The following is a 56,790-nucleotide window of genomic DNA, read 5'->3' as shown; positions in this document are numbered from 1 at the left end:
CGTCCGCGATGGATTCCGGCGCGTGGTGAAGTCATCGCGGACGGAGTCCGCTCCTACGCGAAACTCACCCGATGCATGTGGGCCCACCCGAACACGTAGGGCGGATAACCTGGAACAGGTTATCCGCCGTTGGCTGGCGGCGGATAACGCTGGCGCGTTATGCGCCCTACGAAGGTGCGGGACGGCGCGATGACGTCTGGCGCGTGGTGAAGTCATCGCGGACGGAGTCCGCTCCTACGCGAAACTCACCCGATGCATGTGGGCCCACCTGAGCACGTAGGGCGAATAACCTGGAACAGGTTATCCGCCGTTGACTGGCGGCGGATAACGCTGGCGCGTTATCCGCCCTACGAGGGTGCGGGAGGTCGCGATGATTGTCAGAGCGGACCCACCTCTGGCGCATAAAAAAGCCCCGGCGCGAAGCCGGGGCCGAGCATCGGCGCGGGACTGGCCGACAGTTCACTCCCGCGCCGACGAACCCTCAGCGAGTCACTGCGCTGCGCGTCGTCTCGCCATCCACCAGCCGGGCGATGCCCAGCGGGTTGGCGTCCTTCAGCGCGTCGGGGAGCAGCGCGTCCGGGTAGTTCTGGTAGCACACCGGGCGCAGGAAACGGTCGATGGCCAGGCTGCCCACCGAGGTGCCGCGCGCGTCGGAGGTGGCCGGGTAGGGGCCGCCGTGGACCATGGCGTCGCAGACTTCCACGCCGGTGGGGTAGCCGTTGATCAGCAGGCGCCCGGCCTTGCGCTCCAGCACCGGCACCAGCGTGGCGAAGCGCGACAGGTCCTCGCTCTCGGCGATCAGCGTGGCGGTGAGCTGGCCGTGCAGGCCGTCCAGCGCGTGGCGCAGTTCGGCTTCATCCTTCACTTCGACGACGATTGTGGTCGGCCCGAAGACCTCTTCCTGCAACAGCTCCTCGCCCTCCAGCAGCAACTCGGCCTTGGCCTGGAACAGCTGCGGCTGTGCCTGCTTCCCCTCCTGCGGCTGGCCGGCGAGGTGACGCACGGCGGGATGGGTGAGCAGGCGGGCGATGCCTTTTTCGTAACTCTTCAGGGTGCCGGCGTTGAGCATGGTCTGCGCCGGGCGTTGGCCGATCTCGGCGATCAGTTGGGCGACGAACAGGCTGAATGCGGGCGAGGCGATGCCGATCACCAGGCCGGGGTTGGTGCAGAACTGGCCGCAGCCCAGGACCAACGAATCCGCCAGTTCGCGGGCGATTTTCTCGCCGCGCGCTTGCAGGGCGGCGGGCAGGACCAGCACCGGGTTGATGCTGCTCATTTCGGCAAACACCGGGATCGGCTGCGGACGCGCGGCGGCCAGGTCGCACAGCGCGCGACCGCCCTTCAGCGAGCCGGTGAAGCCGACCGCCTGGATCGCCGGGTGCCTGACCAGCGGCTCGCCGACGCCGGCGCCGTAGATCATGTTGAACACCCCGGCCGGCATGCCGGTGGATTCGGCGGCGCGGGTGATCGCCTCGCCAACGAATTCGGCGGAGGCCATGTGGCCGCTGTGGGCCTTGACTACCACCGGGCAGCCGGCGGCCAGTGCGGCGGCGGTGTCGCCACCGGCGGTGGAGAACGCCAGCGGGAAGTTGCTGGCGCCGAACACGGCTACCGGACCGACTCCGGTGCGGTACTGGCGCAGGTCCGGGCGTGGCGCCGGCTGGCGCTCGGGCAGGGCGCGGTCGATGCGCGCGCCGAGGAAGTCGCCGCGGCGCAGGACCTTGGCGAACAGGCGCATCTGGTTCGCGGTGCGGCCGCGCTCGCCCTGGATGCGCGCGGCGGGCAGGGCGGTCTCGCGGCAGACGGTGGCGATGAAGTCGTCGCCGAGGGCTTCGAGCTCCGTGGCGATGGCGTCGAGGAACTGCGCGCGGCGCTCCGGCGACAGGGCGTTGTAAGCCGGGAAGGCGGCTTCGGCGGCGCGGGCGGCGGCGTCGACTTCGGCCTCGGTGGCCTGGAGAAATTCGCGGGGCAGGGCTTCGCCGCTGCTGGCGTCGAGGCTCTGCAGGCGGACGCTGCCGGCGCCGACGCGCTGGCCGGCGATGAAGTTCTGGGCGGTCATGGGCGGGTTCTCTGGTGGTGGATGTCGGCGTGGCGACGAGCCCCTCTCCCCAGCCCTCTCCCTGAAGGGAGAGGGAGTGTCCGAGTGGCTCGGGCGGTCGTACTCTCCTTCGGGGATGGCATCAGGAAGAGCACGCGTTGCCTCTTCACACCGAACTGGTCCCCTCTCCCTTCAGGGAGAGGGTTAGGGAGAGGGCGTCGAGCGTGCCGGTGAACCATGAAGCTTCCCCAGGCACGGTCGCTCGCTCTTCTCACTGGCTGAGACTTAGAGCCCCACATCCGGCAGCTTCGGCCGATTCGCCAATGCCTTGGCCATGATCGTCTCCACATGCTCGCGATCAGCGCCTTGCAGCGCCAGGCGCGGCGGGCGGGTGAGGGCGGTGCCGCGGCCGGCGATCTCTTCGCACAGCTTGATGCACTGCACCAGGTCGGGGCGGGCGTCGAGGTGGAGGATTGGCATCAGCCACTCGTAGATCGGCATGGCCTCTTCATAACGGCCGGCCTTGCACAGGCGGAAGATGGTCTCGCCTTCCTGCGGGAAAACGTTGGACATGCCGGATATCCAGCCTTCGGCGCCCACCGCGATGCTCTCCAGAACCACGTCGTCGAGGCCGGCGAAGAGGATGAAGCGGTTGCCCACTTCGTTGCGCACGTCGATGAAGCGGCGGGTGTCGCCGGAGCTGTCCTTGAAGCAGACGATGTTCTCGCAGTCGGCCAGGGAGATGAGGATGTCCGGGGTGACGTCGTTCTTGTAGATCGGCGGGTTGTTGTAGACCATCACCGGCAGGTCGGTGCTGGTGGCCACGCTGCGGAAGTGCGCGGCGGTTTCATGCGGCTTGGAGGAGTAGACCAGCGCGGGCATCACCATGATGCCGTCGACGCCGACCTTCTGCACCGCCTTGGCCACCTGCGAGGCGCCGTGGCTGGTGAACTCGGCGATGCCGCAGATCACCGGCACACGGCCACCGGAGGCGTCCTTGGCGACTTCGGTGACGGCCATCTTCTCCTCGATGGACAGCGAGGTGTTCTCGCCGACGCTGCCGCACACCACCAGGCCCGACACGCCGTCGCGGACCAGGTTGGAGATCACCTTGTGGGTGGCTTCCAGGTTGACCGAGAAATCGGCGTTGAACTGAGTGGTCACCGCGGGGAACACGCCACTCCAATTGACCTTCTTGCTCATGGTTGTCTCCAATTGTCGTATTTCGTATACGAAAGTTCAGTGAGGTTTACCTGAAATTTCGTCGTCGGATGCCGCTACGCGGCGAATCAGGGTTGGAATCGTTTAGGGGAAATCAGTAACCGTTCGGCCAGGTATCCGAGAGCCGGTAGCCTTCGGGCCACGGGTCGGACGGGTCGAGCAGGTGCTGGTGGGTGCCGGTGATCCAGGCACGGCCGGAAATGCACGGGTGGATTGCTGGTTTGCCGCCGACGCTGGTGAGGCCGTCGATGCGGCAGTGGAACTTGGAATCGATGATCGAGTGGCCGACGAAGCGCTCGCCGTCCTTCAGCTGGCCCTTGGCGTGCAGCACCGCCATGCGCGCCGAGCAGCCGGTGCCGCAGGGCGAGCGGTCGATCTTGCCGGGGCGGATGACCACCGCGTTGCGGCCGTGCAGCACACCGTCGACGCGCTCCACCGGCGCGGTCAGCTGGCAGAAGGAAATGTGCGCCCAGTCGCGGTTTTCCGGGTGCTGGAAGCCCAGTTGCTGGTTCGCCGCCTGGGTGATCTTCAGGCCGGTGGCGACCAGGTCGGCGGCCTCCGAGGCGTGCAGGGTGAAGCCGAGCTTGTGGGCGTCGGTCAGTACGAAGCTGTCGCCGCCGTAGGCGGTATCCACCTGCAGCGAGCCGAGGCCTTCCACTTCGATCCAGGCGTCGAGCTGGTCGGCGAAGGAGGGCAGGTTGCGCACTTCCACGCGTTGCACCTTGCCGTCCTTGCAGTCGGCGACCACCTCGATCAGCCCGCCGGGGGCTTCCAGGGTCAGGCGCGTCTGCGGTTCCTGCATCGGCAGGATGCCGCTGTCGAGCAGCACGGTGCTGACGCACAGCGAGTTGGAGCCGGACATGGGCGGCACGTCGGCCGGCTCCATGATGATCCAGGCCATCTGCGCGCGCGGGTCCTTCGGCGGCACCAGCAGGTTCACGTGGCGGAACACGCCGCCGCGCGGTTCGTTGAGGACGAAGTTGCGCAGCACGTTGTCGCTGGCGATGAAGCGCGACTGCGCCCACACGGTATCCCCCGGCGGCGGGGCGACGCCGCCGACGATGACATCGCCGACCTCGCCTTCGGCATGGCAGCTGACCACGTGGATGATCTTGCTTGAACGCATTGCTGTCTCCTCAATCTGTGCCGCTGGCCTTCCCTCTCCCCAGCCCTGGCTGCGCGCCCCGCTCCGAAGGGAGAGGGGGCCGTCCGTGCCGGCTGACGCCAAGGCATCAACCTGCTCCGATCCAGTCCCCTCTCCCTCTGGGAGAGGGCTAGGGTGAGGGGCTCTTGTCTGTCAATTCACCGACCGCAGAAACTCCGCCGTCTCCGCCCGCTGCGGATTGCCGATCACCTGGTCCGGCGAGCCGATCTCATGTACCAGCCCGTCGCGGAAGAACGCCACGCGGTCGGACACGTCGCGGGCGAAGCGGATCTCGTGGGTCACCAGGACCATGGTCATGCCCTCTTCGGCGAGCAGGCGCATGGTGTCGAGCACCTCGCCCACCAGCTGCGGGTCGAGCGCCGAGGTGGCTTCGTCGAAGAGCATGTAGCCCGGCGACATGGCCAGCGCGCGGGCGATCGCCATGCGCTGTTGCTGCCCACCGGAGAGCTTCTGCGGGAACACCTTGAGCTTGTCGCCCAGGCCGACGTGCTTGAGCTGCTTGACCGCCATCGCCTCGGCTTCCTCCTTGGACAGGCCGAGCACCTTGCGCGGGGCGAGCATGATGTTCTCCAGCACGGTGAGGTGCGGGAAGGCGTTCCACTGCTGGAAGACGATGCCGATCTTCTGCCGCAGCTTGTTCAGGTCGGTGGTCTTGGCGTGGACCTCGATGCCGTCGACGCGGATCTTGCCGCGCTGGATCGGCTCCAGGCCGTTGATGCACATCAGCAGGGTGGACTTGCCCGACCCCGAGCCGCCGATGATCGAGACCACTTCGCCCTTCTTCACGGTCAGGCTCACGCCCTTGACCACTTCCAGATCGCCGTAGGCTTTGTGCACGTTGTCGATTTCAATCATTTTCCTGCCACCTTTTTTCCAGCCGGGCACCGAGGCGCGCCACGACCCAACTCATGAGGTAATAGATGACCCCGGCGACGCACAGCACCAGCAGGGGTTCCTGGATGCGCGTCACGATGGTCTGCGAGGCGCGGAGCAGTTCGACGATGCCGATCCACATGACCAGCGCGGTGTCCTTCATCACCCCCAGCACCAGGTTCAGCCAGCCGGGGAAGGCCACTCGCGCGGCCAGCGGCAGCACGATGTAGCGCAGGTCCTGCCAGTAGGTCAGGCCCAGCGAGCGGCTGGCGCGGCGGATGTTCGGGCCCACCGCGAGGATGCCGCTGCGGATGATCTCGGTGCAGAACGCCGCCGCGTACACGCCCAGTACCAGGCAGCCGACGGTGAAGGCGCTCCAGTTCAGGCCGACGATGCTTTTCAGCGAGTTGAACAGCACGAACTGGATCAGCAGCGGCACGCTGCGGAAGATGTCGAGGAACCAGCCGACCGGCATCGTCGCCCGTGGCAGGGCGGCGCGCAGCCAGCCCAGCACGATGCCGGCGAGGGTGCCGATGAGCATGGCGCCGACGGTCAGCTTGATGGTGACCCAGGCCCCTTGCAGCAGGAACATCAGGTCGTTGACGGTGAAGCTCGTGGAAAACATGCGTGCTTCTCCTAGTAGCGGAACAGCCGCCAGCTCAGCAGGCGGGCGACCGCCACGATGACCTTGGCGATGATGTAGTAGAGGACCGCCGCGAGGGCGAAGTACTCGAAGGTGCGGAAGGTGCGCACGTTGAAGTCCTGGGTCACGCCGGTGAGGTCGTTGTTCAGGCCCACCACCACGCCCAGCGAGGTCATCAGCACCGCCCAGACCATCTGGTTCGTCAGCGGGTAATAGACGATGCGCAGCAGCTGCGGAACGATGATCATCCGGTACGCCTGGAAGGCGCTCATGCCCAGCGAGCGCGCGGCGCGCATCTGGGTGTCCGGCACGGCCTTGAGCCCGCCGCGGAAGTTCTCCGCCAGGTAGCCGGCGTTGTTGAAGGTGATCCCCGCCAGCAGCGCCACCCAGGAGCTGACGTGCAGGCCGAAGGAGCCCAGGCCGAAGTAGAGGATGTAGATCTGGAACAGCGATGGGGTGTTGCGTGCAATCGACACCCAGGTGTCGGCGAAGCCCTTGAGCAACGGGTTCTTCATCTGCCGCATGACGGTCAGCAACAGCGCAATGAGCACGCCGAGGATCATCGACAGCGCGGCGGTTTCCAGGGTCACCCAGGCGCCGCCGAGCATGTCCGGCAGGGCCTTGAACGCGGAGCGCCAGTGGAAGCTGTAGTTGAACATCAGCGCACCCCCTCGCTCAGCCAGTGCGGCACACCGCCGTCGCCGCGCCCGCTGCAGGCCGCCTCGACGCACGCGGCCAGACTGCCGAAATGCACCTGGCGGCCGGCCAGGCCCGGACCGTAGTGCGCGTACTTCGCCGAATTGGTCATCAGCGTGGTGCAGGCCGGCGGAATCACCGGCTCGCCGATCATGCACCAGCAGGTGTCGTTGAGCAGTTGCGCGCCGAAGTCTTCCAGAACCTTCACGTCGCCGGCGGCGCGGGCCTTTTCCTGCACGGCGCGGCCGAGGGCGATGACCAGCGCGACGCCCGGATGCTTGCGGCGGCCGGCGACCAGTCTGGCGAGATCTGCACATTCGCTGGCGGAGAAGTGCGGGTTGCCCAGCGATACCAGTTGCACGGTCGGCTCGCTGGCGTGGTCCAGCTCGCGCCAGGAGGCGATCAGGTCCGCCGGGGTAACGCGCAGGTGCTGCAGCGGCGCCTTGTTACCGAGTGCAGTAGCGGCGTCCGGCGCTTCCGGGGTGACGCCGGCGATGTGGAACATCGGGGCGGCGGAGGTGGTGGCGAAGGCCGCGCCGAAGGCTTTCAGCGCATCGCTGTCCGGCGCCAGCGACTGCAGGCCGTCGACCACCGGGATGCGCGAGCCGCACAGCTCGCCGATGTGGTAGCCGAGCAGCGGGAAGATCGATTCGTCGTGCCCGGTCGGCAGCTCGATATCGATCCGCAGCGTGGCCAGCCGGCCTTCGTCGCGGTGGCTGCCGACGTTCGGCGCGCGGCCGGTGAGGGCGATGCAGATGTCGAGGTAATCGGGGTATTTCAGGGTGCGTGCGCCGAGCACGCTGTTGGCGTAGACCACGGCGTTGGACTCGGCCCAGACCACCTGTTCGCCGAGGCTCGGCTTGCTGTCCAGCAGGTAGGGCGCGCAGGTGTAGCTCATTTGCGCGCCCATCTCCATGTAGGCATCGCCCAGCGCAGCGGCGGGTTCGCCGAAGGCCTTGTCGACGCCCAGCTCGCGCCAGCGGCGATGGTCCACGGAGATGGAATTGAGGGTGGTCGGCACCTTCACCTTGCCGCCCCAGTCCGCCAGCTGGCGGGCGAAGCGCAGGCTCGCGGGGCCGGTATAGATGCAACCGTCGATGTGCGCCTGGGCGACATCGAGCAAATCCTTCGCGCCTTGCAGCGCGGCCATGCGCAGGACGATCTGCATGGCGGCCTGGGCGGCCTTGCCATGTTTACCGTCGAGCAGTTCATGGTCGCCGGCATTCAGTGCCAGGCCTTCCGGCAGCGGGCCGGCGTCGCTGGCCATCACGCCCTGCCAGCCATCGGCAGGGCGCTCGGCGGTGAGTGTTACCTGACCGTCTTCGATACGGGCCCAGCCGCCCGCGGACAACTGCTCGAAGCCCTCGCGCCCCAGGCACAGCACCGGGATGGAGCGGCCGAACAACGCCTGCGCCACCAGTACACCCAGAGTGAGGATCTCGTCCGGCTCGGCCAGCAGCAGGGCTGCCGGAGCGTGGCCGTTGAGCAGTATCTCCAGCATCACGCTGCTGCCGGTGCAGGAGCCGCGTCCGCTGGGAATCGCCAGCACCCGACCGGGCAGGAAGCTGCCCGACAGCGGATGGTGGCGGTCGATGACCTCGCCCGTGAAAGGCTCGACGCCTCCCCAGAAGCTCAGCCCGGTGTCGGCATGGAGCAGCGCCCCTTCGGCGCTACCCCCCATCAGGACCCGCCCTGTTAGGCGAGAGTCCTGCACCCTTGAAGCCTGCATCGAAGACATGTTGCACCCGCCGTCAGTAGTACACGTGGGGAACGGTGAGATCGACCGGGGCGCCGCCCACCCACTTCTCGTACAGCTCGGCGTAGCGGCCGGTGCGGACCTGCTGGTTGACGAAGAGGTTGAGGTAATGGATCAGGCCGTACTCGTTGCGCGCGGCGGCCAGCGACACGTAGTCGATCACGTAGGGCGCGTTACCGACGACCTTCAGGCCCTTGTACTTGCCGGACTTGAGCGTGGAGGCGGCGACGGTGTTGGTCACCACGGTGGCGTCGATGTGGCCCTGGGCGACGGCGAGAATGGTGTCGTTCTGGCTCTGGTAGGCGCGGAAGCTGCCCTTGCCGGCCCATTTCTTCACGTCCTTCTCCAGCGCGATGGCTTCATAGGTGCCGCTGGTGTTGCCCACCGGGCGATCCTTGAGGTCGTCGTACTTGGTGATGCCGGTGTCGTCGCGAGTCAGCACCACCATCTGGAAGGCGAAGTAGGGAATGGTCATGGCGACTGTCTTGGCGCGCTCCAGGGTGTCGGAGGTGGAGGCGACGATCACGTCGGCACGGCCGGAAACCAGCGCGGGGATGCGATCGGGGAAGGGCGTCTCGACGACTTCGGCGGTCACGCCCAGCACCTTCGCCAGGTCGTTGCAGTAATCCACGTCGAAACCGACCGGGTTGTTCTGCGCATCGCGCGAACCCATGGGCGGGAAGTCCAGGGTCACGGCGCAGCGCAGCTTGCCGGATTCGATGATGTCATCGAGCTTGTCGGCCTGGGCCTGGCCGACGAGAAACACAGCGGTGAGGGCTAGAGCAATTCGGGAGAATTTCATGAGGGCCTCTCTGAGTCAGTGTTGTGCAGCAGTTTTTGTATTATGGATTTCGTATACGATATTTTTCAGAGCAAGGCATGTGCCAGAAACCACTCGGGCGTGACCCATGGGTCGCAGCGCCCGGTGTTCGGGGGATTGGTTGCTGGGAGCCTTCCGCATTAACTGTAGGCGGGTTCTGAGCGCTGTTACCAAATGAAGCAGGGAGGCGTTTCGCTGCCCCTTATGGGAGCACTCGGTGAGCGCTCTCAAGAGCGTTCGCGAGCAAGCTCGCTCCTACAGGTCATGCACGATCCGCTCTTCGTAGGAGCGAGCTTGCTCGCGAACCGCAATGCGCAGTCGCCCCCGGTGACGCTTTCGTAGCCCCGTAGGGCGCATAAAGCGGAACGCTTTATCCGCCATCACTGCGGCTGGGTTGATGGCGGATAACGCCGTAGGCGTTATGCGCCCTACCAATATGCCAAGGCCCCGTAGGAGCGGATTCATCCGCGATGCTCTTGCGCGATGCATGTCGATCGCGGACGGAGTCCGCTCCTACGCGAGGATCGACATGCGCAGTCCCGCAGGGCGCATAAAGCGGAACGCTTTATCCGCCGTCACTGCGGCTGGGTTGACGGCGGATAACGCCGTAGGCGTTATGCGCCCTACCAATGTGCCAAGGCCCCGTAGGAGCGGATTCATCCGCGATGCTCTTGCGCGATGGATGCCGATCGCGGACGGAGTCCGCTCCTACGCGAGGATCGACATGCGCAGTCCCGTAGGGCGCATAAAGCGGCACGCTTTATCCGCCATTTCTGCGGCTGGTCTGACGGCGGATAACGCCTGGGGCGTTATGCGCCCTACCAATGTGCCAAGGCTCCGTAGGAGCGGATTCATCCGCGATGCTCTTGCGCGGCGGATGCCGATCGCGGACGGAGTCCGCTCCTACGCCAGGGGGGGGGAACGTTCGCAGCAGATAAAACCCGGAAGCGTGTCAGCTGGAAGCAGTTTGCGATTCGCGATACTGCGTCGGCGACAGCCCGGTCAGCGCGCGGAACTGGCGGCTGAAGGCGCTGTGGTCGGTGTAGCCGCAGCGCAGGGCGATCTCGGTGATTGGCAGGTCTTCGCCGAGCAGCCGGGTGGCCGCGCCCAGGCGGGCCTTGTGGATCATCTGCCGCGGGGTGAGCTGGAAGATGCGCTTGCAGTGGCGCTCCAGCTGGGCCACGGACAGCCCGGCCAGTTCGGTCAGCTCGCCAAGGTTGATCGGCTTGTCGAAGTGCTCGCGGATGTAGGCGTCCACCGCCACCAGGCGCTGATAGGCCGGATGCGTGGACTGCGCCGCCTGCAGGTCGCTGGAAATCCCCGCCATGCCGATCACCGCGCCACTGGCATCGCGCAGCGCCAGCTTGTGGGTCAGGCACCAGCCGGGTTGGCGGCCGGGGTAGAGGTGCAGCTCCAGCTGGTCGCTGAGCTGGCCGCCGGTTTCCAGCACGCGGCGGTCCTGCTCGGTGTAGACCGGGCCGAAGCGCGAGGGGAAGACGTCCTCGGCGGTGCGCCCGAGCAGTTCGCTGGCGTCCTTCACGCCGCAGCGCCGCGCCAGGGTCTGGTTGACCAGCACGTAGCGCGCCGCGGTGTCCTTGATGAAGAACACCACGCCGGGCATGGCATCGAGCAGCGGAGAAATCTGCCGGAGGGTCTGCAGCAGGCTGTCCAGGTCGCGGGCGCCCTGGGGGATCAGGTCGTGCATCGGGAGGCGGGTCGGCTGTCGGAACATGGCGAGGATACGGGGCAATCAGGTTGCAGGAAAGGGCGCCGCGGCGGCCGCCGGTAAAGTCGTAGTTGTCGGGCTGGCGACGGCGTGCTGGACTAGCCGGCCGATCCCACCCTTCGAGTTATCCCCATGTCCCGAGCCCAGCGGCTGCTCGACCTCCTGCAGGTGTTGCGGCGCCATCGTCTTCCGGTATCGGGGCGGGCACTGGCCGCCGAGCTGGGCGTCAGCCTGCGTACGCTGTACCGCGACATCGCCACGTTGCAGCAGCAGGGCGCCCATATCGAGGGCGAGGCGGGCGTGGGCTACGTGCTGCGGCCGGGCTTCGAACTGCCACCGCTGATGTTCTCGCTGGAAGAGATCGAGGCGCTGGTGCTGGGCATGCGCTGGGTCAGCCGGCATGGCGACCGTGGCCTGGCGTCGGCCGCGCGGGACGTGCTGGCGAAAGTCGGCTCGGTGCTGCCGGCCAACCTGCGCCTGGAGCTGGAGAGCAATGCCCTGCTGGTGGGCAGCCGGCCGGTCGAGGGCGTATCGGATGAACTGCTGGGGCAGGTGCGCGACAGCATCCGCCGGCAGGGCAAGCTGCAGTTCGCCTACCGGGACGCCGCCGGCCGGCTCACCGAGCGGGTGGTCTGGCCGTTCGGCCTGGGCTACTTCGAGCAGGTCCGCGTGGTCATGGCCTGGTGCGAGCTGCGCCAGGACCTGCGGCACTTCCGCCTGGACCGCATGGAGCGGGTCAGCGGCCTGGCGGAGCGCTACCCGCGTCAGCGTCAGGCGCTGCTCAGGGACTGGTACGCGCAGCACGACATCGCCGTGCAGTGAACGACTGCTGACAGAATCTGACACGGCTACGCCATAGCCTGCGATGACCGGCAACGAGGCCGGTTCATTCAATCGCAAGGAGTTTCCATGGTCAGCCCGAACATGATCATTTTCTACGTCGACGATGCCGAGCGCAGTGCGGCTTTCTACACTGAGCTTCTGCAGCGCGGCCCGGTGGACAGCCAGGCGACCTTCGCCCTGTTCGTCTTCGACAATGGCCTGAAGCTCGGTCTCTGGTCGCGCAGTGGCGTTCAGCCGAGCGCCGAGGCGAAGGCGGGCGGCAGCGAGCTGGGGATTGCGGCGCAAAGCCATGCCGAAGTCCTGCGCCTGCACCGTGACTGGCAGCAGCACGGCGTCGAGATCGTCCAGGCGCCGACGCAGATGGACTTCGGCTACACCTTCACCGCGCTCGACCCGGATGGTCATCGCCTGCGCGTGTTCTGCCTGGGCTGAGTCCACCATGCTGCAGCCTGCTACTTCAGTCTTCGGCGAGTTGCAGCAGGGTTTCCACCCGCGTCGGGCTGAACGGCGGGCGCGGCGCCGGGGGTTGCCAGCCGAACAGCTGCTTCGCCGCCGCGCCGCACACGCGGCCCTGGCAGGCGCCCATGCCGCAGCGGCTGGCGAGCTTGGCGGCGGTCCAGTCCGGTTTGCCGGCCAGCGCAGAAAAGGGCACGTCTTCGCAGCGGCAGACGAGGGTGTCCGGTTGCGCCAGCTGGTTCAGGCGCGGGTCGAGGGCGAAGTCGCGCTTCAGTGCGGCAGCGAAGCCCTGCCAGCGCTGGCGCTGCGGCCACAGATCCTGGGCGCGGTCGTGCTCGCCCACGGCGGCATGGCCGGCGATACGGCCTTCCACCAGGGCTTTCTCCGAGCCGCCGAAACCGGTGCATTCGCCCGCCGCGTAGACGCCGTCGCGACTGCTCGCCTGCCAGGCATCGACACGGATCGCGCCGTCGTCCACCGCGCAGCCCAGCGCCTGGCCGATCTGCACATTGGGGATCAGGCCGAAGCCGCAGGCCAGCCGGTCGCAGGCGATTTCCTTCAGTTTGCCGCCCTGGCGGATGCGTACACCTTCCAGGTGATCCGTACCCAGGGCGGCGACCACATGGCTGTCGGCGCGATAGGCCGGGTCGTACAGACCGAAGGATTGCAGCAGCTTGTTCGGCCAGCGGGGAAGTTTCAGCGCGAAACCGGCCAGGGCGGCCCATGAGGCTTGTTCGGCGATGTGGAGGATTTTTGCGCCGTTGGCGCGGGCCGTGGCAGCGCTGGCGAGTAGCAGCGGGCCGCTGCCGGCGATCACCACGCGTTGCCCATCGACCGGCATGCCGCCTTTCACCAGTGCCTGCAATCCGCCCGCGCCGGTGACGCCGGGCAGCGTCCAGCCGGGGAAGGGCAGCAGCAGTTCGCGGGCGCCGGTGCAGAGGATCAGCTTGCGGTAGTCCAGCCGCCAGCCGTGCTCGAAATCTTCCAGCAGCAGGCCGCGCTCGCCGGCCAGGGCGACCACGCGCGTGCCGTTGTGAATCCTGATGTTGGCGCGTGCAGCCACTTGCTCGCGCAAGTCGATGGCGGCACGCGGCAGATGCGCGTTGGGCCCGTCGCGCCAGATCTGCCCGCCGGGCAGCGGGTTGTCGTCGAGGATGACGATGCTGGCGCCGCTGGGCGCGGCGGCGAGGGCGGCGGACAGCCCGGCCGGGCCGGCGCCGAGGATGACGATATCGGCCGCAGCGCTCATGAATGCGTCTCCACCTGCATGCCGTCGCGGCACAGGGTCTGGCAGGCCAGGCGGCGCTGGCCGTCGATGCTCACCCGGCATTCCTGGCACACGCCCATGCCGCACAACGGCGCGCGGCGCTGGCCGCTGACCGAGGTGCGCGTGGTGCCGTCACCACCCAGGGCGAGCGCGGCGGCGACCGTGGTGCCGGCGGCGACGCGCAGCGGGCGGCCGTCGAGGATCAGCTCAGGCATGGGCGGTGGCTCCGAGGAAGCGGCGCGGGGAATAGGGTTCGGCCGCCAGCGGCAGCGGCTCGTGGCATAGCTGCGCGGCGAGCAGGTCGGCGGTGCCCGGCGCGGTGGTCACGCCCAGGCCTTCGTGGCCGACCGCCAGCCACAGGCCGGGGCGTTGCGGATGTTCGCCCACCAGCGGCAGACCGTCCGGGCTGGCGGCGCGGAAGCCGGCCCAGCTGCGGATCACGTTGAGGTTGGCCAGGCCGGGCATGTAGTCCGCGGCGCGGCGCAGCATCTTCGCCAGCATCCAGCCTTCCACCTGCGGGTCGGTGGTGCCGAACTGCCGCGAGGCGCCGATGAACAGCTGGCCGGTGGGGCGCGGCTGGATGTTGCAGGCCACCGACGGGCCGCTGGCGTTGTGCGCGCTGGTCACGTAGCCGAGCTCGACCAGGGTGCGGCGCACCTTGCCGGGGTAGCGGTCGGTGATCAGCAGGTGACCCTTCTTCGGCTGGATGGGCAGGCCGGCGCACAGCTCGCCGGCCTGGATGCCGTTGGCCAGCACGATGGCCTGGGCGCTCAGCCACTGGCCGTCGTCCAGGCGCACGCGGGGCTCGTCGATTTCCACCACTTTTGCCTGACGCTGGCGGATCGGCTTGGGTGCCGACTCCAGCAGCCAGGCGGCGGCGCGCGGCGCGTAGAGAATGCCGTCGCCGGTGATCTCCAGTCCGCCGTGCAGGTCTGTGCGCAGTTCGGGCTCTTCGCTGAGCAGCTCCGCGTTATTGAGCAGCTTCGCGGCGACGCCGTGCTCACGCAGTACGGCGAACTTGCGTTCGGCCTCGGCCATCTCCTCGTCATTGGCGGCCAGCCACATCGTGCCGTTGCTGCGGTAGGCGCATTCGGCCGGCATGTCGCGGCCGAACTCGCGCCAGCGTTGCAGCGAGTAGTCGCTCAGCGCCAGTTCGGCGGCATTGTCATCGAGCACCAGCAGATGGCCCATGCCGACGGCGGTGGCGCCGGGCAGGCGCGCGTCCAGCACCAGCACGCCCAGCCCGCGACGGGCCAGGGCGTGGGCGCAGGCGGCGCCGACTATGCCGGCGCCGATGACGATGATGTCGGCATCGCTCACGGGCGGATGCCCCAGGCGAACGGGTCGTCCTCTTCCAGCAGCAGGGTGGCTTCGGCGCTGATGTTGGCGCGGCCACGGATGGTCGGGATGATCCGTCCTTCGCTGGACGCGCCGGCCCACTCGAAGCGGCCCTCGAACTGGCTGCCGATCACGCTGGCCTGGCGCCAGGACTCCCCGGCGGCAAGCTTGCCGTCGGCCGCCAGGCACGCCAGCTTGGCGCTGGTGCCGGTGCCGCAGGGCGAGCGGTCGTAGGCCTTGCCGGGGCAGAGTACGTAGTTGCGGCTGTCCGCGTCGGGATCGTCGGCGAACAGTTCGATGTGGTCGATCAGCCCGCCGTCCTCGCCACGGATGCCCTGGTCTTCCAGCGCCTTCTGCACGGCGACGGTGTAGGCGGTCAGCTCGTCGAGGTTGTCGCCGGCGACGCGCAGGCCGTGATCGGCAATCAGGAAGAACCAGTTGCCGCCCCAGGCGATGTCGCCGTGCACCAGGCCGTGGCCGGGCACATCCACCGGCACCTGCTTGCGGTAGCGGTAGGAGGGGACGTTGCGCACGCTCACCGAGCGGTCGTCGTGCAGGGTCGCCTCGACGGTGCCCACCGGGGTCTCAATCTTGTGCGTGCCCGGGCCGATGCGCCCCAGGTGCGCCAGGGAAACCACCAGGCCGATGGTGCCGTGGCCGCACATGCCCAGGTAGCCGGTGTTGTTGAAGAAGATCACCCCGGCGCAGGCGCTCGGGTCCACCGGTTCGCAGAGCAGCGCGCCGACCAGCACGTCGCTGCCGCGCGGCTCCAGCACGCTCGCGGCGCGCCAGCTATCGTGCTCGCTGGCCAGCAGCGCACGGCGCTCGGCCATGCTGCCCTTGCCCAGGTCGGGAAAGCCGTCGAGCACCAGGCGCGTGGGTTCGCCGCCGGTGTGGGAATCGAGAACCTGGATGCGTTTCATGCTGCCCCCTGCGGTGGTCTTGTGGTTGACCTTAGGGTGGCGCGGGGAGGAGATCGGAGCTTGAGGGTTTTCCGCCGAGCCGATGATGAAATCGGCACAGCGCAGTGGGGTCTGTTGATGCTTTGGCGCGAGCCGCGTTGCTGCGCCAAATCGCGTCAGGCTAGACGCGGGACGACGGCAATGGCCGCCCTTGTCTAGTCCCGAAACGACGCTTGGCGCGATTTGCCGCGCAACCCAAAGGGACGGCTCTGTATTTTGCGCAACGCTTCACTCCACTCTGGCGGCACTGACTTCCTATAACCCCTACCCTGCGCAAAATGCAGTGCCGTCGCGGCCGTGACAAAGCATCAACAGACCCCAAGCTCAGCTCGGCGTCGGGCGGTTCGGCAGGTGTTCGTAGAGCGTGCGGCAAACGCCGTTGATGTGCTCTTCCAGCAGGCGCGCGGCGCGGTCGGCATCTCCGGCGCGGCAGGCGTCGAGGATGTCGTGGTGCTCGTGGTCGGCGCGTTCCTTGCCGTCGGACATGCTCATCTGCAGGCGCAGGTAGCGCTCCACCTTGTCATGGATCGAGCGGATCAGCCCGACGAGGTACGGCCGCTGCGCCGGCTCGTAGAGGCAGGCGTGCAGTTCCCAGTTCAGCTCGGCCCAGCGGCCGATATCATCCTCGCCGACGAACTCGGCACAGATGCCCTCGGCGCGGGCGAAGGTCGCGTCGCTCATGTTGGGGATCGCCAGGCGCAGCGCCTGCACCTCCAGCACCACGCGCACCTCGAACATCTGCGCCAGTTCCGGCTCGGAAATCTTCGTCACCAGCGCTCCCTTGTTGCGCTGGAACTCCACCAGCCCCTCGGCCTCCAGGCGCTTGAGCGCCTCGCGCACGGGGATCTTGCTGACGTTGAAGATCTGCGCGATGTCGTCCTGGCGGATCGGCTCGCTTTCCGCCAGCTGGCCGGAAATGATCGCCTCGCGCAGGTGCTTGGCGATGGTCTCCGAGGCGGAGGGGACGATTCCCAGGTTGGGGGCGTTGCGTAGCGGCACGATGCAGTCCGGTCAGGTGGCGTGTGTCGGATATGGTATACGAAATCCCTGTCATGCAGTGAAGCACCGGCCAACGGTCACCGCAATGGGCGTTTCAGGAGAAATGCACACGCAATGCGCGTGCCGGACGTATCAGTTGCGGCGTTCGACGATATAGCGGGCGAGGGCGCGCAGCGGCTCGGCGTTCTCGCCGAAACCTTCCAGCGCGGCCAGCGCCTGGTCGCGCAGGGCCAGGGCATAGGCCTTGGCGGCATCGAGGCCGAGCAGGGCGGGGTAGGTCGGCTTGTCGTGGGCCTGATCCTTGCCCTGGGTCTTGCCCAGGGTGGCGGTATCGCTTTCCACGTCGAGGATGTCGTCCTGCACCTGGAACGCCAGACCCACGGCCTCGGCGTAGCGGCGCAAGGCTTCCAGCGCGTCGGGATTGGCCCGGCCACTGGCCAGGGCGCCGAGCTGCACGCTGGCTTCGATCAGCGCGCCGGTCTTGTGCCGGTGCATGGTTTCCAGCGCCGCCTGGTCGATCTTGCGGCCCACCGATTCCAGATCGATGGCCTGCCCGCCGACCATCCCGGCGGAGCCGGAAGCGCGGGTCAGGATCATCAACATGTCCAGGCGGGTCTGGGCATCCTGTGGGTTCAACTGCGCGTTACCGATCACCTCGAATGCCAACGCCTGCAGACCGTCGCCAGCGAGAATCGCGCAGGCTTCATCGAAGGCGATATGGGTGGTCGGCTGGCCGCGACGCAGGTCGTCGTCGTCCATCGCCGGCAGATCATCATGCACCAGGGAGTAGGCGTGGATCAGCTCCACCGCGCAGGCTGCGCCATCGGCACGTTCTACCTCGCCGCCCAGAGCTTCACAGGCCGCGTAGGCCAGCAGCGGGCGCACGCGCTTGCCGCCGTTGACCACGCTGTAGCGCATGGCGGCGTAGATGCGGGTGAGTTCTTCACGGGGAGCGACGAACAGCTTTTCCAGCGCAGCATCGACACGCGCCTGGCAGCGCGCCTGGTACCCGTCGATCATGCTTCGTCGCCTTCCGGATCGAAGGGTGCTTCGCTCAGCTCACCGTCGCGTTCCAGCAGGATCTGCACCTTCTGCTCGGCCTGGGTCAGCGCCGCCTGGCAGTCACGGGTCAGGCGGATGCCCTGCTCGAAGGCGCCCAGCGAATCCTCCAGCGACAGTTCGCCGCTTTCCAGGCGCTCCACCAGCGTTTGCAGCTCGGCGAGGGACTGTTCGAAGTCGAGGGAAGCTTTCTTGCGGGCCATGCGGACATCTCGGCGGGGTATTCGGAAACCTCGCGACACTAGCAGAGACGGGGGTTGTGGGCAAATGATCACTCAGAATGAGGAGTGCGCAGGGGCCTTACCTGACCATATCCGTGGGTGCCAATTGGGATGTCAGGTCGCGTATCTGCCGAGAGCGAAGTCGAGTAGCGGCTGTTATGCATTGATTGATATTGCCATCATGGGCCTGGCTGCCCGCTTCAGCCTCGAATGCAGCCAGTTCGCAGTCGGCGTCACGGAAGCGTATCCACTGAAGCTGTGCGCTCTTCAGTTGACTCTTCAAAGAGAGTGCCTTGTCAGGACTTGAGCTATAGGCCTGCTCAATGCGCTGAAGCATTTTTCGATAGGACTGATTGAGATGGTTATCTGCATCCTCTCGACGGGCTTTGAAGCAGGCCATTAACTGCAAACTGTCATGAACTCCGACACAGGCAGGTGGAACCGACGCAATTTCCACGCAACTCGGCCCCGTAACCTCCTGACTGGACGCGCCAAATTCGCATTCGACTTCCCAGGCAGGCGCTTGACCTAGTGGTGTCAATTCCAGCGTCAGGAATAGACGCCCGTTTCGAGAGTCAGAGGTCAGAAGCTCAACAGCGGCAAAGCCGTCCCTGAAGCTTTTGCCATCCATCTCGCAGAACAGCCGACTGGCTTCGGCAATGCCCTTGCCACCGGGCTTCATGGTGCGAAGTTCGATACAGGGCCCGCTCTCATTCTGAGAAAAGCGAAGAATTCGCCCTGAGACAGTCCCGACTCCAGCCATCCAGACCTTCTCAGAAGTATCGGCATAAGCGCTGAAGCTGATGATGGGCAGAAAAATGATTAATGCTGAAAGTATTGTTTGGAGAGGGTCTCGAAGCATGGGATTCATTCTTGGTAAGCTTGTCTTAAAGCGTTTCATGGGTTCGGGTTGGCGTGGAGATTCTGCAATATTCCGGGAAGTATATGGATCTGAATTGGCTGCATTGTCTCAGCGTACCCATCGGCAGTCTGTGCTGTCCGACGTGAGAGCTTCATAGTTGTTATCAAATTCGACGATCTTTCCGCTCTTGCTCTTGTACGTAAAGCTATAGATTATCGCTCCTTGGGACACTACCGTGTATTGACCGTTTGGTTTTCCCTTGATGAACTCCAGAAGTGTTGTAGTGAATTCCCATGGTCTGTCTTCGGCGAGTACTACTGACTCTGTCCTGATGGGGATGAGTTTAATAGCTTCTTTGGATTTCTCGTAATTTATGTATGTGAAGCTAGCTTTGTCTTTTTCAATATAGATTCTTGAGTATTTTAAGTTGATTTTTCCGTCGAGCGAGGTCATGCATCTAATGTCGAAGCTGACTTGTGTTGAGGCGCTTGCCGCTGTGCAAAGTGATATGCTGGAGAAGAAGGCGAATATAAAAGGTTTTGTAAGTCTCATTATTGGTTGTGGCCATTAATTTTGATTGGGAGGTTCAAGGGCTAATTTGTTCTATGTTCTATGTTCTATGTTCTATGTTCTATGTTCTATGTTCTATGTTCTATGTTCTATGTTCTAGTGCTATTTTCCTGGTGGCGGACTTTCTAAAAATAAATCTGTCCCTATTTTCCTGTTTTTCTTGCTCTTCTGGAGTGTGGAAAAGATCAGTCACCTGCCGCTTTTACCTGGGGTCTATTGCTTTTCATGAGAGGTCGTATACTTAATTTCAATGGGATTGAATATCAAAATTTCTTTAGTCAGTTCTGCATTTTTTCCTTTGTAAATTATTTGGCTCTGTGAGTCTCTTTTGTATGACTCTGCAATAATTTTTTTGTAATTATTGATTTTCTCATTCGATACTTTGATTCCTGCATAGTAGTCTCCGCCAGCATAGGTATAGTATCCCCGGCATTTTATTAATATGGTGAAGGTGCTTTCATTGCTTGAACCTATGCCGTCGTAGGATTTGAATATTAAATCAATGTTGTTGTCGCTATTAAGATCCTCGGAGGCGACAATTCTTCCTTCGGATACGCTTGTTTCGCCTGTATTTGCATTTATTGATGTCAAGATGTCAGATGAGTCTCCGTCGCTGCTCCAGTTGCTAATAAAGTATTTTATCTTTGGCTCTTCAGCGCACGGGGTTGTCTGATCTGCGTAAGATGTATTAATATAGATTGTTACTGTTAAAATAAATATTATCTTCATTATTTTGGTTTCAAGGGTGCATGTATTGTGGCTAAAAGGGGCGAGTTTATTTTTTGCTCTATTGATTTTCTTGGAGCTTCAGAGTCAGGAGAATAAATGCCCCTCACTTTTTATGATCTATTTGGCGTCTTCAAGGGATTTGGCTAGTTCTTTCAGTTTTTTAATATCGTTTTTGTAGAAATTGTTGCATTGTAAAATCGCAGTATGTTCTCCGGCTTTTTTAAGTTCTAGCGTAAGGCAGACTAACGTAGGGCCTTCGTTACCACCGTTTCCGTGGTACGTAATCGACCTTAAATTAGACGCTCTCCAGTTCGGAGTTTCTATTAGATCTTTTGCAGTTTTCGGTGCGTCGATATTTGATGCTATTGCTTCTATATTTGGGAGCGGGAGGTATTTGTGGTATGGGGCTCCCTCCTTGCTTTGTGCGAGCTCTGCGCATAGACTCTTAGAGTCGGTGCTGGAAATTATTATGGTGGGCAGTTTATCTAATTCTGTTGCATAAATAGACTTCTGGCTAGGCAGTAGCGACTTAATGGTGAGTCCGCCCTCAGTAAAGACTTTGCAGGTGAATTCGTCATTTCTTTCATGGCATAATGAGTTATCCGCAAGTGATATTGCAGGAATTAATAGAAAAATTACTGTGGTATTTTTCATGAAATTAACTCTTGTCATTAAGTTTTTTCCAGAAGTTCGTGAAGGCACTCTGCCTTTCTGGGTTGTGATTTGGAATCCCGTTGGCGTTTCCGCGGTTTATTGTTGATCCAACCCTTCTGGATGTTTCAGCAGATTCTCCCTGGTCGGCAAGGCGGCTGAGCTTTTCTCGAACCCAATAGAAGCCGGATGCATCACAGGCATTATAGTCATCGGATGAAAGTAGTGATGGGTTTGGGTCATTGGTGAAATTTAAGCCCCTATATTTTTCGTAGCTTTTATAATTGCGGCGCCCGGTTATCTGTAAAAAACCGCGGCCATGAAATCTAGCGCCGTCTCCAATCTGACCACCACTAGAAGAGTTCGCTGCTCCGTTGTCCATTCCAGACGCTTTTTGCAATACCTGTGCTGGACGGGTTGCAACATAGTCAGGTCTTTCAATGGTTGGCTTTGGATGTGGGCCAGGGTTTGGAAGCTCAATCGGCCTGCGGCCACTTGGAAGGTTACGTTGCAATTCTACCGCGCGGTCATAGTCCTCTCCCGCCTCGGTTGATGTAATTACTTCGTACATCGTCCTGAAGTATCTTTCATTTCCAATTTCTTCTCTATACTGCCACCAGCCAGTTTCAATGCCAACTTGCGAAAAGAAATGTGCAGTCCTAAGTTTTGTAGAATTTATCAAATATTTTGACATCATTTTGTTCATTTGGACTCGCAAGCCCTCAGCCCGCTGCCTTCCGGCTGCTGGCGCTTGCTCAAGTACCGTTTTAAGTTCTTCTCTACTAATCCAGCCGCACTTTCTGAATTGGTAAATGAATTCGCGTGGATTAAAATGCCAATGGCGGCTTTCGATGCTTGGCAGGTTTGCAGCCCCCCAGAATGATAGCGCCGCGCTGTGACTCTTAAGACTCTCATACTTCTCAGGGGTGAGTGGAGCTCTATCACCAACTTTCTTCAGCCATCCGTATCTAGTGTCAAAGTCATCAGAACGCCATTCTGTTGGGAATTTACAAATCAATTTTTTTAACTTGCTTTGCATTTCTATTGAGTCTAGACGAGCTTGATAAAGCGCCTTTTCCTTTGAGAAACGATCGGATAATTTCTCTTGCTCTTCCGCGCTGTATGCTTCATAAGAGGATGAAGATGCTATAGCTACAGCGTCAAAGTTGTCGGAAACAGTTTTTCTTTCATCCAGAGTTAATATGGATCTGATGAATAGCGAGTTGCAGTGGCTATCGGTATCTGCGTCGTCTTCGATAAGGTTCCATCCCCGCCATTGCGGAAAATCTGCGTCACTGAATTTCGTAACTGTTGGGCCATTCAGGTTCACCCAGGCTTCAGTCTCATTAAGTCCTGACTTGCCGGGGAGTTTGATCTTTCGCCAATGGGCGGCATTGGCAGGAGTTAACGGGTCGGTGCTCAGCACACGGCCAAATCGTAGTAGTTCATAGCCTGCGCTCGGGCTTTTTGGGTAGAACTTCGCTGCGGTTTCATACAAGTTATACTCGTATTTGATACCACTAACTTGTTCTTCCTTAATCGAGCCAATGATATTGCCTGAGAGGTAGTAAGAGGTTAGCGTACAATCGCCTTTGTCGTAGGATATCTGGACGAAAATACCACTCTGCAACTGTGCAGCAACCGCCCACTCGTACCCACCTACTGTAGGCGGCGAAGTATTGGTGGTGCTAGGGCCTTCCTGTATCTGAACTTCAGTAGGCATAGAAGGGCTGCGATAGACGACTGCCGAACTGTTCTCGGCTAGGGCTCTGTTGACGGGAGGTGTACTGTAGGCAAGCACCTCTGGCGGAACGAAGAAGTACATGTCGCCCCAGCAGCTGTCGGTCCGGCCATTGCTGGATTGGTGGTTAAGCTCGCGATTAGATCTGCCAATCAGTTTGGCTATCTGGCTTTGGTCCGCGATGATCTCAAAGTGAATAAGTGCGCCTTCCCCGTATATCTTGCCAGCCTCACCGAGTGCATCCTTGCGGTAAATCTTTTGGCCTACACTCGGGCTGGTGAGGGTGATTTTCGAAAGGTGCATGTAGATAGAAAAATAGGTGACCTTGGCATTGTCGCCCTCACCGATCTCGGTTTCGTGCTTGATGACGATACAACCATCATCAGTCCACTTCCCACGGTAATTCAGAGGATGAGTTGCATCACCTGACTCCGCAGTGGGAGTTCTGAAGTAGGCGATCTCGCCATCGGCGATTGCACGGACCTTGAGTGCTACGCCACCTTCTTCGGGTGCTTTCAGGTGCATGCCGCCATGCCAGTTCAAGTCGTAGCTGAGCGGGAACCTTCCAAGCGTTCCGCCTACCATCGCACGATCTATAAACGCTTCGTCGCTCTCTCCAGCTATCGGGGAGGGTAAAAATGGGGGACTGATGATCATCCTGAATCGTCCTTTCTAATTGCTCGGTTGGTTTCGTCAAAGGGAGAAGGGGTAGTCGGCTTCCGGCACGATGTGCTCCAGCGGCACGTTGATCAGCGCCTCTTCCATCTCTTTCCCCGCCTTGTCCGCGTCCGCCGCGTTGGGTTGCAGCGGCGGTTTGATGCCGATGCCCGAGCCGTTGCCCGGTGAGCCGCCGGCGTTGACCTTGACCATGGGGCCGACGAGGGTGACGCCGCCGGGGTCGAGCTTGATGAAGCTGCCGCCGGCCTTGAGGGTGATTTCCATGCCGGCTTCGACGATGAGTTTCTGCCCGGCCTTGAGGTGGATTTCCTGGCCGGCGTCGATGAACTGGCCGGTGCCGATCTTGATGTGCTGGTTGTTGGCCACGGTGAGGTGGTCGTCGATGCGCGTTTCCACCTTGCGGTCGCCGTGGGTGGTGTGGTGCTCCTCGGCCTTGAATTCGCTGTAGGTGTTGGCTTCGACGGTGTCGTGGCGCTCGTGGCCGATGCGGATGCGCTGGTCGTGTTCGATGTTCTCGTCCCAGTCGCGCTGGGCGTGGAGGAAGATCTGTTCCTGGCCTTTGCGGTCTTCGATGCGCAGTTCGTTGTAGCCACCGCCGCCGGGGTAGCTGTTGGTCTTGAAGACGCTGCGGGTCTTGTTCGCCGGCAGGGGGTAGGGCACCTGGTTCTCGGCGTGGTAGAGGCAGGCGGAAACCAGCGGCTGGTCGGGGTCGCCTTCGAGGAAGCTGACCAGCACTTCCATGCCCACGCGGGGAATGGCGATGCCGCCATAGAGGTTGCCGGCCCAGCCGCTGGCGACGCGCAGCCAGCAGCTGGTCCGGTCGTCGGCCTGGCCTTCGCGGTCCCAGAAGAACTGCACCTTCACGCGGCCGTACGGGTCGCAGTGGATTTCTTCGCCGGCCGGACCGGTGACCACGGCGCTCTGGTTGCCCAGCACCCTGGGTTTGGGGTGTTCGAGGGCGGGGCGGTAGGGCACGTCCCAGGGGGTGGCGACGAAGCGGTTGCGGTAGCCCTGGTGGAAGTCGTCCTTGTGCTCGGTGACGTCGCTGGTGATGGATTCTTCCAGCACCTGGGGCTGTTTGCCTTCGTGGAGGACTTCGGTGAGCAGCCAGAGGTCGTTCCACTCACCGCGCGGGTGTTCGGAGAGTTCGAGGAAATGGCCGCTGAGCAACCGGGTCTGGTCGCCTTCGCCGCGGGCGGTGCGGTAGTCGGCGCGGTGGCGTTCAAGGGCGCGCTGGCTGAGGTGCTTGCCGCGCTCGCGGTCGGTGAAGCGGCCGGGGTAGTCGTAGTCTTCCAGGTCCGGCTCGGGCTTCTCGGCCTTGGGTTTGCAGGCGGCTTCCATGAGCAGGCGCGGCTTCTGGAAGTCGTAGTCGCGGCGGGTGACGCGGCTGGTGCGCGCTTCAAAGCCCAAGTTGAAGCGCTTGATCACCGGCAGGTCGGCGACCATGCCGGTGTCGGGGATGTAGGGCGTCGGCCGGCCCAGGCGCGGGAAGGCGGTCTGGTCGTCGCCGAAGACCAGGCGGTGGCCGTCGCTGTGGTGGCGGAAGTGGTAATGGATTCCTTCCTCTTCGCACAAGCGTTGGACGAAATGCAGGTCGGACTCGTCGTACTGGGTGCAGTAGTCGCGCGGGGGGTAGACGGTCGGGCCGAGTTGGAACTGATAGGCGTCGGCGAGGATGCCGTGTTCTTCCAGCACGCTGGCGATGATCTCGGGGACGGTCAGGTGCTGGAAGATGCGCTGGTTGATGCGATGGGCGAGGTAGGCCAGTTGCGGCACCAGGACTACCCGATAACGGCACAGGCGCTTGCCGGCGTCGCCCTGGGCGACGCGGTGGATCTGCCCGTGGATGCCGGCGCCGTCGGGGGTGAAAGCCAGGAAGGCGCGCTTGTGCAGCAGGTCTTCGAGCTTCAGGTCGAAGCGCTCGCTGACCAGTTCGACTTCGAAGCGGTAGGGCCGGCTGATGCCTTCGCTGCCATGGAACTCGAGCACCTGCAGGTCGTTGTCGACCCCGTCGATGCTCAGGCTGAAATGGGTCTGGTTGGCCGGGTTGAACATGTTCAGGCTCCCTGTTCGATCATCATCCGGTGCGCCGCTGGAACCAGCGGTGCTTGGCCTTGGGTTGCGCGACGAAAGCCTCGCGCAGTTCGCGGACGCTGATGCGCCGCTCGTCTTCACTCAGCGCCAGCGCGGTGCGCAGGGCGTGCCAGGTCTGCGGCGTCAGCCGGCGTGGCGCCTTGAGTTTTCGTTCCAGGCGCTGGGCTTTGGCTTCGCGAGCGTCGAGCCGCTGGTAGGGGTGTTTGCCGCTCAGCAGTTCATGCAGGACGCAGGCGACAGCGAAGAGGTCGCTGGCCGGCGAAATGGGGGCGCCGTCGAGGAGCTCGAGCGCTGCGTAGCGGGGCGTCCAGGCGTTGAAGCGTTCGCGCGACAGGCGCGGCAGTCCGTCGAGCAGGCCCTCGCGGGGCTGGCCCAGGCCGTAGTCGAAGAGCCGCGCGCCGTCTTCGGCGAGCATCACGTTGCTGGGCTTCAGGTCGCCATGCAGTACGCCGCAATCATGGGAGTACGCCAGGGCATCGAGCAGGCTCAGTGCGATGAGGCGACACTCGTCCCAGAGCAGGCCTTCGGGGCGTTCGCAGAGCAGTTGGTCGAGCGTCAGGCCGCGCATCAGTTCCAGCGTGATGAAGGCCCGCCGGCAGGCGCTGTCGACTTCGAAGCTGTGCAGTCGGACGATGTGCGGATGGCGCAGGCGCATGGTCAGCGCGAACTCGCTGTAGAGCAACGTGCTGGCATCGGGGTACTGGGAGAACTCCTCGTTGAGCAGCTTGACGGCGACGTAGGGGTCGGGGTCGCCGAACTGCTCGCGCAGCAGGTCGCGCGCGCGGTACACGGCGCCCATGCCGCCGACGCCGAGCAGGCGTTCAAGCTGGTAGCGGCCCAGGAGTACCTCGGGCAGGGCCGCGTCTCCCGCCTCCTGGGCGGGCACCGGAGCGGGCGCCGGGTGCGCGGTTGGCTGGCCGACGAAGGCGAAGTAGGTGCAGTTGTCGGCAGGCGCCGCGAGGTTGTCGAGGGTCATCGGCGGATCACCACGGCGGTCAGGTTGTCGCGCGCGGAGCCTTCCAGGGCGAGGTCGATCAGTTGGTCGAGCGCCCCCTGGATGGAGCCCTGGCTCAGGGCGTTGCCGAGAGTCTGCTCGCTGTGGCTGTTGTAGAGGCCATCGCTGCAGAGCAGGAAGGTGTCGCCGGGGTGGATGTTCAGCTCCAGGGTGTCGAGGGAGAACTTGTCGCCGACGCCGACGGCGCAGGTCAGTGCGTGGGCGGAGGGATGGCGCCGGGCCTGCTCGGCGTCCATGCCCTGTTCGTCCATCAATTGCTGTTGCAGGGAGTGGTCGCGGGTGAGCTGGTAGAGACGATGGTCGCGCCACAGGTAGCAGCGGCTGTCGCCGGCCCAGATGCAGGTGGCCCGCTTGTCGTCGAGCAGCAGCGCGACGACGGTGCTGCCCATGACTTGCGGGGGCTGGTCGGCGGTCTGGGTCATTTCCATCACGAAGCGCCGATTGAGCCAGTGCAGCTGCTGGCGAATCTGCTGTGTGCGGGTGTCGAGGTCCGCGTAGTGCGTGATCTGCGCCAGCGCTTCGACGATCATGCGGCTCGCCCGATCGCCTCGCGAGTGCCCGCCCATGCCATCGGCCACCACCCAGAGCCCATGCTCCGGGTGGTCGAGGAAGGCATCTTCGTTGCGCGCACGGACCTTGCCGGTGTCCGTGCGCGCCGTGCTGCTCCAACGCAGTGCGACTTGCATCAGAGCGAGACCGGCAGCCGGAAGCTGCGCAGGTTGCCGAGGTCGAACGGGTTCGGCGAACGCTGTGCCAGCACCAGGTAGTTGGCACGCAGTCCGCCGAGGTCGGCCTTGAGCATCAGCACGTCACGCCCGCGCAGGTACTCGCTCTGCATCTGGTCGAAGAGGCGGAACAGCGACCAGGGGCCGGTGTTTTTCTCCAGGCTGACACGGCGGCCGCCCAGTTCTTCCAGGATCAGGCTGGTGCGGCCGTCGTCTGCGTCGGTCGGCCAGCGGAAGGCGACCGGCACGATCGGACCATGGCGGTATTCCAGCAACTGGTCGCCGAAGCGGAAGTCGGCGCGGCTCAGGCTGGAGTCGATGGAGTAGGGCTCCAGCTTGAACTGCACCTGCGGCTCGGCCGGGTTGTCGGCGAAGAAGCTGCGGCGAATTGCCTGGGCGTAGCCCATCTGTTCGAGGAAGGTGCGCGACATCGGCAGGCTGTGGCCATCGACGCTGCGCAGGCGGTAGTTGCCCGGATCGCCGCTGACGAAGGGTTTCAGGTAGCTGTCGAAGAAGCGATCGGCGATGCCCTGGGTCTTGAAGAACTCGCGGAAGTCAGCGATGGCGACGTCGCTGTTGCTCTTGGCGTTGAACGGGTAGCGCTGGTTGATGGCCTTGAAGTAGAAGCTGTACAGCTCGGCCTGGTAGCGCTGGTTCAGGTAGCGGTAGGCGTCACCCAGTACCAGTCTCCAGCTGTCCTCGGCCAGCAGGTTGAACCAGCCGCTCACCGGCTGTGGCAGGCGGACCGCGGCGCTGCGCAGGGTGGCCAGGGCGTCGACCTGACCGCCCATGCGACCGCGCGCCAGTTCGAAGGCGACCTGTTCCGGCTGGCTGGCGCGGGCCAGGCTGCTCAGTTGCAGCTGCAGGCCGTTGAGCGCCTGCATCACCGGGGCGAGGTCGGCCGCCGGGCCGCCGTTGTCGTCGAGCAGGCGGTGCAGCGGTTCGAAGCGGCGCTGCAAGGCCTGCCGGGCGGTATCCGGGAGGCTCTTGGCGAGGGCATCCTGGGCTTGTTCGGCGGCGGCTGCCGCGACCTGGCCGACCTTGCCGATCTTGCCGCCGGCGGCATCCGCAGCGGCTCCGGCCAGATCGCCGGCCGCTTCGGTGCTTTCGGCGATGCCCGGGATGCGGGTGTTTTCGCGAACCTCCACGAGCAGTTGCAACAGCGGCGAGTTGGCGGCGGTCAGGCCGGCTACCTGGTCCGCGCCCTGGTCGAACTCGCGGATCGGCTGCAACTGGACGCGATTGACCGCCTCGCTCCACAGGTTGGCGTAGTCGCGGAAATACAGCTGCTGCAGTTCCACCATCAGACGGCTGAGGTCCTGCACGCTGAGGCTGTTGCCTTCGCCCAGTACCCAGTTGTCGCGCAGGATTTCGCGGACCATCGGCGCGCCTTGTGCGACGAAGTATTGCTGGTAGCCGCGCAGGGTGTAGAAGCCGGGGATCGCATAGTCGGTGCCGGAGAACAGCGAACCCTGCGGCCCCAGGTGCTGGTCGAGGCGGTACTCGGGCAGGCTGCGTGCCTGTTCGCGCAGGACGCGGTAGACCACGTTGGCGAGCGACTCGCTGCGCAGCACCTGGCGGGCCTGGGCTACCAGCGGCTCGTTGAGCGGATAGACGAAGGGCTGTTCGAGCAGGCGTGCGAAGTGGGTACCCAGGCCGTTCTGCACCACCGCGTCACCGCTGTAGCGCATCGACCAGTCTGCGCCGATCCAGCCCTTCAGGAAGCCGGCATCGCGGCGCTCGGGCAGGTTCAGCATGAGGTAGGCGCGCAGGCTGCCGAGCAGGCGCTCGCGGTCGTTCAGGTTGGCGCGGATCTGCCCTTCGAGGGTGCGCGCCACGCGCGGCAGGAGTTGTTCCCGCAGCTCCCGCTGGTAAGCGGCAGTGAGGGCCGGAGTGCTGTCCTCACCCTGGTAGAGGCCGGCGCGCTCATTGAAGGCGACGTCGCCTTTGGCAGGGAACACCTGGCTGGCCGCGTAGCTGGTGTCGAGTGCCTTGAGCGTCGCCCTGGCGTCATCCTGCGGGGTGAGCGCGGCATGCTCGCGGGCGAGCTTCTGACCGAGGTCGCGAACCTGATCCAGGCGGCCGTTGTTGGCGGAGAAGCCACTGGACCAGACCAGGCCGAACACGGCGAGCAGCGCCAGCGAGGCGGCGTAGACCGCGCGCTGCCCCCAGTGGATGCGCGCGGTTTCGCGCTTGTCCAGGCCGGCCAGTTCGGACTCGGGGAAGATCACCCGGCTGAACAGGTGATGGATGAAGCGTGGACGCCCTTCGCGCAGGGTCGGCAGCTTGACGCTGGCCATGCCCAGGTTGGCGCCGATGGCGGCGGTGTCTGCGTCCATCTGTTGGGCCAGGTGCGGCGCGCTGGTGAGGTAGAAGCCGCGAAGCTGGCTGGCGCGCTGGTAGCGGTTGCCGGTGAAGGCGAACTCCACCAGCAGGCTCAGGCGGTCGCCGATCTGCGCCAACTGATGCGGGAAGTCGAGGATGCGGCCGCGGCGCTGGGTGTTGCGCTCCTGGTGCATGCGCAGGATGACCTGGCTGTTGAGACGACGCAGGAGTTCCTCGAACTCCTGGCGCAGGACGCTGACGTCCGTGCCGTTCTGCTCCTTGCGGAAGCTGACGCCCAGCACCTGGTCGCTTTCCTCGCGGGACAGCTGGTCGAAGAATTCGTCGAAGCCCTGCAGTTTGTCGGCCTTGCTCAGCACCAGGTAAACGGGGAGGTCGACGTGCAGGTTGCGGTGCACGTCCTGCAGGCGTGCGCGAATCTGCCGGCCGAGTGTCTCCAGCGCCTGTTCGTCGCCGGCCTGCAGCAGGTCCACCGGAACGTTGACGACCACGCCGTTGAGCGGGCGGGCGCGGCGGCGTTTGCGCAGCAGGTTGAGCAGGGTGTTCCAGCCACTGGCGTCGACCTCCGCGTCGCCCTGGCTCAGGTAGCGGCCGGTGGCGTCGACCAGCACGCCGTGTTCGGCGAAGTACCAGTCGCAGTAACGGGTGCCGCTGGTGTCGCGGGTCAGCTTGCGCTCGATCCGGTTGATCGGAAACTCCAGCCCGGAGAAGTCCAGCAGGCTGGTCTTGCCACTGCCCTGCGGGCCGAGCATCAGGTACCAGGGCAGCTCGTTGCGCCAGCGCTCGCTGCGACCGCGGTAGAGGCTGGAGGTCTTGAGGATGCGCAGGGCGTCCTGGAAGCGCGAGCGCAGTTCATGCTGCTCGTCGCTGATCAGTTCCTGGCAGCGCAGGCGTTCCTGGCCGTCCTCGCTTTCTTCCTCGGCCTTCTTGCGGCGCATGGCGCGCCAACTGGCGAAGACCATGAACAGGCCCCAGGCGAGGAACAGCACCGCGATGGTCAGCAGGCGGGCGCTGGCCTCTTCCCAGAACTTGTGTTCGTTCACCGCCAGCAGCGGCCCGGTGAACCAGACCAGCAGCGCCAGCAGGAGCACCAGCAGCAGGCTCCAGACCCAGGTCCGGCGCAGGAAGGCACCGACTTTCTTGAAGAAGTTCTTCATCACACTTTCCCTGTGTTACGACTTGGGCTCGACCGGAGCCGGGTCGAGTTGCTGATAGGGTTGCAGAACGCTCTCGCGCTGGTCGTCGAGTACCCAGGCAAATCCCGTGTACATCACCACCAGGCAGACCAGGGTGAATAGCGCTACCAGCCACCAGGGCACGATGCGTACCAGGCGCTGGCGCGAGTCACGCAGGCCTTCCCACTGTGGTGACAGCTCACGGGGCACGTCGCCGCGCAACTGGCGGATCTGGCGGTAGAGGCTGTCGCGCACCGCTTCGAGTTCGAGCATGCCGCGCGGCAGCACGCGGTACTTGCCTTCGAACCCCAGGGCCAGGCACAGGTACATCAGCTCCAGCATCGGCAGGTGCTTGACCGGGTTGCGCGACAGGCGCTCCAGCAGTTGGAAGAACTTCTCGCCGCCGAAGGTCTCGTTGTGGAAGCTGCTGAGCAGGCTCATCTGCGACCACTCGCTTTCGTTGCCCCAGTCGGTGGTCACCACTGCTTCGTCGAGCACGGTGCAGAGCACGTAGCGGGCGGCCATCACCTGGCTGTTCTCGGCGCCCTCGTGCAGGGCGCGCATTTCGAATTGCCGGATGCCGGCGCTCAGCTTGTCATTGAGCGTGCGCAGGTCTTCGCCGGCACTGGAGTGCTTGATCCGCACCACGTCCGAGAGCAGCTCGGCGGCGGCGGCCACCAGCGGGTTGAGACTGATGTTGAAGGTCTCTTCCGGGCGCAGCCGCGCGGCGTAGATCATCCGTGCTTCCAGTTGCTCGAAGCGCGGCGGCTCGGCGAAGTCGGTCAGCGGGCTGCTCGAGTGGTCCTCGCCCTCGCGGCCGACCAGCACGGTCTTGTCGTCCTGCGGGTAATCCATTTCCTTGATCATGCGCTCAGTTCCTGATGGCCCAGAACTTCAGTTCGAGCCCGGAGAATTCGCCGGACACATGGAAGGCGAAACCGCCGGATCGCTCCAGCTGCGCCTGCTCTTCCGGGTTGAGCTCGAGGATGAAGTAGGTCTTGTTGGCGTGGAACGGGATCTGTCGCGGCGCCACTGGCAATGGCTTCACGCGGATACCCGGAAGGTGCAGGTTGACCAGCTGGCGGATGCGCTCCACCGGGCCGGCCTTGAGGTGCGCCGGCAGGCGCTGGCGCAATTCCTCCGCTTCGCACTGGGCGCTGGCGGCGAGTACGAAGGAGGAGCTGGCGAGCAGCTTGTGGTCGTGCAGCGGCGAAACCAGGATGCCGTACTGGCGCTGCTGCAGGACCAGTTCGATGGCGTGCTGTTCGAGCACCATCGACAGCACCTGGCGGATGGCTTCCATCAGCCTGCGGAAGCTGGCGCCCTGGTCGCTGTGCTGGTAGCGGCCGTCCAGTCGCGGGCGCTTGGTTTCGCTGGAGAAGGTGGCGAGGTCGCCCAGCATCGCCAGCAGCGTGCAGTACACCTCTTCGGGATGCACCTGCTCCAGATCCAGGTTGTGGCGCAGCACCAGCTCGGTCCGGTTGATCAACTGCAGCATCATGAAGTCGCCGACCTCGGCGCCGCCGACCTTGCCGGTGGAGCGGATGCGTTCGGCCAGGGTGTCGCCGCGGTGGCCGAGCATGCTGACCACTTCCTTGAGACACGACAGCAGGTAGCCGCTCTCGTGGAAGTGCAGGTGGCTGGGGATGAAGTCGGGGTCGAGCGTGATGCGACCGTCCGGTGAGGTGTCGAGCACGTCGCAGACCTTCAGGCGCACGTAGGCCTGATCGTTGCGTTGCTCGCCGAGCAACAGGCGGAAGTCGGCTCGGCCGCAGGTGACCTGGCTGCTGGTGCTGTCGCCGGCGTTGGAGTCGGCCACTTCCAGGTCGCGGGTGGTGTAGCGCGCCAGCACGTCGATCTGCTCGCTGCGGCGGGCTTCGACGTGGTTGCCGGTGACCAGCGGCAGCGCCAGGTAGATCGGCGTGTTGCTGGTGTTCGGCGGGATGTCCAGGGCCAGTGGTTCGTCGTGGCTGGCGAGGTCGAACAGGGTGCCATCGGGCAGCACGCCTGAAGCGCGGCTGAGCACCAGCTTGCCGGTGGCGAGGAATTGGCTGTCGATCTCCAGCTCGAAGAAGCCCCAGGCGTAACGGCCGAGCAGACGGGTGCGGGCCTTGAGCTGGTGGTCGTAGTAGCGGTCGCTCTGCTGGAAATGCTGCGGGCGCAGGAGCATGCCTTCGCGCCAGATGACTTTTTGCGCGACCATCTCAGTTCCCCTTCGCCTGGCTGGCGTCGGCGAGCGCCTGGATGCCGGTCTGGTCCAGGCGCAGGTCGGCGCGATTGAGCTGCACGGGGGCCAGGGTCACCACGTAGCGCCAGCGGGTCTCCGGCAGGTCGCGGTAGGCGGCCAGCACGCCGACATAGCGGCTGCCGTCGTTCACCGTGAGCTTGAGCTCGCGGGTTTCACCGGGACGCATCTCGATCTCCTCGCTGGCGACAAGGTCGGGTGCCAGGGCTTCACGCGAGCGGTCGTAGAGACTGAAGAAGTCGGCGTTCTCGAAGGCCACCGGACTCTTCAGTTCGATCAGGCGCACCACGATGGGCGAGGGGCGGCCGTCGAGGTCCGGGTTCAACTGGTCGCTGGCGCTCAGGGACAGCTCCAGCTTGGTGATCTTCGAGTAGGGCGAGAGCGCCGAGCAGGCGCTGGTCAGCACGACCAGGGCGAGCAGGGCGATGGATCTGAGAGCGGGCATGCGGTTCATCCTTGGGATTCGCTGTTGAGGGTGGCGATCAGGCGGACCTGTTCCTCATAGGCACGGGCAAAATCACGGGCGATCAGGCGTTCGCCCCATTCGTCGTCCTGGCGCAGGGACTGGTGGTAGCGCCCGTAGGCACGCCAGCGGCCACCCGCGCCAGCGAGGCGGGATACCTGCCCGTCGCGCTCGAAGCGCAGCGCCAGTTGCTCGGGGGCGAAATGCTCAAGCGTGCCGCGCACCGCGGCGCGGCTGGCGCTGAGCAGCGCTACCTGGTGTGCCTGGAGGTCGCAAAAGGCGCGGTAGACCGACTGCTCGGCGCTCGCCTGGCCGGGCCGTGCGCCCAGGAGCAGGGCGTTCAGCGCTTCGCGGCTGTCTGCGCTGGATTTGAGCGGGTTGCCGCCGTGGCCCTGCACGGTGGTCAGCGCCAGGCGCAGTTCGTTCTTCAGCTCGGTACGGGTCCGCAGGCTCTGCTGGATGCCGCCCACACACTGGCGCAGCAGTCGCGCCGCCTGGATTGCCAGGGCCTCGCGGGCATCCTGATCCAGACCTTCGAAGCTCACGCCCAGTTGTTCGCCGAAGCGCTGCCAGAAGCCTTCCGGTTGGCGCTCCACCTCGGCTGGCGGAGCGGGGCGGATCTCCTGCGGCGGCTCTACCAGTTGCGGCAGCGGCAGGCTCTCCATGTCGATCGGCGCGTAGTCGGCCTGGTAGCGGGTGTCGGTGTGGCCTGCGCCAAGCATTGCGTAGTCTTCGCTCTCGGCGTAGATGCGCTCCTGCTGGTCGATGGCTGCCAGCGGGTCGAGAGCGAGGAAGGCGTCGTCGGGAATGATGCTGCCGGCGGGGCGTGGTCGGCCGATTTCCTCACCGAAGATGGCCGGGTCCTGCACCAGGCGCGCGCGGATCTCGAAGTCGCCCAGGCAGTACACCGCACCATGCTCGATGCGTTGTGGCACGCCCTTCTGCAGGCGCGCTCCGTTGGCCTTGAGCTGAACGCCGTTGCTGCTGCCATCGGTCAGGTAGAACCCGCCGTCGCGAAAGCTGACCTGGGCATGATGGTTGGACAGGTGGCGGCGGGCGTCGGGGATAACCCAGTCGCAATCCTCGGCACGGCCGATCATGCCGCCGGCCTCCTTGAAGGTCTTGCTGGTCAGCAGGCCGGGCACGAACTGCTGGGCGCTCACCATTTCGAATACCAGTTCCATGGTTCTGTGCTCCTGGTTCAGTTGCGACGGTTGACCGTCTGTGGCTCGCCCAGCGGGCGGTAGTCCTTGTCGTTGAACTTGTAGTTGCCGCTGCAAGCGCCGAGGGCGAGCGAGGTGGCGAGGGCGAGCAGGACGGCACGCCAGCGAAGTGGGGGCATCAGACGACCTCCATGGGGATGTGATCGATGTGGACTTGAGGTGGGTTCATGGACGGCTCGCTCAGGCCTCGTGGGTGTGGATGTGCAGGCGCCCCAGGCGGTACAGCAGGGTGCGCCGCGGCAGCCCCAGTTCGTGGGCGACCAGGGTGCGATTGCCGCCGTTCCTGCGCAGGCATTCGAGCAGTATCGAGCGCTCGACCTGCTCCAGGCGCTCGCGCAGGTTCGAGGTGTTGCCGTTCTCCACGGGCTTGTCACGCAGGTTGAAATGGGAGGGCAGCAGCTCGCCCGTCTCGCACAGGAGCACCGCGCGCTCGACCATGCCCTTGAGCTCGCGGACGTTGCCGGGAAAGCCGTACTTGGCGAGCCGATCGAGGGCGGCGCTGGACCAGCTGCAGGGAGCGCGCTGGAGGAAGGAGCAGGCCTTGTCGGCAAAGTGGCGCGCCAGTTCGAGGATGTCTTCGCCACGCTGGCGCAGTGGCGGCAGCTCGATGGGGAACTGCGTCAGTCGGTAATAGAGGTCTTCGCGGAAGGCGCCGCTGCTGACCATGGACTCCAGGTCGCGGTGGGTTGCGGCGACGATACGCACGTCGATGCGATGGGTGTCGTTGCTGCCCAGCGGGCGGATTTCGCCTTCCTGCAGGACGCGCAACAGCTTGGCTTGCAGGATCAGCGGCATGTCACCGATTTCGTCGAGGAACAGGGTGCCACCGTGCGCCGCATCGAACAGGCCGTGGCGGTCGCGATCTGCGCCGGTGAAAGCCCCCTTGCGATAGCCGAACAGCTCGCTTTCCAGCAGGTGCTCGGGCAGCGCCGAGCAGTTCTGCACGACGAAGCTGGCGGTGCGGCGTGTGCCGCAGTCATGGATGGCGCGGGCGACCAGTTCCTTGCCGGTGCCGGTCTCGCCGGTGAGCAGGACGGTGTAGGGGCTGTGCAGGACCTTGCCGATCAACTGGTAGGTGCGGCGCATCGCCGGGCTGTTGCCGATCATCCCGTAGCCGCTGGCGCAGGGGGCTGGCGCCGCGGGTTGGCTATCGCGCTGCGGATAGCGCAGTCGCAGGAGCAATTGCAGCTGGGCGTGGACGAAGGTGCCGAGCTGGCCGAGGGAGCGGGCGAAGCCGGCGAGGTCGCCGGGGGCATGCCTGGCGCACAGCAGCAGGCCCTGGACTGCCTGCCGCGAGTCGAGCAGCGGCAGGCACAGCAGAGCTCGCCAGGGGGTGTTGCAGGCCGGCAGGAAGCTGGTGTCGTGCAGGCTGTCATTGAGCTCGGCCAGGCTCAGTACGCGGTTCTGGCACAGGCTGTACTGCAGCAGTTGCTCGTCCTTGTAGTCGGCGGGCAGGCTGGCGGCTTCGCGCGGTTGCAGGAGGCCGTCGAGGCACTCGGCATTCAGGCCGAGCGTGCTGTGGCCGGCATCCAGCAGATACAGCTGGACCAGCTCGCAGCCCGCCAACTCGCCGGCGGCGCGGACGAACTGGCCGAGCAGGCTGCCGGCGTCGGCCGCGCGCGCGAGGCTGGCGTACTGATCGAGCAGGGCCTCGGCGTAGTTCAGGGGTTGTGGGATGCGCAGGAACATATCGCCCACCTCAGCTGAACTCACAGACCGGACGGCCATCGCCGTCCAGCGTCGCGTGCACCTGGCGCAGGGTGACGCCAGCGGCCATGGCGTCGAGCAGGCGGTCGGCGATCTGCGGCAGCAGGTGGGCATCCATCAGTTGGTCGATCAGCCGCGCGCCGCTCTCGCTCTGGGTGCAGCGCTCAGCCAGGTGATCGACCAGTGCCTGGCAGTGGCTGAAGTCGAGCTGGCGGCGCTGCAGGCGCTCGCGGAGTCGGTCGAGCTTGAGCTGCACCAGTTCGCGCAGTACGTCGCCACTGACCGGGTAGTAGGGCACTACGCGCATGCGAGCCAGCAGGGCGGGCTTGAAGTGCCGGCTGAGTGCCGGGCGAATGGCCTCTTCCAGCTCTGCGGCGGGCGGGCGATGGCCTTCGGCACAGAGCGTGGCGATGCGCTCGCTGGCGAGGTTGGAGGTCATCAGGATCAGCGTGTTGCGGAAGTCGATCTCGCGGCCTTCACCGTCGTTGGCGATCCCCTTGTCGAAGATCTGGTAGAAGAGGTTGAGCACGTCCGGATCGGCTTTCTCCACCTCGTCGAGTAGCACGACCGAGTAGGGCTTCTGCCGGACGGCCTCGGTGAGCATGCCGCCCTCGCCGTAGCCGACGTAGCCCGGCGGGGCGCCAATCAGGCGTGAGACGGTGTGCTTCTCCTGGAACTCGGACATGTTGATGGTGGTGAGGAAGCGCTCGCCGCCATACAGCAGGTCGGCCAGGGCGAGTGCGGTTTCGGTCTTGCCGACGCCGCTGGGGCCGACCAGCAGGAACACCCCCACCGGCGCATCGGGTTTGTTCAGGCCGGCGGCGGTGGCGCGCATGGCGCGGTCCAGCGCCTGCACGGCCTGCTCCTGGCCACGTACGCGCTGGCGTAGATCGGCGGCGAAGCTGGCGACCTTGGCGTTGTGCTCGCGGGCCAGTTGCGACAGCGGGACGCCGGTCCAGTGGCTGATCACTTCGGCAACCAGTCGCGGGCAGACTTCGAAGCTGACCAGGCGCTCCTGCTCCTGCGCGTCGCGCAGCGAGGCATGGACGTCATGCAGACGCTGTTCGAGGTCGGCGCTTTCTTCCTGGCGCTCCACGTCGGCGCGGGCGGCGGCCAGTTGCTGGCGCAGGTCGAGCAGTTCACTGGCGAGATCGCGTTGCTGCTGCCAGCGTTGCTGCAGCGCGGCTTCCTGGGCGCGGGCCTCTTCCAGCCGGGCCTCCAGGGCCAGCAGAGCGTCCTGGTCAATGTTCAACCCGGCCTCCTGGTCGCGCCGCAGCGCCTGGCGCTGGCGCTCGCCCTCGGCCAGCTCGCCGCGCAGCCGCTCCAGGCTTTCCGGCGCGGCGGCCAGACTGATACGCACTCGGGCGCAGGCGGTGTCGAGCACGTCGACAGCCTTGTCCGGCAACTGGCGACCAGCCAGGTAACGGGCGGAGAGTTCGGCGGCGGCCACCACCGCATCGTCACGCAGATAGATGCCGTGGCTGGCCTCGTAGACCTTCGCCAGGCCGCGCAGGATGGTCACCGCTTCGCTGACCGTGGGCTCATGCAGCTGCACCGGCTGGAAGCGCCGGGCCAGCGCCGGGTCCTTCTCGAAGTACTTCTTGTACTCCGCCCAGGTGGTGGCGGCGATGGTGCACAGCTCGCCACGCGCGAGTGCGGGCTTGAGCAGGTTGGCCGCATCCGAACCGCCGGCCTGGGCGCCGGCGCCGATCAGCGTGTGGGCCTCGTCGATGAACAGGATGATCGGCTTGGCCGAGGCCTTCACTTCGTCGATCACGCCCTTGAGGCGGCGTTCGAACTCTCCTTTGACGCTGGCGCCGGCCTGCAGCAGGCCCATATCCAGCGACAACAGCTCGACGCCCTGCAGTGCGTGCGGCACCTCACCGGCGGCGATGCGCGAAGCCAGTCCTTCGACCACGGCGGTCTTGCCGACGCCGGCTTCGCCGACCACGATCGGATTGTTCTTCCGGCGTCGAGCGAGGATGTCGATCATCTGGCGGATCGCACTGTCGCGGCAGAGTACCGGGTCGAGCTTGCCCTCGCGGGCCTGGCGGGTGAGGTTGTGAGTGAAGCGTTCGAGCAGCGATTCGCCTTTGCCGGAAACCGGCGTGGCACCCTCTTCGGGCTTCTGCGACAAGGCGAAGTCGCGCAGGCGGTCCGCGTTCAGGCGCGCCAGCAGCGGCTGGTAGTGACTGCCTGCATAGCGCAGAGGATTGCGCAGCAGGGCGAGGATCAACGCGGCCTGGTCGATCTGGCTCTCGCGCAGTTCCAGGTTGGCAACCAGCAGAGCGTCCTGCAGCCACTGCATGAGTTCAGCGGCGAACACCGGGTTGCGTGAGGCGCTGTTCTCGGCGTTCGGCTGAAGTGCGGCGGCCAGTTCTCCAGCGTCGATGCCGGCATCCTGCAGTGCTCGCTGCAGCAGACCCTGCGGGCGTTCCAGAAGAGCCAGCAGGAGGTCCTCGACGAGAATCCTGCTGCCGCCACGGGCAACGCAGCGTTCGGCAGCGCCTTCCAGGTCGCGGCGGGTTTCGGCGTCCAGCGCCTGGACGAGTTGTTGCAGGTCAAGGTTGATCATGGATTCATCGTTCCTTAATGAATTCGGCTGCCAAGGGTGACGATGCCGTCGGCGTACTCGCGACCGAGCCAACTGGTCCAGCCAAGGCGGCAGGGGTTGTCGGCGCCAATGCGCAGTTCGCGGATGGCGTCATGGCGCAGCTCCAGGCGCAGGTCGTAGTCCAGCGGATCGCGCAGGGTGAAGCGCACCAGCGCGCAGAGCGGCTGGTAGCCGGTGCCGATGGGCAGAAATTCGTGAAAGCGTTCCCAGTCGAGTTCGCGGATATGCACGCGGAACTTGCCGCTGCTGTCGCGCACGTACTCGCCCAGCACCAGGTCTTCGCCGAGCCGGCTGTTGGCCAGGCCCAGGCGGTTGCGCTGTTCGTTCAGGATTTCCACCTGGCGCTCCAGGCACTGCTCGATGAACAGGTCGGCGTGCTTGAAGTAGTAACGCAGTACGGCTTCGATCAGCGCCGCCGAGTGGGCGCGCAGGCTGAGCAGGCCCAGGTAGGGCAGCAGGCGCTTCCAGTTCAGTTCCTGGGCCTGGCGCAGTTCGTTGCCGCCAAGGCCGATGAGGGCAAACAGTCGGTGTGACAGGGCGTCGATGGCGCCACCCTGGAAGCGTGCGTGATAACGGTACTTCTGCCAGATCGGCAGGAGCAGGCGTTGCAGCCGGTGGTGGAAGAGGTCGAGGAAGTCCCGCGTCGGGTTGCCGTCTTCGCTGTCGCCCAAGGCCTGCTCGCCATAGAAGGCGGGCAGCGGCGAACCGGAGCCGAACAGGCTGACCAGGTTGATGCGCAGGCGCGCGCGCTTGACGCCGTTCTCCTCGAAGAACTGCACGCTCTGGATGTCGCTGCCCGGGAAGCCGAGGCTCGGGTTCGCCTGGAATTCGAGACGGTCGTAGAGCGCTTCTTCGTCTTCCTGGGAGTCAGTGTCGCGCAGACGTTCGATGACCAGTTGCACCGCCTGGAACAGCGAGTACTCGCGGATGTTCCGGCGCAGCCGGCTCAGAGCAGGGGTTGCTGTCCCATACGCGGCGTCCATTGGTACACCTCTCCCTGTGTGCTTTTGACCCTCAGCTCGTGGTACGAGTTGAGGCTGGCGTAGAGCGCGAAAAACTCATTGAGGACCGAGGCGAAGACGAACAGGTCGCCGTCGCAGATGTAGCCCTCGGGGTCCACCGTCAGCTCGCTGCGCAACCCGCGCACCGGCAAGCCACGATGCAGGCGGTCGACATGCTGGTGGTTGATCGACCTGAGGCCGCCGAGCAGTCGCTTGCTGACCTTCTCGGCGTGCTGGTCGTAGTAGCGCGGCAGGTCGTAGGTTTCGAGGATCACCTTGAGTGCCTCGACGTTGGCCAGCGACAGGTAGTTCAGCGACATGTTGCTGATTAGCTTCCACAGGAAGTCGCGGTTGAGCGGCGGTGCGTAGCTGGGCGTGACCGGCGTGATGTTGCGAAAGCGCAGCGAGTCCGGCGTTTCGTCGCTGGGCAGGCAGATGTCGCCCAGCTTCAGCCGGCGTGGCAGGTTCTGGTTGGTACAGGTGAGCTCGATGGAGAGCGTCTCGTGGGACTCCTGGTCGCGGATGCCGAAGCTCAGGTAGGTATCCAGCCCCTCGTGCAGCAGCGAAGTGCGCTGGCGCACGCTGTAGTGCGGCCGGGCTGAGGGCACGTCGAAGCTGGCGTCGTGCTCGAAGGATTCGAAAAGCACGTAGTCCTGGTGCCCGGTGCCGCCGGGACTCCAGCCGGTGACGTTGTCCACGGCGAACACGCCGCAGTGCTGGGCATCCAGCTCGGCCGGCAGCAACAGGTATTCATCCTGCTTGCCGTCCAGGCGAATGGGCAGCGCATCGTGCTTGAACAGATTGACGATGGGAGTGCAGTGCAACTTCAGGTTGTCCAGCGTCGGACGCAGGCGCTGGATGCCGCTGCGATGGATATCGAAGCGGATTTCCAGGGCGCGGGTTTCCTTGAACTGCGCCTCGCTCAACGCGTTCAACCGATCCAGGCCGAGCAGGTCGACGAACAGGAACTTGTCCTGGAACGCGAAATACTCCTGCAGGAAGCGATAGCCGCGGAAGGTGTTGAGCGGGTAGGGGATCATCGCCTCGTCTTCGGCGAAACCCACCGGCTGCACGCGATCGCCGGGCAGGCGGAAGCTCAGCGGACGATCGTAGGCATCGAGCAGAGGTTGCTGCTGCTCGTTGAGCGGTACCAGTTCGATATGGTCGAGGTTGTTCAGCAGGCACAGATAGAGCATCTGGCTGATGTAGCGCTCGCCGGCCAGGTGCAGACGCAGACGCTTGAGGTCCAGCTCACCCAGGTGGCCGGGGCAGCTCATCTCCAGGCGCAGGCTGAGGATGGCGCCTTCACCCTTGACCGAATAGTTCACGCCGGCTGTTTGCAGCGCAGTGACCTCGGTGGGGAAGCAGGTGCGGAAGCGACAGCTGATCTCCTCGACCGGCTTGCTTTCCACCGGTGTGTCGCGCGGTACCTGCAGGGCCGGACCGGCGCTGGCCTGTGGGTCGAACTGCAGAATGCTGAATGCCGGCAGCGGCCGCATGTAGTTCGGCCACAGCAGGTGCATCAGCGAGTGGGTCAGCTCGGGCAGCTCATCATCGAGCTTCTGCCGTAAGCGCCCGGTGAGGAAAGCGAAGCCTTCGAGCAGGCGTTCGACATCCGGGTCGCGCCCCGCCTGGGCGAGGAACGGCGCCAGCGCCGGGCTGCGCTCTGAAAAGCGGCGTCCCAGTTGGCGCAGGGCGGTGAGCTCGCTCTGGTAGTAGTGGTTGAATGACATGTTGGGTACTCATCCTTGCTGGCGCGCCGCAAGGCCGCTCGGGGCGATTTGCGCGCCTGGCTTCCCGCCAGTTCCGGAGGCTGGTCTTGCCTTCGGGATTGGTGCTTCAGAACTTTGTCTTTATGGGCAGACGGAGCCGTCGTTCAGTGCCCAGCGCTGGATGGCATTACCCTGCTGTCTGGGGGGTAGTCGTTTCAGGGACTCGAGCAGCCCTGACTTGTCCAGGTGCAGCGTGCGTCCATTGCCCGCGAGGTCCAACGAGTAGTCATCTGGAATGCTGTTGGTGAGGTCTTGATTGAGCGAGACGATCGACAGCACCTGGGTGCTTTCGCCAATACGCAGACTCTGCTTGCGTTGTGTATCGCCGTCGGCGTTTGTAAATGCCTGGGCCGACACTTCGACCGGGTAACTGCAGACGTTCTGCCAGTCCACTACGAAGCCGTACCGGGATTGAGCTGTGCAGCCCGTGAGGACGACCAGGAAAATCAGTGGCAGGAACCTAGTCATTGAATTGCACCCTGCTCAGCCAGATGAGGCCTTTGACGTCCTGCTCAGAGGCGATGGACCGGGCCCAGAAGTCGGTCCAGTTGTTCGGGGAGTTGGAGTGGTAGTGCATAAGATCGATTTCCCCCGCTGGGGGGAGAGGATGGTTTTTCAGCGGAGACTGCGTAAGAACGGTCGAACTGCTCTTGTGGCTCCAGGAGTAGTTGGGAATCAGGCCGCCATCGCCATACTCGTTGAGTACCAGGTGGCCGAATTCATGGGCGCTGGTATGAATGAAATCCTCATCAGCGTAAGTTGCCGGCCATCCCAGCGCCGTCCAGTAGCCGACGTTGTGATAGATCTTCTTGAACATCGCAAAGCTGGTGGAGCGTCCGAAGTCCGCATGCAGTAGTTCAATCAGCGGAAAGTCCTTGGCGGATGGCTTGGCATTCACTTCGGCGACCACTGATATCTCGACGGAGCCGCAAGCGGTCGTCACCGGAAGGTCCACACCATTGCCACGCTGGTTGTTTCTGGACCAGTAGCGCTCGATACCTAGCTTGGCCATTGCCTTGAGTTCTTCGAACGATTTTGCGCTCAGCTTCGGATGGCTACCCTTGGCGCCGCCGTCGGAAAAGCCAGGCCGGACAGTAACCTCTGCCTTCGATGAGTTGCGGTCGAAACGTGAATCGACCCAGTCAGCTTGCTCTGCCTTGTTACTGAGCTTGAGTTCGTCGATCTGCTGCTGACCGCTCTTCGTCGCGGTCAGCCGAATAACCAGGGACTGGCTCTTCAGGATCTTCGTGTCCAGCACGCCGGCGGAGCTGTAGCCGTCCCACTGCCACGGATGTTCGCCTTGGGGGAGCATTGCTGCAGTATTCTGCTCGGAGTAGAGCAGCGAGGTGCCGTCCAGCACTTCGAGCGTCAGCGTGTCAGCAGCTTCCGCACGATTGATGATGACGAAGTCGATGCCCTCCTGATTCCTGGTGCCCCCCGAGTCGATTTCATCGAAGTCGAGAATCGCCAGAGGGGTGAGTACCCGATTGCCACCGCGCTTGAGTCTGATCCTGTAATCCAGGCTTTCTTCCTTGCCCTGGGCAGCCTTGGCCGCGGGGATCAGTGCGTCTGCGAGCGTCGCAGCCGCCGCTATCGCAAGAGGGGAAATGCCGCTGAACGCCGCTGGCGAATGCGACGTTCCGATCACCACCGTCCCCGATCCACTCACCACCACGTTCCCATGGCTGCCGATGGTCCCCACCGTGGCCGCCGGCATGCCATTGATCAGCACGTTGGAAATCACGTTGCCGACCATGGCGCCGCCGCAGGCGGACGGGTCGCCCTGGCGTGCGGCGGGCAGGCCGTCAAACAGCACGTTGGGCGAGCCGACGGCAATCGGGTTGATGCCGTGGCCGGGCACTGGGCAGGCTGTCGGGTCGGTGAGGCGGGCGGCGGGTTTTCCAGACATGTGACGCTCCTTACTGGACCTTGACTTGTCCGCTGCCATCCAGGCTGGCGGAGAAACTGACCTGGCGGCGGAGTCCTTCGACTTCGAGCATGCCTTCGATGGTGAAGGCCAGATTCAGCGGATCGTGACCGCGTGGCAGGGATAGAACGCGAACTGCGGATAGGCGTGGCTCGAACGCTTCGATGAAGCGCTCGATGGCCGTGCGTGCCTGATTCAGCGAGTCATGCAGGCTCAGGCGCATGTCGTTCAGGTCGGGCAACCCGTAGTCGGGCAGCGTCTGCACGCTGCCCGCACGGGTGCTGAGCATCTTGGCCAGATGGGCAGCCACCGAGGCCATGGCGGCCACCTCCGGGCTCCAGCCGGAACGCTCGGCGGCGTCGCCGCCCAGGCGCTCGAACAGACTGCCGTATCCTTTCATCGCTCAGCCCCTGCTCATTCCTTGTCGAGCTTGCCGACCAGCGACAGCGTGAAGTCCGCACCCATGTACTTGAAGTGCGGGCGCACACTGAGGGTCACGCGGTACCAGCCCGGCTCGCCCTCGACATCGCTGACCAGAACCTGCGCTGCACGCAGCGGACGGCGGCCGCGTACTTCGGCGCTGGGGTTCTCCTGGTCAGCCACGTACTGGCGAATCCACTTGTTGAGTTCCAGTTCGAGGTCGGTGCGCTCCTTCCACGAGCCGATCTGCTCGCGCTGCAGCACCTTGAGGTAGTGGGCCAGGCGGTTGACGATGAACAGGTAGGGCAACTGGGTGCCGAGCTTGTAGTTCAGCTCCGCGGTCTTGCCCTCTTCGCTGATGCCGAAGAACTTGGGCTTCTGCACCGAGTTGGCGGAGAAGAAGGCAGCGTTGTCGCTGCCTTTGCGCATGGTCAGGGAGATGAAGCCTTCCTCGGCCAGCTCATACTCGCGGCGATCGGAGACCAGGACCTCGGTCGGGATCTTGGTCTCGATCTCGCCCATGCTCTCGAAGTGGTGCAGGGGCAGGTCTTCCACTGCGCCGCCGCTCTGCGGGCCGATGATGTTCGGGCACCAGCGGAACTTGGCGAACGAGTCGGTCAGCTTGGAGGCGAAGGTGAACGCGGTGTTGCCCCACAGGTAGTGCTCGTGGTCGTTGGCGACGTTTTCCTTGTAGACGAAGCTCTTCACCGGGTTGTCTTCGGGATCGTACGGATTGCGCAGGAGGAAGCGCGGTACGGTCAGGCCGACGTAGCGGGAGTCTTCCTGTTCGCGGAAGCTCTGCCACTTGGCGAATTGCGGGCCTTCGAAATGGTCCTTGAGGTCCTTGAGATCGGGCAGGCCGGTGAAGCTGTCCAGGCCGAAGAATTTCGGGCCGGCGGCGGAGATGAAGGGGGCGTGGGACATGCTGGAAACGCTGGCCACGTACTGCATGGTCTTCACGTCCGGAGCACTGGGCGAGAAGAAGTAGTTGGCGATGATGGCGCCCACCGGCTGGCCGCCGAACTGGCCGTACTCGGCCGTGTAGATGTGCTTGTAGAGGCCGGACTGGACAACTTCCGGGGAGTCCTCGAAGTCATCCAGCAGGTCCTGCTTGGAGACGTTGAGAATCTCGACCTTGATGTTCTCGCGGAAGTTGGTGCGATCGATCAGCAGCTTGAGGCCGCGCCAGGAGGATTCCAGGGCCTGGAATTCGGCGTGGTGGAGAATTTCGTCCATCTGCTGGCTGAGCTTGCCGTCGATTTCCGCGATCATGCGGTCGACCAGTGCCTTCTTGACCTGCTCGCCCTGGTTCTGCGGCTTCAGCAGCTCTTCGATGAAGGCCGATACGCCACGCTTGGCAATGCCATAGGCTTCGTCATCGGGAGTCAGGCTGGTCTCGGCGATAATGCGGTCGAGAATGCCGTACTCGACGTCGGCCCCGGTGCTTTCCTGTACTGCGCGTTTGCTCATGTGTTGTCTTCCTTTTCAGTTCCTGGCTCAGGCGTCCTGCTTGTTGTTGAGGCCCAGCTCGCCCAGGACGCGCTCGCGCGAGTCGTCATCGGCAAGCACGCTTTCAATGGCTTTGCGGAAAGCCGGGGCGTTGCCCAGTGGGCCTTTCAGCGCGACGAGCGCATCACGCAGCTCCATCAGCTTCTTCAGCTCCGGCACCTGGTCGACCAGGCTGGCGGGGTTGAAGTCCTTCATCGAATTGATCTTCAGGGAAACGCCCAGCTCTTCCTGCCCGTCTGCGTCCTGCAGGCGGTTGGGAACGTTGAGCGTCAGCCCCAGTTCCTGCTTGGCCAGGACCTCGTCGAAGTTGTTCTTGTCGATGCCGACAGGTGCGCGATCCTCGACCTTGCGCTCGTCGGCGCGCTGGGTGAAATCACCCAGAACGAGCATCTTCAGGGGCAGCTCGATCTCTTCCTGAGCGTTGCCGGTAGCGGGCTTGAAGGTGATGTTGATGCGTTCCTTGGGGGCTACCGAGCCTTCTTTGGCCATGGCCTTTTCTCCTTTGCATTTAGCGGCCCGAAGGCCTAGTCGAGCACCACTTCGAGATCGAGGTGGCACAGCCTGCGATAGACCTCGTCCTTGCGTTCGCGCACGCTGTTGCTCTGCGGCAGCAGCTCGCAGCAGGTATGCAGCAGGTGCAGTACCTGGAGGGCGAGATCGGGTTCCCAGAGATGCAGGGCTGATGCCTGCAATTGTTCGTCGAGGGACTCCAGTTGGGTCCTGGCCAGTTCGTACTTCTTCGCCTGCAGGCAGAGGCGCGCCATGCTCAGTTGCCAGAAGAAGCGCTCTCGCCCGCCCTGCGAGTTCTGCAGCCCCTGCTTGAGAAACTGGACGGCGCTCTTGAGCCCTTCGTGGCGCAACATGGACAGCGACTCTTCGAGTGCCAGCTCCCAGGGCGCGGAATCGCTGCTGGTGGTGATTTCGCGCGGTGTCGCTGGCGTCTGGATATGAGGCAGGACGTGGGCGCTGATCCAGTCGCGTGTGCTTGGGTCGGCGAAGGGATTGCCATCGAAGAATTTCAGGTCGATGACCCCGGGCAGTCGTTGCAGGAACAGCGCGAACTGGATCTCCACCTCGCGCATTGCCAGATCGGCACGCAGAGCTTGCAGGCATTCCCAGGCCAGGCGCTGGCCGTCGAACCAGAACGGGGCGCGTGCCAGGCTGGTTTCCAGGTCGACCAGCAGGTCGGCGTACTGCCCTTGTTCAAATCGCTCGCTGTAGGAGCGCAGCTTGTCCGCAGGCAGGCTGCGCAAGGCGGTTGTCTGCTCGGCGTTGCGTTCGGGAAGGCTGTCGATGGGCAGCCAGAGCAGCGTCCGGTTCAGGCGCAGGGCTCGCAGGTCCGTCGCCTTCTGGCGCAGCCACCAGTTGCACAGCGGGCGGGCGTTGTCCTGCTGAGTGCGCAAGGCCTTGTGCGCGTCCTTTTCGTTGTCGATGACGCTGACCGGGGCGAGCAGATTGCTGGCCGCCTGCTTCACCTGGGCGACCACTGCGCCTACCGAGCCGGGCTCAGGTTGCCCCTGGGAGGCGCGCTGGAGCATTTCGTCCAGCCGCCGGCACAGCGGCAGCATCAGCGGGGCATCGCCACTCAGACGCTCAGTCAGACACTCGTCCAGAGCTCGCAGGTTGCCCGCCAACTGGCGAAAGAGCGGCAACTGATCCTTGATGGCCAGGTTTTCGGCAAACAGGGGTTCCAGGCGTGGAACCAGCCAGGCGATCGCGGCGGCGCGAGTCCTGTCCTTGCGCGGATGAACCTCGTTCCAGTGCTCCTGGCAAAGCTTCAGAAGCATGGCGATGCCGGCCTGCAAGCCAGCGAAGGATTCGCGTTGCTGCAACGCCCAGGTCATCCAGGCCGCAACGCGCAGATCCTTGGATTGGGTGCGGAGAATCTGCTCGCTGACATCGAGGATCTTCTGCCAATCCACGAGGCCATTGCCGTGCAGTGACGATGCCCTGGCCAGTTCCGCTTGCAGGCTTTCATATTCCGGGGAATAGCGTACGTCCTCACCTGCATAGTCCCCAGAAGTAATGGGTGCAGCAGCGAGTTCGACAAAATGCGCGGCAAGTTTTCTGGAGTGGCTCATTCCTGTGATCGTCCCTGATACGACAGAAGCTTGAATATAAGAAACGTCTGAATGGCGTTATGGAATGACAGCTGTTTTTTAAGACTTGTCAGTAAGCGGCTTGTAGGTTCGCAGGCTTTTCATGGTGCATTCTTTGAATGTCTAGGTATGTAGGATATTTCCCTGTGAGTCTGTCTTCCTGGGTTTTGCTCAGTCGGATAGACGGTGCTGCGGGTAGGTAAAATTCATCGTGCAGGTCTCTAGAATGGGTGTCCTGGTATTTTCAAAGGTGCGTTGGCGGTTTTTTCCAGTCGCTGTGAGGGTGCCTGTCCGGCAATGGATTCGTTTTTTTGCAGAAGTCCGAAAGTCGTTCCGATAAATGCTCTTAGGTTTTGGCTGTGCAACTTTCTGCCATGTCTGCTGGCTGGTTTAAGTGTCAATCTTCTGTGAAGAGCAGGTGGGGCCTGCCTTTGGCAGAAAGTTGCACAGTTCAGGCAAGATGTTGCGGGCTTTTCTTGTTTTTCAGTTCCTGTATTTGCTCGGGTTTTTATTTTAAATGCCTGGGTGTCTAGTGCGGCGGTACTTTCAAGTTTATGGCATGCAACTTGTAAATGGCTCGTTACCCCTCGGGCTTCCGGGCTCTGGGGCCAACCCTTATCACGGCAAGGAGAGCTTTCATGCCAACACCCGCGTATCTGTCCCTCGAAGGCACCAAACAGGGCCTGCTCACTGCTGGCACCTTCACCGAAGACTCGGTCGGCAACATCTTCCAGGAAGGTCATGAAGATCAGGTTCTGGTCCAGGCATTCAGCCACCAGGTCATCATTCCCCGTGACCCGCAGTCCGGCCAGCCCACCGGCCAGCGCGTGCACAAGCCGCTGATGATCACCAAGGTCTTCGACAAGTCCTCGCCGCTGATCTTCAACGCCCTGACCTCCGGTGAGCGACTGAACAAGTGCCGCCTGGAGTGGTACCGCACTTCCTCCACCGGTACCCAGGAGCACTACTTCACCATCGAGCTGGAAGATGCGGTGATCGTCGACGTCCAGTCGCGCATGCCGAACTGCCAGGACCCGAACATGGCGCACTTCACCCACCTGGAAGACGTCTACTTCACCTACCGCAAGATCGTCTGGACCCATGAAGTCTCCGGTACTTCCGGCTCCGACGACTGGCGTACCCCGATCTCCGCCTGACGGGCGGCGATCCACGCCCTACGCACCGGCCAGGCTTCCTGGCCGGTGCTCTTTTACCGGCCCGCGTTACCGGAGCATCCGCGAGGATGGCTGCACCGATGACCGGCCGCCCGCGCAGAGGAACATCGGATGTTCGCCCCGGCCAACCAGACCCATTTCAGCCTGAACATCGAAGGTGCCAGCGGTGACCTGCAGGTGCTCGAATTCACTGGCCGCGAGGCGCTGAACCAGCCCTTCCGCTTCGAGCTCGAGCTGGTCAGCGAGTATCCCGATCTGGATCTGCAGAGCCTTTTGCACCAGGCGGCCTACCTGGCCATCGGGCAAGGCGGAGCGGGCATTCACGGGCAGGTCTACCGGGTCGCCCAGGGTGAATCCGGCAAGCGTCTGACCCGTTACCAGATCAGCCTGGTACCGCGTCTTGCCTACCTCGCTCATCGTTTCAACCAACGCATCTTCCAGCAACTGACCGTGCCGCAGATCATCGGCGAGGTGCTGGAGGAGCATGGCATTCTTGCCGACGCCTATCGCTTTCAGCTCGGCCCGAGCGTCTACCCCAAGCGCGACTACTGCACCCAGTACGACGAATCCGACCTGCATTTTGTCCAGCGTCTGTGTGAAGAGGAAGGCATTCACTACCATTTCGAGCACAGCGCCCAGCAACATCTGCTGGTGTTCGGTGACGATCAGACCTGCTTCCCGAAGCTCGCGTCGGTGGCCTACCAGCAGGATTCCGGTCTGGTGGCCGATGTGCCGGTGGTGCGCCGCTTCGGTCAGCGCCTGGAAACCCGTACCAGCCGCACGACGCGCCGCGACTATTACTTCGAAAAGCCTCGCCTCGATCTGGAGAGTGCGGCCCGCAGCGACTTCAAGCCAGACCTCGAAGACTACGACTACCCCGGCCGCTTCACCGACCGTGAGCGTGGCAAGCACCTCAGCCAGCGCGCCCTGGAGCGCCATCGCAGCGACTTCCTGCTCAGTGAGGGCAGCAGTGATCAGCCGAACCTGCGCAGCGGCCATTTCCTCCCGCTGGCCGAGCATCCCCGCACTGACTGGAACGATCTCTGGCTGCTCACCGAAGTCCTTCACGAAGGCAAGCAGCCCCAGGTGCTGGAAGAGTCCATCACCAGCCCGACCACCGAACTCAAGGACGACTTCCACCAGGGCTATCGCAACCGCTTCGCCGCCACCCCGTGGAGCGTGCCTTACCGCCCGCCCTTGGCGCATCCGAAGCCGCGTATTCTCGGCAGCCAGAGCGCCGTGGTCACCGGGCCTGCCGGTGAAGAAATCCATTGCGACCAGTACGGCCGGGTGAAGGTGCAATTCTTCTGGGACCGCGAGGGCCAGGCCGACGACAAGACCAGCTACTGGCTGCGCGTCGCCTCCAGCTGGGCCGGCAAGCAGTTCGGCGCGATCGCTATTCCCCGTGTCGGCATGGAGGTGCTGGTCAGTTTCCTCGAAGGCGACCCCGATCAACCGTTGGTGTCGGGCTGCCTCTACCACGCCGAGAACCAGGTGCCCTATGAGCTGCCGGCGAACAAGACCCGCAGCCTGTTCAAGACCAACAGCTACCCCGGCGGCGGTGGCTACAACGAACTGCGCATCGAGGACAGGAAAGGCCAGGAGCAGATATTCGTCCACGCCCAGCGCGACTGGGACGAGAACATCGAGAACGACCAGCGCATCCGCATCGGCCACGAACGTCACGACACGGTCGAGGCCAACACCTACAGCGAGTTCAAGGCCGAAGAACACCGCACCACCCACGGCGACCGCAAGGTGGAACTGCGCAGCGACGACCACCTCACCGTCGGCAACAACCAGCACATCAAGATCGGCACCGGCCAGTTCGTCGAGGCCGGCCAGGAAATTCATCTCTGCGCTGGCCTGAAGCTGGTGATGGAGGCCGGCAGCGAATTGACCCTCAAGGCCGGCGGCAGCTTCGTCAAGCTCGATGCCGGCGGCATCACGCTCAGTGGTGCATCGGTGAAGGTGAACAGCGGTGGCAGTCCGGGAAGCGGGACGCCGGCGGCGCCGTTGTTGCCGGGGCCGCTGCAGCAGGCGGATGCGGACAAGCCCGGACTTCCCCTTGAGGCGTTGGTGAAGCAGATGCTGGTATTCAGACAAAGTCGCTCTGGCATCTGTGAGGTGTGTGAAGCCGCCAAGGCGCAAGGAGCACGAGGATGAGCGGAACGAAGTGCTCGGGCGCCCTGGTGTTGGACGGAGCCGCTTTCGACGACGTAACGCGGTGGGTCTATGAGCATTACTCGGACGTCACTCCGCTGCTCTTGTTGCGCGGGACCGACTATGAGCCGATCGCCGAGTCGGGGCCCGTCCTGATTGGAACTTCACCGGGCAGTCCGATCCATCGTCACTGGCAGTCCGGCGCCAATGGGCTGTCGGACGCAGTTTGGCTCGAAAGCGCGATGCCGACGTCCGTGCTCTTCGCATCCCTGCAAAGGCGCTTGCGGGTGCTGGCTCCCGACGGACGCGAGTTCTGGTTGCGGCTGGGGCTCGCCGGTCCGTTGCGCCATGCATGGCTCGCCGGGCGGCAATGGCCGGACGGATTCTGGTACGGGGTCACCAGGGTCTGGCTGCATCACAGAGGAGATGCTCACTGCGCCTGGAACAATCCACGGCCTCAATTTGACTGCACAGGTCCCGTCGTCAATCCGTTGGAGGCGCAAGTAAGCCTCGACTGGCCCTTGCTCCAGGCTCTTTCAGTGACTGATCCACAGGAGGTGGACTGATGGCTGCTCCCGCCAACTTCAATCCAGCAGCATGCCCGCTGTTGAGTGCCGTCTGGCCGGTGAGGTATGCCATCGGCACGACACCTGCCGTTGATACGGCTGCATTTTCCCTGCCGCCCTTGACCGGCAATTTCCCCCCGTTGGGCGATGCCTACGGAGGCGGGGTAGGGCAACCGCTGAACTACACGGCGAGATTGCTCAGAGACGGCTGGCTGTATGTCTGGCAGCAGGGGCAAAATCGCCTGCTGGAGTACCAGGTCAAAGCCGCACAGCTGACGGAAACACCACGAGGCGGAAAAGTCATCGATGCCAGCGCCCGGCCCTATCTTCTGGCCCCTGCTGGCGCACCGCTAGGTCTCGTCTGGTCGCCGGTGCAGTGGAGCGATGCCCAGTTCAGTGCCGCGAAAAGCGATGCCAATGTTCGCCAGCGGGTCATGAGAACCCTGACGCCCGGCGCGGCGCCGTTCAGTGGAAAGCCCGAGGCAATACGCTCCTCGCTGGGTGACTATCTGTTGCCCCAAGGCTTTCTCTGGAGCTGCGAGGCAGCCGTCAGGGCTCCCATCTGGGCACGAACGCTGGCCGATATGAGGCGTTGCGAGCAGCAGGCTTATGCGGTGCTGGACGATGCCTGGGGCGTGTTGTTCGATCTGGCTTCGTTGCTGCGGCTGCGCAAAGCCGGATTCGATGCGTTTCGTACCCAGCACTCCGAAGAGTGGGCGATTGCCGATGTACTCAAGCAGCTCAGCGAAAGCGACGGCCAGTTGCGCAAGAACCTGCCGAGCATGACCCGCTACGAAGAACTGCGGGCCGCCTGGAAGCAGCAGCAAGATGAAGAGGCTGCCTACGCGACTGACATGCGCCATCTGGCGGAACTCTGGGTGAACTGGTTCGAGACGCTGGGTCAGAAGTCCACAGCGAGCCTTGAGACGGCCTGTGGACACTTCGACATCACCCAGCCGGAGGCCCGCGCCTTGCTCGAGGCGAATTTCGCCGCCGGCTGCCTGGGGCCAGCTGAGACATCCCTTGGGGTCAAGTCGCTGACCAGGGCCATGGATTACACCTCTCTGGGGGCCGCAAAACCCTGGTTGCTCTGGGTGATGCTGGGCCTGTACGAGCGCACTGGCGTGCCTGAGCTCAAGACGCTGTTCGATATGGGCGACAACGTCAGCGACAACCTTGCCGGCACGGTTGCCTCCGGCGCTCAGATGGGGCGGGCGCTGGCACTTTCAGCGTTGATCAACCTGGCAGCCAACCAGTTCGCCCAAAGGAAGCTGGCGCAAGCGCACGAGGCGCTATTCATTGCGCTCTCTCCAGTGGCCGGCGTGCATCTGCACAACGCCGACGGCGAAAAGCCATTGAGTGCTGCGGCCAAGGCATTCATGGCTGCCTCCCTGGCGCGTAGCGGGCAGAGGCTCGCCGTGCATGCCGCCGAGCCTCGCCAGATCGGCGAGTGGTTCAGCGAGCAGGCGGGGACTCGCTCCCAGCTACCAAAGAAATTCAAACTCACCCCCTTGGCGGGGGCGGTGAAGAACGCGATGCCGTTCTTCCATCTGGTTCCGGCTCAAGCGGCGCAGGCGGCCAAGTTGCCACCGTTGAATGCTCAACTGGCCGCCGTTCATCCTCGAGATTTGCTCAGCATGAGCAAGGAGGCGGCGGACCGGGCTCCGCTCAAGTGTTTGCTGGTAATGATGGCGGGGTGGAATTTGGCTTTCAGCGGAAAGCAGCTACTTCAGGACAAGAGCCTTAAAGGCTGGCTCTCCGCTGGCGGAGCAGTTATGGGAGTGTTCAGCGCAGGCAGCGCAACTCTCCAAAAGGTCGCCGAGCTAAATTGGGAGGCCGCCGTTAAGGCGTCGGGAACAATGTCAGTTTCTGCACAAGCGACCTTGGCTAACGCTTTGGGAGTGGGGGCTGGAACCTTTGCCTTGCAAGGTATCGTCTCCGGGTTAGATACCGTGGTCTACGGTGTGGAGGCACTTGAGGCCTATCGTGCCGGCGATTTGGATACCGCTGCGATCAACGCAGGACTGGCAGTGGCCTCCGCGGCCAACCTGACGCTGATGGTGCAGGCCTTCCGGGCCTACCGTGCCGCCCGGGCCGCGGTGTTGGCTGGCGAAGCGGCGGCTATGGCGCGAGGGCTGGGTGCAATGCCCCATTTGGCGCCCAAGGCGCTGGGGTTGGCGCTAACGATCTTTGCCGGGGTCTTTATCCGCCTTTATACAAAAGACACTCCCCTGGAAGCCTGGGTAAAAGGCACTCGCTTCGGCACCCGCCCTGCCGAGTGGGCGAACAGCTATACCCAGTGCATGCTGGAGTTCTACAAGGTGGTGTTCCCGATCAGTTTCGACGCCTATCGCCTCAATGAGCTCAATCCCTATACCGGCATGGTGCAAAGCACCTACCTGCTCCTGCGTCTTCCAGGCCAGGCATCGCTGACCGATGACATGATTCACTTCAAGGGTGAGGAAGTCTGGGGCGGTATATTCGGATTCGGTAGCCGGAAAAAAGCAGTGGAATGGACCGGCGAAGACTTCGACCTGCATGGCGGTACGCGCGTACGGACGGAAGCGGGTGTTGCCACTTACCGACGCGTCTATCACGAGGACAAGGGCCAGGAGCTCAACCAGATCAGAGGTCAACTCACTTACTATCCTGTTCCAGGGCTGGCATTGCCGCCGATAGAGATTGAGGAAGCTGCTTGGATATGATCTTCAGCCAGTTGTTGCAACAAGCTCGTATGAAGTTCGGACAGAACCCAATGGCGGTTCTAAGTGCCAATCAGCCTACGGGGGAGGCTCCGATGGATTTGTTTCTGGCGGAGGAACATACGGCAGACTACCTGGCACTCAGCACTGGAGGCGACGCGGACAGAGGCTTAATTACAGGTGCGTTAGTTGGGTGTGGCGCTTTGGGGCTCATGTTTTTTGTTTTAATCTTTGCCTTGAAGCAGGATTGGGAATCAGTGATGACCGGTTTGATAGTTGTCCTGTTTTTCTCGGTTCCACCGTTCCTTTGGGAAACCCTCCGTCCTTTACCTTTACCAGTTTTATTCAATCGGCGTACCCGTGAAGTGTACTTCGCGCAGAATCGGGCGCTCTACCACGCTCCCTGGGATGATATTCAGGCTCTAGCCGGCGAGTTTATGATCATCGGTCCACAGATGGGAGGGATGCGATGCGCCTCACTGGAAGTACTGATGCATCGCTTCGAGCATCCGCAGGAGCAGATTCTGGTCAATCTGGGGCTGCCAATGGGCAAGACGCTAGCGCTGCAGAAAAGCCTCTGGGAATACATCCGCGCCTATATGAACAACGGCCCGTGGTTCGACAAGGACGGCCAGCACAGCGAGTCCGATGCCTATGTGAAAAGCCTGCTGTCCATGCGGATCAAACGTACCGACTGGCACAAGTACACCCTGGAGAAAATCCGTAAGGACAAGGCTGAAAACCAGGGTAAGAACTATCTGAGCGGGTTGGATGCCGCAATGCTGGTTGGCAACTTGTTTTTCTACCCCATGAACTGGGTTCAGGAGTTCACCAATCGAGTCGCCAGACGACGCCCCCGCAAGGGTTGGCCTGACGTGGTGCGTGAGCGCCTCCGCCCTGATGGGCCGACGTCTCGGCTGATTGACCTCGAGCGCCGGAATACTGCCTGAAAAAAATCTCCTGACAGTCCGTGATGGGCAAGGAAGTCGCCCTGAATGAGCTTTGGTCAACTGCTGCAACAAGCTCGTATGAAGTTCGGGCAGAATCCAATGGAGGTGCTAAGTGCCAAGCAGCCTACGGGGGAAACTCCGATGGATTTGTTTCTGGCGGAGGAGCATGCGGCAGACTGCCTGTCACTCAGTACTGGAGGGGAATCGGATAGAGGGCTCCTAACTGGAGTGCTTGGGGGGGGGAGTCTATTGGTCTGCGGTGGCCTGTCGATTGTCATGATACTCGGGGGCAAGTGGTATGCCTTATCGCTGTTGTTAGCTCTTGGTATTCCGATGTTTCTAATTCCCTTTGCTTGGGAAACTCTCCGCCCCTTGTCGTTGCCTATCATCTTCAACCGTCGCACCCAAGAGGTTTACTTCGAGCGGAATGGCGCGATCTTTCACACTCCCTGGAATGATATTCAGGCCTTAGCCGGTGAATTCATGATCGTCGGCCCGCAGATGGGCGGTATGCGATGTGCTTCGCTCGAAGTAGTGATGCATCGCTTCGAGCATCCGCAGCAGCAGATTCTGGTCAGTCTTGGGCTGCCGATGGGCAAGACGCTCGCGCTGCAGAAAAGCCTTTGGGAATACATCCGCGCCTATATGAACAACGGCCCCTGGTTCGACAAGGACGGCCAGCACAGCGAGTCCGATGCTTATGTGAAAAGCCTGCTATCCATGCGGATAAAGCGCACTGACTGGCACAAGTACACCCTGGAGAAAATCCGCAAGGACAAGGCTGAAAACCAGGGCAAGAACTATCTGAGCGGATTGGATGCCGCAATGCTGGTTGGTGAGTTGTTTTTCTATCCCATGAACTGGGTGCACGAGTTCACCAATCGCGTCGCCAGACGACGCCCCCGCAAGGGTTGGCCTGACGTGGTGCGTGAGCGCCTTCGCCCTGATGGGCCGACGACTCGTTTGGTCGATCTGGAGCGCCAAACGGCCGACTGATACCTCAGTAGCCCCCGTCTTTGACTCCCTGATGCTCCGCCACCACCTTGAGCATGCGCAACGACTCAAACGGCGCATCCACCACGAACTGGTTCGCCAGCCACGACGGCACGCTGCCGCCGGGTTCGCCGCGCATTTCGTAGGTGACTTCGGTGAGCTTCGGGCCCTTGGGGATCATTCGCCAGGTGCCGGAGACGCTGGGCACGCGGATGCGGTCCTGCACCGGTGGGATGTAGTCCGGCGCCGCCTGCAGATGGCGGATCATGCCGCCGTCCGGGGTGTCTTCGGTGCTGACCTTGAGGACCAGGTCGCGCGGGGCGGCGGGCCAGGGGAGTTTGGTGTCGAGGTAGACCCAGATGGCTTCGTCGCTGTACTTGAGCAGGCGCATCTGCGCGCAGGCATAGAGCCAGGCGCAGGAAACCCGCAGGTTCTCCTGCAGGTGGCCGAGGGTGGCGACATCGGCCTTTACCAGCGTCACGCCACGAAAGCTCTTGTAGCGTAAGCGCTTGATTGACGACGTCCTTGCGATGCGAGTAGGCGCAGTTACTCAGTCGCGTTGAGGATCCAGGGCAGCAGGGCTTCATAGTCCTCG

Annotated in this window: 49 protein-coding genes; 8 read left to right on the top strand and 41 right to left on the bottom strand. The window is 63.5% G+C overall.

Translation table 11 applies throughout. The features are described 5' to 3' along the window. Window positions 1–481: 481 nt before the first annotated feature. The 9 genes from HNP46_RS28990 to HNP46_RS28950 form a co-directional block, all read right to left on the bottom strand. The gene (locus HNP46_RS28990; protein WP_184596021.1) at window positions 482–2,059 is read right to left on the bottom strand and encodes an aldehyde dehydrogenase (NADP(+)); all 1,578 of its coding nucleotides are present in this window, start codon (window positions 2,057–2,059) and stop codon (window positions 482–484) included. A 264-nt stretch (window positions 2,060–2,323) separates the two neighbouring features. Then, the gene (locus tag HNP46_RS28985; RefSeq protein ID WP_184596018.1) at window positions 2,324–3,241 is read right to left on the bottom strand and encodes a dihydrodipicolinate synthase family protein; all 918 of its coding nucleotides are present in this window, start codon (window positions 3,239–3,241) and stop codon (window positions 2,324–2,326) included. A gap of 112 nt (window positions 3,242–3,353) precedes the next feature. Next, window positions 3,354–4,385, bottom strand: coding sequence for a trans-3-hydroxy-L-proline dehydratase (locus HNP46_RS28980; protein WP_184596016.1), 1,032 nt, complete (start codon window positions 4,383–4,385; stop codon window positions 3,354–3,356). Between the two features lie 171 nt (window positions 4,386–4,556). Beyond that, on the bottom strand, window positions 4,557–5,279 hold the full coding sequence (locus tag HNP46_RS28975) for an amino acid ABC transporter ATP-binding protein (protein ID WP_184596014.1): 723 nt from the start codon (window positions 5,277–5,279) through the stop codon (window positions 4,557–4,559). Further along, window positions 5,272–5,922, bottom strand: a complete 651-nt coding sequence (locus HNP46_RS28970) for an amino acid ABC transporter permease (RefSeq protein ID WP_184596012.1) — start codon at window positions 5,920–5,922, stop codon at window positions 5,272–5,274. The genes HNP46_RS28975 and HNP46_RS28970 overlap by 8 nt, the downstream gene beginning before the upstream one ends. Before the next feature lie 11 nt (window positions 5,923–5,933). Continuing rightward, complete coding sequence (locus HNP46_RS28965; protein ID WP_045216994.1) at window positions 5,934–6,599, bottom strand: amino acid ABC transporter permease; 666 nt, start codon at window positions 6,597–6,599, stop codon at window positions 5,934–5,936. After that, window positions 6,599–8,317 carry an aconitase X gene (locus HNP46_RS28960; RefSeq protein WP_184596010.1) on the bottom strand — a complete coding sequence of 573 codons (1,719 nt, stop codon included), beginning with the start codon at window positions 8,315–8,317 and terminating at the stop codon, window positions 6,599–6,601. Before HNP46_RS28960 ends, HNP46_RS28965 begins: the two co-directional genes overlap by 1 nt. A gap of 70 nt (window positions 8,318–8,387) precedes the next feature. Further along, the gene (locus HNP46_RS28955) at window positions 8,388–9,194 is read right to left on the bottom strand and encodes a transporter substrate-binding domain-containing protein (protein WP_138212082.1); all 807 of its coding nucleotides are present in this window, start codon (window positions 9,192–9,194) and stop codon (window positions 8,388–8,390) included. Window positions 9,195–10,164: 970 nt separating this feature from the next. Continuing rightward, window positions 10,165–10,944, bottom strand: coding sequence for an AraC family transcriptional regulator (locus HNP46_RS28950; protein WP_184596008.1), 780 nt, complete (start codon window positions 10,942–10,944; stop codon window positions 10,165–10,167). 126 nt (window positions 10,945–11,070) lie between these two features. Between HNP46_RS28950 and HNP46_RS28945 the strand changes: the two genes are divergently transcribed. Together HNP46_RS28945 and HNP46_RS28940 are read left to right on the top strand one after the other, a co-directional pair. Continuing rightward, the gene (locus HNP46_RS28945; RefSeq protein ID WP_184596006.1) at window positions 11,071–11,760 is read left to right on the top strand and encodes a helix-turn-helix transcriptional regulator; all 690 of its coding nucleotides are present in this window, start codon (window positions 11,071–11,073) and stop codon (window positions 11,758–11,760) included. A gap of 87 nt (window positions 11,761–11,847) precedes the next feature. Next, window positions 11,848–12,213: a VOC family protein gene (locus tag HNP46_RS28940; protein WP_184596004.1), complete on the top strand. Its 366-nt coding sequence runs from the start codon at window positions 11,848–11,850 to the stop codon at window positions 12,211–12,213. A 25-nt stretch (window positions 12,214–12,238) separates the two neighbouring features. Here the strand turns inward: HNP46_RS28940 and HNP46_RS28935 are convergent, their stop codons facing one another. From HNP46_RS28935 to tssA, 31 genes are all read right to left on the bottom strand, one after another. Then, a complete protein-coding gene (locus HNP46_RS28935) occupies window positions 12,239–13,486 on the bottom strand; it encodes an NAD(P)/FAD-dependent oxidoreductase (protein ID WP_184596002.1) in 1,248 nt (415 codons plus the stop codon). After that, window positions 13,483–13,719, bottom strand: coding sequence for a 2Fe-2S iron-sulfur cluster-binding protein (locus HNP46_RS28930; RefSeq protein WP_184595999.1), 237 nt, complete (start codon window positions 13,717–13,719; stop codon window positions 13,483–13,485). The genes HNP46_RS28935 and HNP46_RS28930 overlap by 4 nt, the downstream gene beginning before the upstream one ends. Continuing rightward, window positions 13,712–14,824: an NAD(P)/FAD-dependent oxidoreductase gene (locus HNP46_RS28925; RefSeq protein ID WP_184595997.1), complete on the bottom strand. Its 1,113-nt coding sequence runs from the start codon at window positions 14,822–14,824 to the stop codon at window positions 13,712–13,714. Before HNP46_RS28925 ends, HNP46_RS28930 begins: the two co-directional genes overlap by 8 nt. Next, window positions 14,821–15,765, bottom strand: coding sequence for a 4-hydroxyproline epimerase (locus tag HNP46_RS28920; protein WP_184595995.1), 945 nt, complete (start codon window positions 15,763–15,765; stop codon window positions 14,821–14,823). Before HNP46_RS28920 ends, HNP46_RS28925 begins: the two co-directional genes overlap by 4 nt. A 363-nt stretch (window positions 15,766–16,128) precedes the next feature. Further along, window positions 16,129–16,803 carry a GntR family transcriptional regulator gene (locus HNP46_RS28915; RefSeq protein WP_184595993.1) on the bottom strand — a complete coding sequence of 225 codons (675 nt, stop codon included), beginning with the start codon at window positions 16,801–16,803 and terminating at the stop codon, window positions 16,129–16,131. Between the two features lie 132 nt (window positions 16,804–16,935). Next, window positions 16,936–17,823 carry a (2E,6E)-farnesyl diphosphate synthase gene (gene ispA, locus HNP46_RS28910; protein WP_184595991.1) on the bottom strand — a complete coding sequence of 296 codons (888 nt, stop codon included), beginning with the start codon at window positions 17,821–17,823 and terminating at the stop codon, window positions 16,936–16,938. Further along, window positions 17,820–18,065 (bottom strand): exodeoxyribonuclease VII small subunit, encoded by a 246-nt coding sequence (locus tag HNP46_RS28905; protein ID WP_015475514.1) that lies wholly within the window; start codon window positions 18,063–18,065, stop codon window positions 17,820–17,822. Before HNP46_RS28905 ends, ispA begins: the two co-directional genes overlap by 4 nt. A 97-nt stretch (window positions 18,066–18,162) precedes the next feature. Then, window positions 18,163–18,945 carry a lysozyme inhibitor LprI family protein gene (locus HNP46_RS28900; protein ID WP_184595989.1) on the bottom strand — a complete coding sequence of 261 codons (783 nt, stop codon included), beginning with the start codon at window positions 18,943–18,945 and terminating at the stop codon, window positions 18,163–18,165. Window positions 18,946–19,053: 108 nt separating this feature from the next. After that, window positions 19,054–19,398 carry a hypothetical protein gene (locus HNP46_RS28895; RefSeq protein ID WP_184595987.1) on the bottom strand — a complete coding sequence of 115 codons (345 nt, stop codon included), beginning with the start codon at window positions 19,396–19,398 and terminating at the stop codon, window positions 19,054–19,056. Between the two features lie 330 nt (window positions 19,399–19,728). Next, entirely contained in the window at window positions 19,729–20,244 is a 516-nt protein-coding gene (locus HNP46_RS28890; RefSeq protein ID WP_184595985.1) for a hypothetical protein, read from the bottom strand. Between the two features lie 117 nt (window positions 20,245–20,361). Then, the gene (locus HNP46_RS28885) at window positions 20,362–20,898 is read right to left on the bottom strand and encodes a hypothetical protein (protein ID WP_184595983.1); all 537 of its coding nucleotides are present in this window, start codon (window positions 20,896–20,898) and stop codon (window positions 20,362–20,364) included. A gap of 4 nt (window positions 20,899–20,902) precedes the next feature. Then, window positions 20,903–23,293, bottom strand: coding sequence for a M23 family metallopeptidase (locus tag HNP46_RS28880; RefSeq protein WP_184595981.1), 2,391 nt, complete (start codon window positions 23,291–23,293; stop codon window positions 20,903–20,905). Between the two features lie 36 nt (window positions 23,294–23,329). Next, complete coding sequence (gene tssI / locus HNP46_RS28875; protein ID WP_184595979.1) at window positions 23,330–25,369, bottom strand: type VI secretion system tip protein TssI/VgrG; 2,040 nt, start codon at window positions 25,367–25,369, stop codon at window positions 23,330–23,332. Between the two features lie 22 nt (window positions 25,370–25,391). Then, a complete protein-coding gene (locus HNP46_RS28870; RefSeq protein ID WP_184595977.1) occupies window positions 25,392–26,384 on the bottom strand; it encodes a serine/threonine-protein kinase in 993 nt (330 codons plus the stop codon). Next, on the bottom strand, window positions 26,381–27,109 hold the full coding sequence (locus HNP46_RS28865; RefSeq protein ID WP_184595975.1) for a PP2C family protein-serine/threonine phosphatase: 729 nt from the start codon (window positions 27,107–27,109) through the stop codon (window positions 26,381–26,383). The genes HNP46_RS28870 and HNP46_RS28865 overlap by 4 nt, the downstream gene beginning before the upstream one ends. Then, window positions 27,109–30,648, bottom strand: coding sequence for a type VI secretion system membrane subunit TssM (gene tssM / locus HNP46_RS28860; RefSeq protein WP_184595973.1), 3,540 nt, complete (start codon window positions 30,646–30,648; stop codon window positions 27,109–27,111). Before tssM ends, HNP46_RS28865 begins: the two co-directional genes overlap by 1 nt. A 15-nt stretch (window positions 30,649–30,663) precedes the next feature. After that, window positions 30,664–31,533, bottom strand: coding sequence for a type IVB secretion system protein IcmH/DotU (gene icmH, locus HNP46_RS28855; protein WP_184595969.1), 870 nt, complete (start codon window positions 31,531–31,533; stop codon window positions 30,664–30,666). Between the two features lie 4 nt (window positions 31,534–31,537). Further along, window positions 31,538–32,869 carry a type VI secretion system baseplate subunit TssK gene (tssK, locus tag HNP46_RS28850; protein ID WP_184595967.1) on the bottom strand — a complete coding sequence of 444 codons (1,332 nt, stop codon included), beginning with the start codon at window positions 32,867–32,869 and terminating at the stop codon, window positions 31,538–31,540. Between the two features lies 1 nt (window position 32,870). After that, window positions 32,871–33,356, bottom strand: a complete 486-nt coding sequence (tssJ, locus tag HNP46_RS28845) for a type VI secretion system lipoprotein TssJ (protein WP_184595958.1) — start codon at window positions 33,354–33,356, stop codon at window positions 32,871–32,873. A 5-nt stretch (window positions 33,357–33,361) separates the two neighbouring features. Beyond that, entirely contained in the window at window positions 33,362–34,558 is a 1,197-nt protein-coding gene (gene tagH, locus HNP46_RS28840; protein WP_184595956.1) for a type VI secretion system-associated FHA domain protein TagH, read from the bottom strand. Between the two features lie 17 nt (window positions 34,559–34,575). Next, window positions 34,576–34,716: a type VI secretion protein gene (locus tag HNP46_RS28835; protein WP_184595954.1), complete on the bottom strand. Its 141-nt coding sequence runs from the start codon at window positions 34,714–34,716 to the stop codon at window positions 34,576–34,578. 61 nt (window positions 34,717–34,777) lie between these two features. Continuing rightward, window positions 34,778–36,286 (bottom strand): sigma-54 interaction domain-containing protein, encoded by a 1,509-nt coding sequence (locus tag HNP46_RS28830; RefSeq protein ID WP_184595952.1) that lies wholly within the window; start codon window positions 36,284–36,286, stop codon window positions 34,778–34,780. A 10-nt stretch (window positions 36,287–36,296) separates the two neighbouring features. Continuing rightward, window positions 36,297–38,879 (bottom strand): type VI secretion system ATPase TssH, encoded by a 2,583-nt coding sequence (gene tssH, locus HNP46_RS28825; protein ID WP_184595950.1) that lies wholly within the window; start codon window positions 38,877–38,879, stop codon window positions 36,297–36,299. A gap of 14 nt (window positions 38,880–38,893) precedes the next feature. Continuing rightward, entirely contained in the window at window positions 38,894–39,901 is a 1,008-nt protein-coding gene (gene tssG / locus HNP46_RS28820) for a type VI secretion system baseplate subunit TssG (RefSeq protein ID WP_184595948.1), read from the bottom strand. After that, window positions 39,865–41,652, bottom strand: a complete 1,788-nt coding sequence (gene tssF, locus HNP46_RS28815; RefSeq protein ID WP_184595946.1) for a type VI secretion system baseplate subunit TssF — start codon at window positions 41,650–41,652, stop codon at window positions 39,865–39,867. The genes tssG and tssF overlap by 37 nt, the downstream gene beginning before the upstream one ends. A gap of 120 nt (window positions 41,653–41,772) precedes the next feature. Then, complete coding sequence (locus tag HNP46_RS28810; protein WP_184595938.1) at window positions 41,773–42,159, bottom strand: hypothetical protein; 387 nt, start codon at window positions 42,157–42,159, stop codon at window positions 41,773–41,775. Continuing rightward, window positions 42,152–43,600 (bottom strand): PAAR domain-containing protein, encoded by a 1,449-nt coding sequence (locus tag HNP46_RS28805; RefSeq protein ID WP_184595936.1) that lies wholly within the window; start codon window positions 43,598–43,600, stop codon window positions 42,152–42,154. The genes HNP46_RS28810 and HNP46_RS28805 overlap by 8 nt, the downstream gene beginning before the upstream one ends. Window positions 43,601–43,610: 10 nt before the next feature. Then, window positions 43,611–44,018, bottom strand: coding sequence for a type VI secretion system baseplate subunit TssE (tssE, locus tag HNP46_RS28800; protein WP_184595934.1), 408 nt, complete (start codon window positions 44,016–44,018; stop codon window positions 43,611–43,613). A 14-nt stretch (window positions 44,019–44,032) separates the two neighbouring features. After that, window positions 44,033–45,508 carry a type VI secretion system contractile sheath large subunit gene (tssC, locus tag HNP46_RS28795; protein WP_184595932.1) on the bottom strand — a complete coding sequence of 492 codons (1,476 nt, stop codon included), beginning with the start codon at window positions 45,506–45,508 and terminating at the stop codon, window positions 44,033–44,035. Between the two features lie 27 nt (window positions 45,509–45,535). Then, entirely contained in the window at window positions 45,536–46,036 is a 501-nt protein-coding gene (gene tssB, locus HNP46_RS28790; protein ID WP_184595922.1) for a type VI secretion system contractile sheath small subunit, read from the bottom strand. Between the two features lie 35 nt (window positions 46,037–46,071). Continuing rightward, entirely contained in the window at window positions 46,072–47,628 is a 1,557-nt protein-coding gene (gene tssA, locus HNP46_RS28785; RefSeq protein ID WP_184595915.1) for a type VI secretion system protein TssA, read from the bottom strand. A 656-nt stretch (window positions 47,629–48,284) separates the two neighbouring features. Between tssA and HNP46_RS28780 the strand changes: the two genes are divergently transcribed. The 6 genes from HNP46_RS28780 to HNP46_RS28755 all read left to right on the top strand — a co-directional run bounded on the left by HNP46_RS28780 (window position 48,285) and on the right by HNP46_RS28755 (window position 56,198). Further along, window positions 48,285–48,803 (top strand): Hcp family type VI secretion system effector, encoded by a 519-nt coding sequence (locus HNP46_RS28780; protein ID WP_184595906.1) that lies wholly within the window; start codon window positions 48,285–48,287, stop codon window positions 48,801–48,803. Between the two features lie 129 nt (window positions 48,804–48,932). Continuing rightward, window positions 48,933–50,987 (top strand): type VI secretion system tip protein TssI/VgrG, encoded by a 2,055-nt coding sequence (tssI, locus tag HNP46_RS28775; RefSeq protein ID WP_184595904.1) that lies wholly within the window; start codon window positions 48,933–48,935, stop codon window positions 50,985–50,987. Then, complete coding sequence (locus HNP46_RS28770; protein WP_184595902.1) at window positions 50,984–51,550, top strand: DUF4123 domain-containing protein; 567 nt, start codon at window positions 50,984–50,986, stop codon at window positions 51,548–51,550. Before tssI (HNP46_RS28775) ends, HNP46_RS28770 begins: the two co-directional genes overlap by 4 nt. Continuing rightward, complete coding sequence (locus HNP46_RS28765; RefSeq protein ID WP_184595900.1) at window positions 51,550–54,255, top strand: toxin VasX; 2,706 nt, start codon at window positions 51,550–51,552, stop codon at window positions 54,253–54,255. The genes HNP46_RS28770 and HNP46_RS28765 overlap by 1 nt, the downstream gene beginning before the upstream one ends. Beyond that, window positions 54,252–55,202: a DUF6708 domain-containing protein gene (locus tag HNP46_RS28760; RefSeq protein ID WP_184596073.1), complete on the top strand. Its 951-nt coding sequence runs from the start codon at window positions 54,252–54,254 to the stop codon at window positions 55,200–55,202. Before HNP46_RS28765 ends, HNP46_RS28760 begins: the two co-directional genes overlap by 4 nt. 45 nt (window positions 55,203–55,247) lie before the next feature. Next, window positions 55,248–56,198: a DUF6708 domain-containing protein gene (locus HNP46_RS28755; protein ID WP_184595898.1), complete on the top strand. Its 951-nt coding sequence runs from the start codon at window positions 55,248–55,250 to the stop codon at window positions 56,196–56,198. Window positions 56,199–56,202: 4 nt separating this feature from the next. Here the strand turns inward: HNP46_RS28755 and HNP46_RS28750 are convergent, their stop codons facing one another. After that, window positions 56,203–56,709: an START domain-containing protein gene (locus HNP46_RS28750; protein ID WP_311771849.1), complete on the bottom strand. Its 507-nt coding sequence runs from the start codon at window positions 56,707–56,709 to the stop codon at window positions 56,203–56,205. Window positions 56,710–56,790 lie beyond the last annotated feature (81 nt).

The sequence above is a fragment of the Pseudomonas nitroreducens genome (assembly GCF_014204515.1).
Classification (GTDB): domain Bacteria; phylum Pseudomonadota; class Gammaproteobacteria; order Pseudomonadales; family Pseudomonadaceae; genus Pseudomonas; species Pseudomonas nitritireducens_A.
This window is presented reverse-complemented; position numbering and strand designations above follow the sequence as displayed.

Bases quoted from the DNA above. Each gene is read 5' to 3' on its own strand.
- HNP46_RS28770 (WP_184595902.1), top strand. From the start codon at position 50,984: ATGAGCGGAACGAAGTGCTCGGGCGCCCTGGTGTTGGACGGAGCCGCT.
- tagH (WP_184595956.1), bottom strand. From the start codon at position 34,558: ATGGAACTGGTATTCGAAATGGTGAGCGCCCAGCAGTTCGTGCCCGGC.
- HNP46_RS28905 (WP_015475514.1), bottom strand. From the start codon at position 18,065: ATGGCCCGCAAGAAAGCTTCCCTCGACTTCGAACAGTCCCTCGCCGAG.
- HNP46_RS28960 (WP_184596010.1), bottom strand. From the start codon at position 8,317: ATGGGGGGTAGCGCCGAAGGGGCGCTGCTCCATGCCGACACCGGGCTG.
- tssI (WP_184595904.1), top strand. From the start codon at position 48,933: ATGTTCGCCCCGGCCAACCAGACCCATTTCAGCCTGAACATCGAAGGT.
- HNP46_RS28970 (WP_184596012.1), bottom strand. From the start codon at position 5,922: ATGTTTTCCACGAGCTTCACCGTCAACGACCTGATGTTCCTGCTGCAA.
- tssJ (WP_184595958.1), bottom strand. From the start codon at position 33,356: ATGCCCGCTCTCAGATCCATCGCCCTGCTCGCCCTGGTCGTGCTGACC.
- HNP46_RS28930 (WP_184595999.1), bottom strand. From the start codon at position 13,719: ATGCCTGAGCTGATCCTCGACGGCCGCCCGCTGCGCGTCGCCGCCGGC.
- HNP46_RS28920 (WP_184595995.1), bottom strand. From the start codon at position 15,765: ATGAAACGCATCCAGGTTCTCGATTCCCACACCGGCGGCGAACCCACG.
- tssI (WP_184595979.1), bottom strand. From the start codon at position 25,369: ATGTTCAACCCGGCCAACCAGACCCATTTCAGCCTGAGCATCGACGGG.
- HNP46_RS28940 (WP_184596004.1), top strand. From the start codon at position 11,848: ATGGTCAGCCCGAACATGATCATTTTCTACGTCGACGATGCCGAGCGC.
- HNP46_RS28765 (WP_184595900.1), top strand. From the start codon at position 51,550: ATGGCTGCTCCCGCCAACTTCAATCCAGCAGCATGCCCGCTGTTGAGT.
- tssB (WP_184595922.1), bottom strand. From the start codon at position 46,036: ATGGCCAAAGAAGGCTCGGTAGCCCCCAAGGAACGCATCAACATCACC.
- HNP46_RS28805 (WP_184595936.1), bottom strand. From the start codon at position 43,600: ATGTCTGGAAAACCCGCCGCCCGCCTCACCGACCCGACAGCCTGCCCA.
- ispA (WP_184595991.1), bottom strand. From the start codon at position 17,823: ATGATCGACGGGTACCAGGCGCGCTGCCAGGCGCGTGTCGATGCTGCG.
- tssA (WP_184595915.1), bottom strand. From the start codon at position 47,628: ATGAGCCACTCCAGAAAACTTGCCGCGCATTTTGTCGAACTCGCTGCT.
- tssF (WP_184595946.1), bottom strand. From the start codon at position 41,652: ATGTCATTCAACCACTACTACCAGAGCGAGCTCACCGCCCTGCGCCAA.
- tssK (WP_184595967.1), bottom strand. From the start codon at position 32,869: ATGGTCGCGCAAAAAGTCATCTGGCGCGAAGGCATGCTCCTGCGCCCG.
- icmH (WP_184595969.1), bottom strand. From the start codon at position 31,533: ATGATCAAGGAAATGGATTACCCGCAGGACGACAAGACCGTGCTGGTC.
- HNP46_RS28760 (WP_184596073.1), top strand. From the start codon at position 54,252: ATGATCTTCAGCCAGTTGTTGCAACAAGCTCGTATGAAGTTCGGACAG.
- HNP46_RS28880 (WP_184595981.1), bottom strand. From the start codon at position 23,293: ATGATCATCAGTCCCCCATTTTTACCCTCCCCGATAGCTGGAGAGAGC.
- HNP46_RS28755 (WP_184595898.1), top strand. From the start codon at position 55,248: ATGAGCTTTGGTCAACTGCTGCAACAAGCTCGTATGAAGTTCGGGCAG.
- HNP46_RS28830 (WP_184595952.1), bottom strand. From the start codon at position 36,286: ATGTTCCTGCGCATCCCACAACCCCTGAACTACGCCGAGGCCCTGCTC.
- HNP46_RS28780 (WP_184595906.1), top strand. From the start codon at position 48,285: ATGCCAACACCCGCGTATCTGTCCCTCGAAGGCACCAAACAGGGCCTG.
- HNP46_RS28955 (WP_138212082.1), bottom strand. From the start codon at position 9,194: ATGAAATTCTCCCGAATTGCTCTAGCCCTCACCGCTGTGTTTCTCGTC.
- HNP46_RS28950 (WP_184596008.1), bottom strand. From the start codon at position 10,944: ATGTTCCGACAGCCGACCCGCCTCCCGATGCACGACCTGATCCCCCAG.
- HNP46_RS28900 (WP_184595989.1), bottom strand. From the start codon at position 18,945: ATGCTTCGAGACCCTCTCCAAACAATACTTTCAGCATTAATCATTTTT.
- HNP46_RS28885 (WP_184595983.1), bottom strand. From the start codon at position 20,898: ATGAAAAATACCACAGTAATTTTTCTATTAATTCCTGCAATATCACTT.
- HNP46_RS28980 (WP_184596016.1), bottom strand. From the start codon at position 4,385: ATGCGTTCAAGCAAGATCATCCACGTGGTCAGCTGCCATGCCGAAGGC.
- HNP46_RS28870 (WP_184595977.1), bottom strand. From the start codon at position 26,384: ATGACCCTCGACAACCTCGCGGCGCCTGCCGACAACTGCACCTACTTC.
- tssM (WP_184595973.1), bottom strand. From the start codon at position 30,648: ATGAAGAACTTCTTCAAGAAAGTCGGTGCCTTCCTGCGCCGGACCTGG.
- HNP46_RS28965 (WP_045216994.1), bottom strand. From the start codon at position 6,599: ATGTTCAACTACAGCTTCCACTGGCGCTCCGCGTTCAAGGCCCTGCCG.
- HNP46_RS28890 (WP_184595985.1), bottom strand. From the start codon at position 20,244: ATGAAGATAATATTTATTTTAACAGTAACAATCTATATTAATACATCT.
- HNP46_RS28835 (WP_184595954.1), bottom strand. From the start codon at position 34,716: ATGCCCCCACTTCGCTGGCGTGCCGTCCTGCTCGCCCTCGCCACCTCG.
- tssE (WP_184595934.1), bottom strand. From the start codon at position 44,018: ATGAAAGGATACGGCAGTCTGTTCGAGCGCCTGGGCGGCGACGCCGCC.
- tssC (WP_184595932.1), bottom strand. From the start codon at position 45,508: ATGAGCAAACGCGCAGTACAGGAAAGCACCGGGGCCGACGTCGAGTAC.
- HNP46_RS28935 (WP_184596002.1), bottom strand. From the start codon at position 13,486: ATGAGCGCTGCGGCCGATATCGTCATCCTCGGCGCCGGCCCGGCCGGG.
- tssG (WP_184595948.1), bottom strand. From the start codon at position 39,901: ATGGACGCCGCGTATGGGACAGCAACCCCTGCTCTGAGCCGGCTGCGC.
- HNP46_RS28895 (WP_184595987.1), bottom strand. From the start codon at position 19,398: ATGACCTCGCTCGACGGAAAAATCAACTTAAAATACTCAAGAATCTAT.
- HNP46_RS28810 (WP_184595938.1), bottom strand. From the start codon at position 42,159: ATGACTAGGTTCCTGCCACTGATTTTCCTGGTCGTCCTCACGGGCTGC.
- HNP46_RS28975 (WP_184596014.1), bottom strand. From the start codon at position 5,279: ATGATTGAAATCGACAACGTGCACAAAGCCTACGGCGATCTGGAAGTG.
- HNP46_RS28985 (WP_184596018.1), bottom strand. From the start codon at position 3,241: ATGAGCAAGAAGGTCAATTGGAGTGGCGTGTTCCCCGCGGTGACCACT.
- HNP46_RS28990 (WP_184596021.1), bottom strand. From the start codon at position 2,059: ATGACCGCCCAGAACTTCATCGCCGGCCAGCGCGTCGGCGCCGGCAGC.
- HNP46_RS28865 (WP_184595975.1), bottom strand. From the start codon at position 27,109: ATGCAAGTCGCACTGCGTTGGAGCAGCACGGCGCGCACGGACACCGGC.
- tssH (WP_184595950.1), bottom strand. From the start codon at position 38,879: ATGATCAACCTTGACCTGCAACAACTCGTCCAGGCGCTGGACGCCGAA.
- HNP46_RS28945 (WP_184596006.1), top strand. From the start codon at position 11,071: ATGTCCCGAGCCCAGCGGCTGCTCGACCTCCTGCAGGTGTTGCGGCGC.